Annotated in this window: 53 protein-coding genes (1 of these 53 running past the window's edge); 12 read left to right on the plus strand and 41 right to left on the minus strand. The window is 36.5% G+C overall.

Annotated elements, in window-relative coordinates:
• Positions 1-378 precede the first annotated feature (378 nt).
• The gene (locus tag CRO54_RS00005; protein ID WP_097127233.1) at positions 379-1,359 is read left to right on the plus strand and encodes an acyl-ACP desaturase; all 981 of its coding nucleotides are present in this window, start codon (positions 379-381) and stop codon (positions 1,357-1,359) included.
• Between the two features lie 43 nt (positions 1,360-1,402).
• Here the strand turns inward: CRO54_RS00005 and CRO54_RS00010 are convergent, their stop codons facing one another.
• From CRO54_RS00010 to CRO54_RS00020, 3 genes are all read right to left on the minus strand, one after another.
• Positions 1,403-4,768: a methylmalonyl-CoA mutase family protein gene (locus CRO54_RS00010; RefSeq protein ID WP_097127235.1), complete on the minus strand. Its 3,366-nt coding sequence runs from the start codon at positions 4,766-4,768 to the stop codon at positions 1,403-1,405.
• 217 nt (positions 4,769-4,985) lie between these two features.
• Positions 4,986-6,653, minus strand: a complete 1,668-nt coding sequence (gene pafA, locus CRO54_RS00015) for an alkaline phosphatase PafA (RefSeq protein ID WP_097129785.1) — start codon at positions 6,651-6,653, stop codon at positions 4,986-4,988.
• Positions 6,654-6,762: 109 nt separating this feature from the next.
• The gene (locus tag CRO54_RS00020; protein WP_240774976.1) at positions 6,763-8,004 is read right to left on the minus strand and encodes a bifunctional folylpolyglutamate synthase/dihydrofolate synthase; all 1,242 of its coding nucleotides are present in this window, start codon (positions 8,002-8,004) and stop codon (positions 6,763-6,765) included.
• A gap of 159 nt (positions 8,005-8,163) precedes the next feature.
• On the opposite strand from CRO54_RS00020, the gene CRO54_RS00025 reads away from it, so the two are divergent.
• Positions 8,164-8,820, plus strand: coding sequence for a DUF2927 domain-containing protein (locus tag CRO54_RS00025; RefSeq protein ID WP_097127239.1), 657 nt, complete (start codon positions 8,164-8,166; stop codon positions 8,818-8,820).
• Between the two features lie 40 nt (positions 8,821-8,860).
• Here CRO54_RS00025 and CRO54_RS00030 read toward each other — a convergent pair whose 3' ends face one another.
• From CRO54_RS00030 to CRO54_RS00075, 10 genes are all read right to left on the minus strand, one after another.
• Positions 8,861-9,676, minus strand: a complete 816-nt coding sequence (locus tag CRO54_RS00030; protein ID WP_097127241.1) for an energy transducer TonB — start codon at positions 9,674-9,676, stop codon at positions 8,861-8,863.
• A 2-nt stretch (positions 9,677-9,678) separates the two neighbouring features.
• Positions 9,679-10,080, minus strand: coding sequence for an ExbD/TolR family protein (locus tag CRO54_RS00035; protein WP_097127243.1), 402 nt, complete (start codon positions 10,078-10,080; stop codon positions 9,679-9,681).
• The gene (locus CRO54_RS00040; RefSeq protein ID WP_097127245.1) at positions 10,080-10,790 is read right to left on the minus strand and encodes a MotA/TolQ/ExbB proton channel family protein; all 711 of its coding nucleotides are present in this window, start codon (positions 10,788-10,790) and stop codon (positions 10,080-10,082) included. The genes CRO54_RS00035 and CRO54_RS00040 overlap by 1 nt, the downstream gene beginning before the upstream one ends.
• A gap of 6 nt (positions 10,791-10,796) precedes the next feature.
• Positions 10,797-12,482 (minus strand): SPOR domain-containing protein, encoded by a 1,686-nt coding sequence (locus tag CRO54_RS00045; protein ID WP_097127247.1) that lies wholly within the window; start codon positions 12,480-12,482, stop codon positions 10,797-10,799.
• 29 nt (positions 12,483-12,511) lie between these two features.
• Positions 12,512-14,218 carry a porin family protein gene (locus CRO54_RS00050; protein ID WP_097127249.1) on the minus strand — a complete coding sequence of 569 codons (1,707 nt, stop codon included), beginning with the start codon at positions 14,216-14,218 and terminating at the stop codon, positions 12,512-12,514.
• 11 nt (positions 14,219-14,229) lie between these two features.
• Positions 14,230-17,247 carry a tetratricopeptide repeat protein gene (locus tag CRO54_RS00055; protein ID WP_097127251.1) on the minus strand — a complete coding sequence of 1,006 codons (3,018 nt, stop codon included), beginning with the start codon at positions 17,245-17,247 and terminating at the stop codon, positions 14,230-14,232.
• A gap of 303 nt (positions 17,248-17,550) precedes the next feature.
• Positions 17,551-17,862, minus strand: coding sequence for a hypothetical protein (locus CRO54_RS00060; protein WP_097127253.1), 312 nt, complete (start codon positions 17,860-17,862; stop codon positions 17,551-17,553).
• 3 nt (positions 17,863-17,865) lie between these two features.
• Positions 17,866-18,801 (minus strand): aspartate carbamoyltransferase catalytic subunit, encoded by a 936-nt coding sequence (locus tag CRO54_RS00065; RefSeq protein ID WP_171047790.1) that lies wholly within the window; start codon positions 18,799-18,801, stop codon positions 17,866-17,868.
• 70 nt (positions 18,802-18,871) lie between these two features.
• Complete coding sequence (pyrR, locus tag CRO54_RS00070) at positions 18,872-19,426, minus strand: bifunctional pyr operon transcriptional regulator/uracil phosphoribosyltransferase PyrR (protein ID WP_097127257.1); 555 nt, start codon at positions 19,424-19,426, stop codon at positions 18,872-18,874.
• A gap of 470 nt (positions 19,427-19,896) precedes the next feature.
• Positions 19,897-20,721 (minus strand): aminotransferase class IV, encoded by an 825-nt coding sequence (locus tag CRO54_RS00075; protein WP_097127259.1) that lies wholly within the window; start codon positions 20,719-20,721, stop codon positions 19,897-19,899.
• A gap of 145 nt (positions 20,722-20,866) precedes the next feature.
• Here CRO54_RS00075 and CRO54_RS00080 point away from each other — a divergent pair, with 145 nt between their 5' ends.
• Positions 20,867-21,268, plus strand: coding sequence for a thiol-disulfide oxidoreductase DCC family protein (locus tag CRO54_RS00080; protein ID WP_097127262.1), 402 nt, complete (start codon positions 20,867-20,869; stop codon positions 21,266-21,268).
• Positions 21,269-21,296: 28 nt separating this feature from the next.
• Here CRO54_RS00080 and CRO54_RS00085 read toward each other — a convergent pair whose 3' ends face one another.
• The 8 genes from CRO54_RS00085 to CRO54_RS00120 form a co-directional block, all read right to left on the minus strand.
• Positions 21,297-21,536 (minus strand): hypothetical protein, encoded by a 240-nt coding sequence (locus CRO54_RS00085; RefSeq protein WP_097127264.1) that lies wholly within the window; start codon positions 21,534-21,536, stop codon positions 21,297-21,299.
• 9 nt (positions 21,537-21,545) lie between these two features.
• Positions 21,546-22,547 (minus strand): SPFH domain-containing protein, encoded by a 1,002-nt coding sequence (locus CRO54_RS00090; protein ID WP_097127265.1) that lies wholly within the window; start codon positions 22,545-22,547, stop codon positions 21,546-21,548.
• A gap of 1 nt (position 22,548) precedes the next feature.
• The gene (locus CRO54_RS00095) at positions 22,549-23,901 is read right to left on the minus strand and encodes a hypothetical protein (RefSeq protein ID WP_097127267.1); all 1,353 of its coding nucleotides are present in this window, start codon (positions 23,899-23,901) and stop codon (positions 22,549-22,551) included.
• Positions 23,902-24,183: 282 nt separating this feature from the next.
• Positions 24,184-24,843 (minus strand): class I SAM-dependent methyltransferase, encoded by a 660-nt coding sequence (locus CRO54_RS00100; RefSeq protein WP_097127269.1) that lies wholly within the window; start codon positions 24,841-24,843, stop codon positions 24,184-24,186.
• Positions 24,830-25,042 carry a hypothetical protein gene (locus CRO54_RS00105; protein ID WP_097127271.1) on the minus strand — a complete coding sequence of 71 codons (213 nt, stop codon included), beginning with the start codon at positions 25,040-25,042 and terminating at the stop codon, positions 24,830-24,832. Before CRO54_RS00105 ends, CRO54_RS00100 begins: the two co-directional genes overlap by 14 nt.
• Positions 25,043-25,222: 180 nt before the next feature.
• A complete protein-coding gene (gene adhP / locus CRO54_RS00110) occupies positions 25,223-26,242 on the minus strand; it encodes an alcohol dehydrogenase AdhP (protein ID WP_244904275.1) in 1,020 nt (339 codons plus the stop codon).
• Positions 26,243-26,436: 194 nt separating this feature from the next.
• Positions 26,437-26,832, minus strand: a complete 396-nt coding sequence (locus CRO54_RS00115; protein WP_240774977.1) for a DUF779 domain-containing protein — start codon at positions 26,830-26,832, stop codon at positions 26,437-26,439.
• A gap of 106 nt (positions 26,833-26,938) precedes the next feature.
• Positions 26,939-28,444: an aldehyde dehydrogenase family protein gene (locus tag CRO54_RS00120; protein WP_097127275.1), complete on the minus strand. Its 1,506-nt coding sequence runs from the start codon at positions 28,442-28,444 to the stop codon at positions 26,939-26,941.
• 171 nt (positions 28,445-28,615) lie between these two features.
• Between CRO54_RS00120 and CRO54_RS00125 the strand changes: the two genes are divergently transcribed.
• Complete coding sequence (locus tag CRO54_RS00125) at positions 28,616-29,539, plus strand: AraC family transcriptional regulator (protein WP_097127277.1); 924 nt, start codon at positions 28,616-28,618, stop codon at positions 29,537-29,539.
• A gap of 154 nt (positions 29,540-29,693) precedes the next feature.
• On the opposite strand, the gene CRO54_RS00130 is transcribed toward CRO54_RS00125, so the two are convergent.
• The 9 genes from CRO54_RS00130 to cmk all read right to left on the minus strand — a co-directional run bounded on the left by CRO54_RS00130 (position 29,694) and on the right by cmk (position 39,797).
• Positions 29,694-30,305, minus strand: coding sequence for a hypothetical protein (locus CRO54_RS00130; RefSeq protein WP_097127280.1), 612 nt, complete (start codon positions 30,303-30,305; stop codon positions 29,694-29,696).
• A gap of 1 nt (position 30,306) precedes the next feature.
• Complete coding sequence (locus CRO54_RS00135; protein WP_097127281.1) at positions 30,307-30,783, minus strand: RNA polymerase sigma factor; 477 nt, start codon at positions 30,781-30,783, stop codon at positions 30,307-30,309.
• Complete coding sequence (locus CRO54_RS00140; RefSeq protein ID WP_097127283.1) at positions 30,783-30,980, minus strand: hypothetical protein; 198 nt, start codon at positions 30,978-30,980, stop codon at positions 30,783-30,785. Before CRO54_RS00140 ends, CRO54_RS00135 begins: the two co-directional genes overlap by 1 nt.
• A 424-nt stretch (positions 30,981-31,404) precedes the next feature.
• The gene (locus CRO54_RS00145) at positions 31,405-33,096 is read right to left on the minus strand and encodes a beta-N-acetylhexosaminidase (protein ID WP_097127285.1); all 1,692 of its coding nucleotides are present in this window, start codon (positions 33,094-33,096) and stop codon (positions 31,405-31,407) included.
• A 377-nt stretch (positions 33,097-33,473) separates the two neighbouring features.
• Positions 33,474-35,405 carry a 30S ribosomal protein S1 gene (rpsA, locus tag CRO54_RS00150; protein ID WP_097127288.1) on the minus strand — a complete coding sequence of 644 codons (1,932 nt, stop codon included), beginning with the start codon at positions 35,403-35,405 and terminating at the stop codon, positions 33,474-33,476.
• A gap of 577 nt (positions 35,406-35,982) precedes the next feature.
• Positions 35,983-36,792, minus strand: a complete 810-nt coding sequence (locus CRO54_RS00155) for a hypothetical protein (protein WP_144371931.1) — start codon at positions 36,790-36,792, stop codon at positions 35,983-35,985.
• Positions 36,743-37,570 carry a 3-keto-disaccharide hydrolase gene (locus CRO54_RS00160; RefSeq protein WP_097127292.1) on the minus strand — a complete coding sequence of 276 codons (828 nt, stop codon included), beginning with the start codon at positions 37,568-37,570 and terminating at the stop codon, positions 36,743-36,745. Before CRO54_RS00160 ends, CRO54_RS00155 begins: the two co-directional genes overlap by 50 nt.
• 66 nt (positions 37,571-37,636) lie before the next feature.
• Positions 37,637-39,103, minus strand: coding sequence for a TPM domain-containing protein (locus CRO54_RS00165; RefSeq protein ID WP_171047791.1), 1,467 nt, complete (start codon positions 39,101-39,103; stop codon positions 37,637-37,639).
• A gap of 13 nt (positions 39,104-39,116) precedes the next feature.
• Positions 39,117-39,797 carry a (d)CMP kinase gene (cmk, locus tag CRO54_RS00170; protein WP_097127296.1) on the minus strand — a complete coding sequence of 227 codons (681 nt, stop codon included), beginning with the start codon at positions 39,795-39,797 and terminating at the stop codon, positions 39,117-39,119.
• A 58-nt stretch (positions 39,798-39,855) separates the two neighbouring features.
• Here cmk and arfB point away from each other — a divergent pair, with 58 nt between their 5' ends.
• Complete coding sequence (arfB, locus tag CRO54_RS00175; RefSeq protein WP_097127298.1) at positions 39,856-40,266, plus strand: alternative ribosome rescue aminoacyl-tRNA hydrolase ArfB; 411 nt, start codon at positions 39,856-39,858, stop codon at positions 40,264-40,266.
• A 25-nt stretch (positions 40,267-40,291) separates the two neighbouring features.
• On the opposite strand, the gene CRO54_RS00180 is transcribed toward arfB, so the two are convergent.
• The 4 genes from CRO54_RS00180 to lon all read right to left on the minus strand — a co-directional run bounded on the left by CRO54_RS00180 (position 40,292) and on the right by lon (position 44,892).
• Complete coding sequence (locus CRO54_RS00180; RefSeq protein ID WP_097127300.1) at positions 40,292-40,636, minus strand: hypothetical protein; 345 nt, start codon at positions 40,634-40,636, stop codon at positions 40,292-40,294.
• Positions 40,637-40,937: 301 nt separating this feature from the next.
• Complete coding sequence (locus tag CRO54_RS00185) at positions 40,938-41,465, minus strand: L,D-transpeptidase family protein (RefSeq protein ID WP_097127302.1); 528 nt, start codon at positions 41,463-41,465, stop codon at positions 40,938-40,940.
• A gap of 6 nt (positions 41,466-41,471) precedes the next feature.
• Complete coding sequence (locus tag CRO54_RS00190) at positions 41,472-42,425, minus strand: lipid A deacylase LpxR family protein (protein ID WP_097127304.1); 954 nt, start codon at positions 42,423-42,425, stop codon at positions 41,472-41,474.
• 1 nt (position 42,426) lies between these two features.
• A complete protein-coding gene (lon, locus tag CRO54_RS00195) occupies positions 42,427-44,892 on the minus strand; it encodes an endopeptidase La (protein WP_097127306.1) in 2,466 nt (821 codons plus the stop codon).
• Between the two features lie 380 nt (positions 44,893-45,272).
• Here lon and CRO54_RS00200 point away from each other — a divergent pair, with 380 nt between their 5' ends.
• Complete coding sequence (locus tag CRO54_RS00200) at positions 45,273-45,899, plus strand: tetratricopeptide repeat protein (RefSeq protein WP_097129789.1); 627 nt, start codon at positions 45,273-45,275, stop codon at positions 45,897-45,899.
• Positions 45,900-45,901: 2 nt separating this feature from the next.
• Here CRO54_RS00200 and CRO54_RS00205 read toward each other — a convergent pair whose 3' ends face one another.
• Together CRO54_RS00205 and gpmI are read right to left on the minus strand one after the other, a co-directional pair.
• On the minus strand, positions 45,902-46,426 hold the full coding sequence (locus tag CRO54_RS00205; RefSeq protein ID WP_097127308.1) for a hypothetical protein: 525 nt from the start codon (positions 46,424-46,426) through the stop codon (positions 45,902-45,904).
• On the minus strand, positions 46,426-47,946 hold the full coding sequence (gene gpmI, locus CRO54_RS00210; RefSeq protein WP_097127310.1) for a 2,3-bisphosphoglycerate-independent phosphoglycerate mutase: 1,521 nt from the start codon (positions 47,944-47,946) through the stop codon (positions 46,426-46,428). Before gpmI ends, CRO54_RS00205 begins: the two co-directional genes overlap by 1 nt.
• A 133-nt stretch (positions 47,947-48,079) precedes the next feature.
• Between gpmI and CRO54_RS00215 the strand changes: the two genes are divergently transcribed.
• From CRO54_RS00215 to CRO54_RS00230, 4 genes are all read left to right on the plus strand, one after another.
• The gene (locus CRO54_RS00215; protein ID WP_244904276.1) at positions 48,080-48,478 is read left to right on the plus strand and encodes a DUF4783 domain-containing protein; all 399 of its coding nucleotides are present in this window, start codon (positions 48,080-48,082) and stop codon (positions 48,476-48,478) included.
• Between the two features lie 49 nt (positions 48,479-48,527).
• Positions 48,528-49,370: a carboxylating nicotinate-nucleotide diphosphorylase gene (gene nadC / locus CRO54_RS00220; RefSeq protein ID WP_097127312.1), complete on the plus strand. Its 843-nt coding sequence runs from the start codon at positions 48,528-48,530 to the stop codon at positions 49,368-49,370.
• A gap of 59 nt (positions 49,371-49,429) precedes the next feature.
• The gene (plsY, locus tag CRO54_RS00225; protein WP_097127315.1) at positions 49,430-50,077 is read left to right on the plus strand and encodes a glycerol-3-phosphate 1-O-acyltransferase PlsY; all 648 of its coding nucleotides are present in this window, start codon (positions 49,430-49,432) and stop codon (positions 50,075-50,077) included.
• A 64-nt stretch (positions 50,078-50,141) separates the two neighbouring features.
• Positions 50,142-50,948, plus strand: coding sequence for a M48 family metallopeptidase (locus CRO54_RS00230; protein ID WP_097129794.1), 807 nt, complete (start codon positions 50,142-50,144; stop codon positions 50,946-50,948).
• A 38-nt stretch (positions 50,949-50,986) separates the two neighbouring features.
• Here the strand turns inward: CRO54_RS00230 and CRO54_RS00235 are convergent, their stop codons facing one another.
• On the minus strand, positions 50,987-52,243 hold the full coding sequence (locus CRO54_RS00235) for an anthranilate synthase component I family protein (protein WP_097127317.1): 1,257 nt from the start codon (positions 52,241-52,243) through the stop codon (positions 50,987-50,989).
• 83 nt (positions 52,244-52,326) lie between these two features.
• On the opposite strand from CRO54_RS00235, the gene CRO54_RS00240 reads away from it, so the two are divergent.
• Positions 52,327-52,923, plus strand: coding sequence for a tetratricopeptide repeat protein (locus tag CRO54_RS00240; protein WP_097127320.1), 597 nt, complete (start codon positions 52,327-52,329; stop codon positions 52,921-52,923).
• A 51-nt stretch (positions 52,924-52,974) separates the two neighbouring features.
• On the opposite strand, the gene CRO54_RS00245 is transcribed toward CRO54_RS00240, so the two are convergent.
• The 4 genes from CRO54_RS00245 to CRO54_RS00260 all read right to left on the minus strand — a co-directional run bounded on the left by CRO54_RS00245 (position 52,975) and on the right by CRO54_RS00260 (position 57,524).
• On the minus strand, positions 52,975-54,252 hold the full coding sequence (locus CRO54_RS00245; RefSeq protein WP_097127322.1) for an adenylosuccinate synthase: 1,278 nt from the start codon (positions 54,250-54,252) through the stop codon (positions 52,975-52,977).
• A gap of 40 nt (positions 54,253-54,292) precedes the next feature.
• Positions 54,293-54,766, minus strand: coding sequence for a Fur family transcriptional regulator (locus CRO54_RS00250; RefSeq protein ID WP_097129796.1), 474 nt, complete (start codon positions 54,764-54,766; stop codon positions 54,293-54,295).
• Positions 54,767-54,925: 159 nt separating this feature from the next.
• Positions 54,926-55,279, minus strand: a complete 354-nt coding sequence (locus CRO54_RS00255; protein ID WP_097129798.1) for a four helix bundle protein — start codon at positions 55,277-55,279, stop codon at positions 54,926-54,928.
• A 34-nt stretch (positions 55,280-55,313) separates the two neighbouring features.
• Positions 55,314-57,524 (minus strand): RelA/SpoT family protein, encoded by a 2,211-nt coding sequence (locus tag CRO54_RS00260; RefSeq protein WP_097127324.1) that lies wholly within the window; start codon positions 57,522-57,524, stop codon positions 55,314-55,316.
• A gap of 111 nt (positions 57,525-57,635) precedes the next feature.
• Between CRO54_RS00260 and CRO54_RS00265 the strand changes: the two genes are divergently transcribed.
• Positions 57,636-57,671 carry the beginning of a DUF4294 domain-containing protein gene (locus CRO54_RS00265; RefSeq protein WP_097127326.1) on the plus strand. 582 nt of this gene lie beyond the right edge of the window, so the window shows 36 of its 618 coding nt (coding positions 1-36); its start codon is at positions 57,636-57,638; its stop codon lies off the right edge, out of view.

Consider the following 57,671-nt stretch of genomic DNA (forward strand, 5'->3'; position numbering starts at 1 on the left):
CCGAGCCGATGGTACTGCGGTAACACGTGGGAGAGTAGGTCGGTGCCTAAACCTACAGCCCCCCTTCAGAAATGTCGGGGGGCTTTTTTTGTGGAACCGAAAATAACAGATTCGAATCCCTGCCAGATGTGGGATGTCCCTAACATCTCGATAACCATTAGTTTTCGAGAGCTTTTGTCAAAATACTTTTAAAATCTAGAATTTCTTAGCATTTAATATGTTTTATCCATAATAGCTGATATAGTTGTTATAGAGAAGCTGTTTTAAGAAGATGATTTACGTCATTTTTGCAAAGATAGTTTTGACGTTTACGTTAATAAATTCCTCCGTGCCATATAATTTGGTTATCTTTGAGGTTTATAAATCATATATACACAAATGAGTTTTTTTGTTGAAAGAAGAAGGGAAGTAATGCAGCATATTGAAAAATATATGCTTGAAATGATGCCTGAATATCTAAAGCCTATTGATGAAATTTGGCAACCATCAGATTTTTTGCCAGATGCAAGTAAGGATGACTTCTTTCATAAAGTAAAAGAATTACAACAAAGCGCTAGTGAATTATCTTATGATTTAGTAGCAGTGTTGATTGGAGATACTATTACAGAAGAAGCTTTGCCTACATATGAATCTTGGTTAGCTATGGTTGATGGCGTGAGTAGAGATGAAGAGGGAGGGTGGATGAAATGGAATCGTCAGTGGACATCGGAAGAAAATAGACACGGAGACTTATTAAATAAATATTTGTATTTGTCAGGACGCGTAGATATGCGTCAGATGGAGATGTCTACACAATACCTAATAGCCGATGGTTTTGATATTGGTACAGGTCATGATCCATATAGAAATTTCATTTATACTTCTTTTCAAGAACTGGCTACCAATGTTTCTCACAGAAGGGTTGCCTCGTTAGCAAAAAAGGATGGAGATACGTTGTTATCTAAAATGTGTGGTGTAATTGCTTCTGACGAAGCCAGACACGCAAAAGCCTATAAAGATTTTATAAGCCAAATATTTAAAGTAGATGCAAACGAAGCGATGCTTGCGTTTGAGGATATGATGAAGAAAAAGATTGTAATGCCTGCTCATTTCTTGAGAGAAGTAGGTTTGCCTATTGGGCAGGTTTTTGGACATTTTACAGACGCTGCCCAACGTTTAGGTGTTTACACCGCGGTAGACTATGTAGATATTCTAAAACAATTAATTGTTGAGTGGAATATAGAAAGTGTTAAAGAGCTAAATGAAGCTGGAGAGAAGGCGAGAGATTATATCATGAAACTTCCGGATCGTTTGTTGAGAGTTGCAGAGAGAATGAAAAATCCTTCAATAGATTATAAGTTCAAATGGATTTTAGCATAAATAAATGAATAGAGAAAGCCACAATTTAGTTGTGGCTTTTTTATTACATGTTACGTCTATACTGTCCGCCTACTTCGTACAATGCATTGCTGATTTGACCTAGAGAACAAATCTTACAAACATCCATTAATTTTTCGAATATATTTTTTCCCTCTACAGCTGCTTTTTGTAAGTCTTTCAGCGTTGCAGCAGCTTTATCTTCATTTCTTTTTTGAAAGGTTTCTAAAGCGGTGATTTGGTATTGCTTTTCCTCTTCTGTTGCACGAATGACCTCGCCTGGAATAATTGTAGGCGAGCCATTTTTATTTAGAAATGTATTTACACCTACAATAGGAAATTCTCCAGTATGTTTCAGTGTTTCATAATAAAGACTTTCTTCTTGTATTTTGCCGCGTTGATACATCGTTTCCATCGCTCCTAAAACACCACCACGATCATTAATGCGCTTAAATTCTTCCAATACAGCTTCTTCTACTAAATCAGTTAGTTCTTCTATGATAAAAGCCCCCTGTAGTGGATTTTCATTTTTCGCTAAGCCTAGTTCTCTGTTAATGATAAGTTGAATAGCCATCGCTCTGCGTACAGAATCTTCTGTTGGTGTAGTAATTGCTTCATCATACGCATTGGTATGTAAAGAATTACAATTATCGTAAATGGCATAAAGCGCTTGTAACGTAGTTCGGATGTCATTAAAATCTATTTCCTGAGCATGTAACGAACGACCAGAAGTTTGAATATGATATTTCAGCTTTTGCGAACGGTCGTTGCCTTTGTACTTATTTTTAATGGCTTTTGCCCATATTCGTCTCGCTACTCGACCAATAACTGCATATTCTGGGTCGATACCATTACTAAAGAAAAAGGATAAGTTCGGTGCAAAATCATCGATATGCATTCCTCTACTTAAATAATATTCTACAAAAGTAAATCCATTGCTTAAGGTGAAAGCTAATTGCGAAATAGGATTGGCACCAGCTTCAGCAATATGATATCCCGAGATAGAAACTGAGTAAAAATTACGGACTTTTTCGGTGATAAAATATTGTTGAATGTCGCCCATCATCCTCAAAGCAAATTCAGTAGAGAAAATGCAAGTGTTTTGAGCCTGATCTTCTTTTAATATATCAGCCTGTACGGTTCCACGAACTGCGCTAATTGCTTTTGCTTTGATTTGTGCGTAAATATCTTGAGGAAGAACTTCATCACCAGTGACACCTAATAACATTAATCCCAAACCACTGTTGCCTTCTGGAAGTTTTCCATTATAGCTCGGTCTATTAATGCCTTTTGTTTTGTATATCTGCTTTATCTTGCCTTCAATTTCTTCTTCTAAGCCATTTTCAATAATATATTTTTCACATTGTTGATCTATTGCTGCATTCATGAAAAATCCTAATAACATAGGCGCAGGCCCATTAATTGTCATAGAAACCGAAGTGCTAGCAGCGCAGAGGTCAAAACCTGAATAAAGTTTTTTAGCATCATCTAAAGTGGCAATGCTCACACCTGAGTTACCTATTTTTCCATAAATATCTGGACGTAAATGAGGGTCTTCTCCATAAAGTGTAACCGAATCGAAAGCAGTAGATAACCTATGAGCTGGTTGGCCTAAAGAGACGTAATGGAACCTTTTGTTGGTTCTTTCTGGGCCACCTTCGCCAGCAAACATACGGGTAGGGTCTTCTCCCTCACGTTTTAAAGGAAAAACTCCGGCAGCATAAGGGAATTCTCCAGGAAGATTTTCTGTAAGTAACCATTTAAGTATATCTCCCCAGTCTTCATAACTGGGCAAAGCAACTTTAGGGATTCTTAATTTCGAAAGTGACTCATAGAACAATGGTTGCTTAATTTCTTTATCTCTTACTTTGTAAATAAAGTTATCTTGTTGATACTGATGCTTTATTTCTGGCCATTTCCTTAATAGTTTTCTACACTCTCCATCTAATAGTTCTTCTTGATAGTTATAGTGTTGTTCAAGATTTTCAACATTTACCTCATTTTCATTTTTTAGTAAATGAATTACCCCCTGCAGTTGATACATTTTGCGAGCAATATCTACTTGCTTTTGTACCCAATCGTTATAATGTTCGCTAGCTTCAGCTATTTCGGACAAATACCTTGTTCTTTCTGGAGGAATAATATAGATTTTTTCAGATTCTAAAGATGTCATTCCCATTTTAGCTGAGAAATCTACCTTAGTTTTTTCTTGTATCTTATTAATTAAGGAGACAAACAAATTGTTCATACCAGGATCATTGAATTGCGAGGCCATAGTTCCATAAACAGGAATTTCTTCATCTTTTGCCTCAAATATATTGTGATTGCGCTTGTATTGTTTTCTTACGTCTCTTAATGCATCTAGCGCTCCTCTTTTATCGAATTTATTGATAGCGACCAAGTCTGCAAAATCAAGCATATCTATCTTTTCCAGTTGAGTTGCTGCACCAAATTCTGGTGTCATCACGTATAGTGACACATCACAATGCTCGGTAATTTCTGTATCAGACTGCCCGATGCCGGAAGTTTCCACGATGACTAAATCAAAACCAGCGGCTTTACATATATCAATACTTTCTTGAACATTCTTCGATAATGCCAAATTTGCTTGTCGAGTTGCCAGAGAACGCATGTAAACTCTAGGATTGTTAATCGCATTCATACGAATTCTGTCACCTAAAAGCGCACCACCAGTTTTTCTTTTCGATGGATCTACTGAAATAATAGCAATAGTTTTATGTTTTACTTCGATTAAAAACCTTCTTACTAGTTCGTCTACCAAGGATGATTTTCCTGCACCTCCAGTACCTGTTATTCCTAAAACTGGGGGATTGGATTTTTGATTCTTCTTTAGCTTGGTTATTGTATTTTCAAAATCATCAGCGTTATTCTCTGCGGCAGAAATTAACCTTGCAATCTTTCTATTTTCTTTCTTTGTTAAATTTTCAGTTTCATTGCTTAAGGTTTTAACTGTTACAAAATCGGTTTTTTGCAACATATCGTTAATCATTCCCTGCAAACCCATTTTACGTCCGTCGTCTGGAGAATAAATTCTAGAAATACCGTAAGCTTCCAATTCCTTTATTTCATCTGGCAAAATTACACCACCGCCACCAGCAAAAATTTTGATATGATTTGCTCCACGTTCTTGCAACAAATCAAACATGTACTTGAAATACTCAATGTGACCACCTTGGTAGGAAGTCATTGCTATTCCTTGTACATCTTCTTGAATCGCACAGTTTACTACTTCGTCAACTGATCTATTGTGTCCAAGGTGGATGACTTCGGCACCGCTAGACTGCAAAATCCTACGCATGATGTTAATTGTTGCATCGTGACCATCAAATAGTGCAGCTGCAGTTACAAAACGTATTTTATTGTTCGGCTTATAAATCTCAATTTTATCCATAATCATAGATTTCCATCGAAGGAAGTAACAGGTTTGAGTACAATACTGGTTAGAAAATTACTCACCAAAGGTAATGTTTTGGGAAGTCAAAAGTTAAAGTTCAAAAGTAAAAATAGCGTTGGGTTATTGATGAATTGGTATTATATAAGGCTTTTAAATGAAAAATCCTCAATTCGTTATTTTGAATTGAGGATTTGATTGTGAAACTGTTAATGTCTTATTTCATAAGTTCGGTAATTACCTTTCCTATAGCTCCACTAGGTTGCTGAATATGTAGCAACGCAGAAACTGTAGGAGCAATATCTGTCATATAGTATTCTTTATTGGTTTTACCAGGCTTAACACCCCAGCCCATAAATACGTTAGGGATATGACTATCGTAAGGGTTCCAAGCTGCATGTCCAGTTCCTGGGCTTAGTGTAGGATACCAGCCAGCATCTAGTATAATATAAACATCTCCGCTTCTGCGAGCATTAAAACCGTTGGTGATTTTCATTTTTAAATCTTGAGGTAGGCTGGCATTACCTAGGTTTTTTACGTCTACTGCGTTCAATACACCTTCTTGTTTAACCAAATAATCAATACTAAATTGTTTGATTTTGCTATAATCTGCATTTGCAGCCTTAATTGCATCTGTATCAAAAATCAGTTGGTTATTCATTAAAGTAAAAATGGCATCTTTAACCTTAAATTCTTTTAAAATTAGGCTATCTAATTCTTTTTGATATTTCTTAGGATTTAGACCACCAGCTGGCAACTTATTTTCTTTAGAAAAACCTGGTACATGAGTTACCCCGTGGTCTGCCGTTAAGAAAAATAGATAATTGCCTTTACCAATTGTTTTATCTAAGTAATTGAAGAAATCTTCTAAATCTTTGTCCAATCGCAAATAGGTATCTTCTAATTCTATAGAGTTTGGACCAAATTGATGGCCGACATAATCAGTCGAAGACAAGCTAACCGCCAAGAAATCTGTATTTCCTGTTTGACCCAATTTTTCAGCAGGTATAGCAGACTTAGCAAACTCAAGTGTGAAAGTATTGCCTTGAGGCATGCTGGTCATTAGTGAGTAGTTCTTATTAGCGTATTGCTTAAATAGGTGAGGGAAAGTTGCCGTTTTTTCGTCCTTAAATAAACGTTCGTAAGGCTTATCATCAGCTGTGCTTTCTGTGTAAGTTGCTATTGGATATAAAGTATTCCAATCTTCAGCAAAATATTTATTAGGTAGTTTTTTAGCGTTGAAATCATTTACCCAAGTTGGTAATTGTTGCATGTAGTGCGTACTTGTGATGAAATTTCCAGTTGCACCATCGTACCAATAAGAACCGTTAGCGGTATGTCCACCAGGTAAAATAGCACCTCTATCTTTAAGCGAGATACTAATTACTTTACTTCTAAAGTTAGTTGCCATTCTAAGCTCGTCGGTAACGGTAGTAACCAATAAATTTTTAGGTGACATTAAACCTGCTTTGCTTGGACTACCGACAGTGCTTACACTTTTATCTTCCACGCAGTACATATCTCTTCCCAATTGTGGGTCGAACCAGTTGTTGCCAATAATGCCATTAATTGCAGGTACGGTACCGGTATAAACTGACGCGTGTCCACAGGCTGTAATAGTTGGTGTGTATGGAATTAGTGTGTTTTCGGCAGAAAAACCTTCGTTAATTAGTCGCTTAAAACCACCTTGTCCGTATCTGCTGTAGAAGCGATAAAGGTAATCCCATCGCATTTGATCTACCACCATACCCACCACCAATTTGGGGCGAGCAACAGTTTGAGGATAAGTAGAATTAACCTTCTGATTATTTTTAACTGGTTTTTGAGCGCTCAAGCTATTTGCAAATAAAACAGCGAGAGAAATGTACAAGAATTTGATTTTCATTATTTTAAGTTGTAGGTAGATTTTTGTTTTAATAATGTTTATAAGCTGATAAAGGTAAAAATTATCAGTTAAATATTTGATGAACATTGACGAACAAACGGATGCTATTCTATAAAATTTCTGCTACAACAAAGGTGCTTCCACCTATAAAAATTAAATCTCTATCTTTTGCGTTATCTTTTGCATTGTTTAGCGCCTCTTGTACTGTGTTAAATACATTTCCTTTAAGATTATAATCGGCGGCCTGTGTTGCCAGTTCATTTGCTGATAATGCTCTTTCTAATTGAGGTTCGCAGAAATAGTAAGTTGCATTTTTAGGGAGTAGGGCCAAAACAGCACTAATGTCTTTATCTTTCACCATTCCAATTACCATGTGTAGATATTGGTGGGGAGTTTGATTGATATTTTGAATTACTTCAGCTATTCCTGCTTTGTTATGTCCTGTATCGCAAATTACCAACGGATTTTTAGCTAATGTTTGCCACCTTCCCTGTAAACCTGTTAGTTTTTTTACATTTTTTAAGGCTTGATAAATAGCTTCATCAGGAATTTGATAACCGATTTTTCGTAATTCTTGAACAGCTTCGATTACGGTTAAGATGTTTTTTAACTGATAAGTTCCAGTTAAATCTAGCGTTAATCCTTTTAGTAAGGGTTGATTTTTTTGGTTGATATCTAATTTTAACGTGCTTGCCTTCTTTGAAATATTTGCTACTCTGAGTACATCTTCCGTAAAAACTAATGAAGCATTTTGTTCCTTTGCCTTCTTTATAAATACCAAGTCTGTTTCTGGATGACGTTCGCCAATAACAACGGGAGTATTAGGTTTAATGATACCCGCTTTTTCAAATGCAATTTCGGCCAAGGTATTACCCAACATGTTGGTATGGTCTAAACTGATATTGGTAATTACAGAAAGCTCTGGTTTAATGATGTTTGTAGAATCTAATCTGCCACCTAAGCCAACTTCAATTACAGCAACGTCCACCTGTTCTTGTTCGAAATAAGAAAAAGCCATGCCTACGGTAACTTCAAAAAAGGAAGGCTCTATTTTGTTAATTAATTGTTGTTGTGCTTTCACAAAATTGGTTACAAAACCTTTAGAAACCATTTTTCCGTTTACGCGAATTCGCTCTCTAAAATCTTTGAGGTGAGGAGAAGTATATAAACCTGTTTTATAACCAGCTTTTTGTAAAATGGCAGCCAACATGTGCGATGTAGAACCTTTGCCATTGGTGCCTCCAATATGTATGGTTTTGTATTTGTTTTGAGGATTTTCTAAGGCATTGCAAAGTGCTATTGTGTTATCCAAATCCTTTTTAAAAGCCGATGCCCCAACTCTTGTAAACATTGGTAGGCGACTGTAAAGATATTCTAACGTTTGGCTGTAATTCATAACTAGAGGCAAAGATATGCGATTGTATTTTGAGAACAATCTGAAAAATAATATTTATCTAATAGTTATTTCGAATGCAATTTTATTTTAAATTAGTAGGATATATACGCTTTTATGAAAAAATTATCTTTCTTAATCCTATTATTTTTTATTTCTGCTATTGCTGCATTTGGGCAGAAATTAACTCCAAAAGAAAAAATCGTTTTCGATGAAATCGCTTATCATCGTTTTAGAACTGGGGAATATGAAAAAATTCACAAGTGGGTAGTTCCAATACGTTACAAAGTAATTGGTGATAGTAGCAAATATATATTGAATGAGATAGATACTACATTTAGTGAATTGGCAAGGCTTACCAACTTAGATATTCAAAAATCAGACGATGATGACGAGGTAAATTTTATCATAGCACTTCGAAATGACGTAGAAACTATAGCTCAGTTATCGGAACATGCGAAAAGATATGCCAATACTACTGGAGGTTTTGCTTACAAGGCTAATAAAAAAAGTGAAATTTACAGACTAGAGCGTGTATTTGCTATTTCTAAATACCGTAATAAGGCAGATGTTCGATATGCTGTAAAAAAGGGAATTATTGGTGGCTTCGGATTGTTTAAGAAAAGCGAAAACGCACCGAAGAGCCTATTTTATGAGGCAAACAATGGTAAATTGAAAATTGATGCATTTGATTCTGCTATTATTACTGCTTTCTATAATGAAAACATCAAAGCTGGAATGACAAAAGAGGAAGTTGACCCTTTATTGCAATAGGTTCAGCCTCCTCTTTGGTTTTAGAACTATACTTAGATTATTATTTTACTGAAAATTTAAAAGGCACAAAGAAAATACGGGTATCTGGACCTTTTTCTATAGCATTTAAGGAAGCACCTAACATAGCTCTCTCGCATTTATCTTCTAAAGCATTATTTCTAAATGTACTTCCTTTAGCTCCAGCTTCAGCACTTATAATTCTACCAGATTTGTTTACTAGTATTTTCACCATGATGGTTCCGGTTTCTTGACCATCATCTTCAGGTTTTACCAGATTTTTAAAGTTGCTTAAAGGAAGTGGTTTACTACCAAATCCGGAGCCGCCGTTACCATAGAAAGGAGTTAGCGGATCGCCATCTGGATCTCCTTGGTTACCTGGGGTTGAACCTGTTCCATCGCCGCCACCAGTAGCATTGTTTTTTTTGCCTTTGTAAAGTGCATTTGGGTTAACTGCTGGTTGCTCTACTTTTTTATCTTGAGTGCTCGTTGGATTGGCGTTACTTTTAACTGCCTTCGTATTCACACTCACCGCTTCTTCATTATCTTGAGTGGTTAGGTTTTGATCACTCAGTTGCGATTGGGTACTTTTTGTCGTTGGATCTGGAGTGATTTGGTCGGGCTTTTTATTGTTTGCATCGGGGTCCATAGATGGTTCTTCAATGCTGGTGTAGTCCGTACCCATTCCTTCTACAGATGTACCATAATTAACCACCATGCCACCCATTCCCAACTCTTCGTTAGGTTCAAATTTGCCAATTATCCAGATAAAGCTAAGGGCAATAAAGCCCCCCATTAGCGCTGTAGAAATGGCTAATGCTTTTGGATAATTATTTTCTTCTTTATGGTTATGTGCCATGTTTATTTCTTTTGCTCTACAGCAAGAACAACTTTCAATTTCAATTTGTTAGCCACGTCAAATACTTTCATCGTATTTTCTATAGATACACCTCTTGCTACGTATAAAACGATAGTTAAGTCAGTATCTTGCTGAATTTGACTTTGTATTTGGCCTTCCATCGCTTCTAAAGTGATAGGTTGTTTATCAACGAAGTAGTTTAAATTTTCGTCGATGCTTACCGTAATAGATTTTTGGTTATTAGCCTGTTGACCAGAAGAGGAGCGAGGAAGTAGCAATTTTACTACCTGCGGATTTACCACAGCAGAAGCCAAGAGGAAAAACAACATCAAGAAAAACATGATATCGTTTAAGGCAGCGGTGTGCACCTCTACATGACCCTTTTTTCTGTTTTTTAAATTCATTATTTTCCTGGTTCTTCTAAAAGGTCGATAAACTCAATTGCTTCGGTTTCCATTTTAAGGATGATTTTCTCTACCATCATATTTAAAATGTGGTAAAGTACGTAAGCCATGATCCCGATAATCAAACCTGTTGCAGAGGTAATCATTTTGGTATAAAGACCATCCGAAATGGTACCAATTTCGATAGCTCCTTCTGCAGCTACGCGTTGGAAGATAGTAATTACACCAATAATGGTACCTACGAAACCTAGCATCGGTGCAATACCAGCAATGATACCTAAAATACCAATGTTCTTTTCTAGCTTAGCAACTTCCAGCTTTCCAGTGTTTTCAATTGCACCTTCAATATCTTTAATTGGACGACCGATACGTTTTAAACCTTTCTCTAACATACGAGCAAGGGGAGAAGGAGTGTTTTTACATAAAGCGATAGCATTTTCTAAACGTCCGTCTTTTATGTTCTGTCTGATTTGAAATAATAGGTTAGTATCATCTTTGGAAGCTTTACGTACAGTTATGTATCTTTCTATAAAGATAACCAATCCTAAGAAAGCCAATAAGGTAAGGGGAATCATTACCCAACCGCCTTTAAAAAGCAAGTCGATAAAATGAAGGGGCTCTTGAGGTTTTACTGCGCTAGTAGCTACAGTTTGTGTGGTATCTGCCAGATTTTGAACCGTGTCTTGTAAAGTGGTTAATAATAATATCATTGTGTGTTATTTGTTTTTAATGGGTTGGGCATAAATGTCTTGGTTTTTAAATTGCTTACGAAACTTAGTAACGTATTTTTGTGCCGAATCTATATTATTGTAAGTAGCAATACTTATATTTTTACGCTTGCCATGCATCGTTGATATTTTTGCATCGAAGCCTTTCTTCTTCATACGAGCAATATAATCTTGAGCTTTTGCATCTGTAGCAAACGAAGCGATGATGACATCGAAAGTATAAGTAGTTGGTACTTCTTTTGTTGTTGTAGTAACCTTCAAAGTATCCTTAGCTGGCTCTACATCTAAGCCTACTTTTTCTGCATTTTTCATAATGCTATCTGCAAAAGAAATAGAATCTTGCTGAGTTTTTAAGTTACTTCTTTGGATAGGCACTGCCAATTTTTCGTCGGGATTAGTTGTATCTCTTTCGAAGGTTTCGAAAATGTCTGGCTTAACGAAATAAAGAATAACGATTAAAACGAGTAAGGCAATTAAACCAAAACCTACTTTTTGATAAAGAGGCATCTTGGTTTTTTCTATAATTATTTCCTCTTCGAAATTTTCTTTATCAAATTCTCCAATTAATGTGTTGTCTTCAATAGCTTGCTTGCTTTCGATATTGTTAAAATCCCACTCATGTGTAGTAGATTTTAGTTTGATATCTTCTGGCTTTTGTTCTTTATCAAAAGAAATTGATGCTGCAGGCTCTTGGGCAGTTATCGAATCTAGAACAGAGGGACGTTCATCTGTAAAAGTTTCTTCCTTACTAATATCTTCTGCAGAAACTACATTTTCATCATTAAAATCCCAAGTATGTTTCTCTTCTTGCTGATCTTCTGCAACTATTTCTGTTTCATTTGTAGGATTTTCGCTATCTACTTCGGTAATCTCTTCAAAAGCTTCTGAATCTGTTGCTTCATTTGTTTCTACATTAGCAGGAGTTTGAGTTTCTGCTGTATCAGTATGCGCTGTCTCGGGAGTATTTTCTTCAACTTCTTCCGTTTCGTTTACTTCTTCTATTGCAAGCTCAGCTTCAGCTTCAACTTCTTCTTCAATTTTATTGAGCTCTTGTTCAGTTTCAGAAATTGGTTCTTCTGTAATTTCTTTTTCAGTTTCTTCAGAAAGGGCTACTTCATTTTCAGCAGTTTCTACTTCACTTACTTCCTGCTCAAATTCTGGAACCTGTATCTGTTCAATTTCAGGTTCTTCAGTTTCTCTAGGTAAGTCATCTGCTGTTACTTCAGAAGTCTCTTCTAAAGTAACCTCTTCTTCTTCTTTGTTTTCGGGCTGTATTTGTGCCGTAATAGGGGGTAATGCGAAGAAGTCGAAACCTATATTGATATCTTGGCTAGGAATGAAAACCACTTCCTCTCCGAGAGCAGAGAACGTACCTAAATTTTCCATTTCATATTCGCCATTTTGTAAAGCTTTTTTCGCTTCTTCTACAAACTGACTGACAAAATATTTAGCAGAATCCTCAGAAATGCCCCTTTTAGTTTGGATATATTCGGCAAGGTTAGTATGCTCCAATACATCAGAAGTAAATTCCAATGTATAGCTAGGAGGCAAAAACGAGTGTGTTTCTGCATCATACCTTCCTGGCGTTTTCTTTTTATATAAAGTACCTAAGCCTTCAATTCCTATTTGTTTACGGGTTTTTAAAAGCTCTATCAGGTATTGTAATATATCCATTTGGGTAAAATAATTATAAAATTAACCTTTTAAAACGAATAGGTTAAGCCGCCAAAGATATTAAATCCATTTAAACGGTAATATAAAAATCTGCTGTAATTAGTGCTTAATATGTTATTTGCTTTTACAAAAGCCGAAAATTTATTGTTGATTTTGTAATTACCACCTACACCTAAATCTACAAAGCCTTTCACATTTGTTATCGTTTCATTAGCAAAATCTGGTACTGGCGGATAAGTTCCATCTGGATTTAAAGGATTAGCCGTGAAAACTTTGGCTTTACTTTCTCCATGGATAACCACAGCAGCGTCAAAAGTAAATTTCTTATCTACTACGAATGAAAAGTTTGATGAAACGCGTAATTGAGGTTTGAAATAACTTTCTTTTTCAGCACCGGCTTTGTAATCTTCCATATTCAATTTACCAGTCCATTTAAGATTGTCGCTCACTTGAACCGATAACTCTCCCTCCAAACCTAATATTTTGGTTTTGTCGAAATCGTAAATCACATCAAATTTGTTGAATGAATCAAAGTTGTTCACGAACAAAGGCATATCAGTAATTTGTCTGCTATAGATACGAGCTTTATAACCAAAACCTGGACCACCTGTTCCTTTGATACCTGCACTAAAACTTAATTTCTCTACACTGTTTTTAATGAAGATATTCTGGTTTAAGAATGGATTTTCATCCGTTAAATCTTTTAAAGTATTACGATTTACATCTCCTTTTAATTCTCCAAATACTTGTAAGAAATCTGGAATTAGCGTGAAATCTGCAGTTACGGCAGGGAAAATTCTAGTAGCAGATTTAGTGCCGAACTCTTGCGTAATGTTTGCACCTGCAATAATTTTTACACCACCCGCTTGTAATTTGATATAAGGATTTACACGTAAAAGGTTGTTGGAAACATCGGTGTTTAGATCTTTGGTTTTTCCCAATTCGGCAGATGCTGCCAAACCTAAATTAAAACTGCTGATGCGTTTATTCAGGTAACCATTTAAAGTAAATGAGGTTTCTTTAGCGCTAAACCTATCATTAAACATATAGCCATTTACTTTTGCTGCATAGCTAAATGCATCTGGATCTGGTGTGAATTTGCTAATTGCTTCCCCTTCTAATTCAAAGAAATTAAATGCTTGTTTCTCTGGATCTGGGTTTAAAGTTGGTCTTGCTTCATCAATTCCGTAGAAGTATAAGCCGTGTCTTTGATAATTTAGCTTCCCATTTAAGGTAGTATTTTCGTCAATGCTACGTACAAAAGCACTTAACTGCTGACGGTTTTCGTCTTGCTTGTTCAGTTTTCCAGATTGGCCAAAATGTCTGAAGAAAACACCTGTTTGCAAAGCAGGATCTTGTCCCATACCTACATAAGCTTCTGCAAGGAAAGTTCCCAAATTACCTAAACCACCTTTTACATAGTTATTAAATAATTGTGCTTGGCGTTCATCAGCTACTTTTTGAGCTTGTAGTTTTTGGATATCTGTATTTAGCTCCAATTTCCTATCCGTTAATAGGTAGTTGAATTTAGCTCTGTAAGTTTTTACGTTATCCAAATCCGGACTTCTTCTCAACTTCACAGCTTCGGCTAAAACAGGTTTGTAAGGTCTTATGATTTCAATTTCTTCACTAACGGTTTTTTCAGTCTTTTCAGGAGGTTTTACTTCTTGCGCATGCAAACTAGCAGCTCCGAAAATTAAGGCAAGCGTTAAATATGTTGTTTTATTAAATCTCATTGTGTGTTTTTCTAGTTGATTTTAGCCAATTTTTCTTTTGCAGTCGGTACAATATCATCTTTACCTTCGTAGTTGTCGATGATACTTAACAAGGTGCTTTTTGCTTGCATTTTATCTTTTAAAGCCAAATAATTATCAGCTAAAAGGATGAAAGATTTAGCCACCCAATAATCGTAAGACGGCATATTGTTGATTAAATCAAAGCAAGTTTTTTGAGAAGTTTTGTAATCGCCTTTGGCATATTGTAAAAAGGCTAAATTGTATTTTGCTTCTGCAGCTGCTAAAGTTTTTGTTTTAGCTACCACATTGTTAAAGGCTTTTACTGCCGAAGTAGTATCTGCTTTTAACAAGAAAGCTTTACCTGCGTATAAATCAGAACTGTTTTTTTCTTCTTCAGATGCTTTATCAGAAGTTTTAATCATTTCCGCATATCTCAACATATCATCAGGCATGTTTAGTTCATTGTATGCCTTAATTAAACTGTTGATCGCGTAGCTGTGATGCGCTTTATAATCTGCTGTTGTTTCTAGCCTTTTTAAGTAAACAATGGCTTCATTATATTTCTTTTCCTGCATCAACACTTTAGAAACACTCATTAAAGAGCGTTCAGTATAGTCGCTAGTCCAATCATTTAATATATAGTCGTAGTCAGCAATAGCTTCGTCTGAACGACCTAACTTCACTAAGGATTCTGCTCTAATAAATTTGGCTTCTTTATCGTGAATTGGTTTCGGGAATTTATCTAAGTAAGCGTTGATAGCCTCGTAAGCTCCTTTGGCATCGCCACGTAGATAGATATTGTTAGCAGATTGGAACATGATACCATCTTGCTCACTCAATGAGTAATTCCCTAGTGGCGTAGTTGCAGCGTAAGAAATGAAACCTTGAGCATCACCACGGTCTACGTAAATGTTTTTGATAGACTCTAAAGCCTGCTTCGCATCTGGGGCACTTGGATAATCTCTAATCACTTTCTTGAATGATTCTAGTGCCATATCATCTTGGTCTTGATTGTATTGTACCAAACCGATAGTCAATAAAGCTTTCGGAATATAACTACTTCTAGGATATTTAGCCACTAAACCCACTAAATCTGTTTTAGATTTGTCTAATTCTCCTTTGTTGAAGTACGTGTAAGCTGTTTCAAAACCAGCATCATCCGAGTAATTAGAATTAGGGAACTGTTGAAGCAGACTTTGCATGGTCGCAATTTTTGCATCATCTTGTTTCTGCAAACCTTGAATCATACCACGTTGAAAAAGGGCATAATCTTCTCCCGTTTGTTTGCTAGAGATGATACGGTTGTAGTAAGTTAAAGCATCGCCGTAGTTTTTATTCACGAAATACGAATCTGCCAAACGTATGGTTGCGTCGTTTGCTGTTTTGGCATCTTTGTCTGCACCTCTTAAAAAGCGCTCGAAATAATTGGCGGCTTTAGAATATTTTTCATCCTCAAAGGCAGCGTAGCCTAAAGCATAGTTAGCAAAATTGTAAACGTCGGTTTTCTTCGCATCTTCCATCGCTAAGAATTTCTCGAAAGTACTTACAGCTTCGCCATATTTGCGCAATTCGTAAGCTGCTTCAGCTTTCCAGTACGTGCTAAGTGCGTAAATTTCGCCATCTTCTTTAAAGTTTTCAGAACGAAGAAACATGGAAAGTGCATTCGGGAAAGCTCTTTCATTATAGAATTCCAATCCACGGAAGTAAGTAACCTTTTGATAAGCCGCCTTAGCTTCTGGAGTTTTATTAGGGATAGGTTCTAAAATATCGATAGCCGCTTGATAGTTCTTGCTGGTCAATAAAATCTCACCTAACAAGGTTTTAGCTTCGTTAATCTTTTTAGAAGAAGGGAATGTTTTAAGGAAACTTTGTGTAGATTCTAAAGCCTGTTGGTTAAACTCCAACTCATAACTCAATTTCGCATAATTAATCCAAGCTTCTTCTTGTAAATTTTTATCAAACTCTAAGCGAGACGACCTGAAAAAAGCATTTCTTGCCTTTTCTTTGGCATTTAATTTTAAAGCTGCCTTACCTAAAGTAAACATACCATTTTGCAGGTATACATCGTCGGTATTTAGCTTTTCTAATATCGTAACAGATTCTTTGTACTTGCCATTTTGAAATAAAGCGTAGCCATATTGATAAACAAAAAGGTTGTTTTTAACCTGATTTTTATCTTTTTCGTAGTAGGCCGCAAAGTATTTTTCTGCGTTTTTAAATTCAGATTTTGCGAAATAAGAAGCAGCAACCAAACTCAACATTTCTGCTTCATATTTTTGCTTGGTTTTCTCCATTACTGGCAGCGCATAGTCAATCACATCATCGTAACGCTCATCCAAATAATACATCGATGTGATGTAATACGGATAGCTAGCTTCATACGTAGGCGAACCTTTCAATTTCTCAAAATTAGCTAGAGCCGTTTTGTATTCCTTGTTCAGGTAATTGATGTAGGCAAAGTAATAAGTTGCACTTTCTTGAAAAGGCGATTCTTCTTTCTTTACTGCCTCAAATAAAGGCTCTGCTTTTTCAATGTTATTTCCTTCAAAATAAGCATAGCCTTGTTTAAATTGATACTCTAAACGTTGTTTGCCCGACAGCGAACTTGGGTCGGCTTGGTTAAACCATTCTAATGCTTTCTCATAATTTTTCTGTCCGAAATAAGCCTTTCCCATGTAGAAGTAAGCCAATTTTGTATTCGGATTTAACGGATATTCTCTGATGAACTCTTGAAATAGTGTTTCGGCATCATCGTTACCTAACTCAATGGCACAAACAGCAGCGTAGAATTTTGCATTTTCTTTAATGGTAGAAAGTTCGGCATTGCTTAGTTGCTGTGTACTAGGTTTGTTCCTAAATTGCTCAACCATTTTAAATTGTTGCGCAGCAGCTACATATTTCTCATTTTGAAGCAGCTCTAAACCACTTTGGTAGTTTTGGTTCAGCTTTACCAAAGGACTAATTTGTGCGTAGCCAAATCCGTATCCGCTGGCGATAAATAGGGGAACCAATAAATATCTTTTCTTCATTTGTGTATTCTCTTTAAGTAGCTTTTACAGCATCCTTCATTAAAATCCCTGCTCAATACCTAATGCTGTGCATTGGTTTTAAGTTGGGTTGGTACTAAAATAGAATTAATGCAATTAGCTATCAACATAAGAAATTAACATCTGTTGATAACAGACATTTAACGAAATGGATATGAGCTTGGTATGGGCTAATAAAATTTTTAAAAATCTGATGCCTGCTGCATTGTAAAACAGCATTTGATCAAAGAATAGTATTTAAATGCACTAAAGCATTGGATAGTAAGTGACAGCAAATTGTTTAGTCTATTGCAATTTATTGGTGTTTTTTCGAAGGATGCTCCAGTATCTTCCCTCATTATAGTTCCAATTGGTAAAACCAGAACCAAGAATGATCACTACACCAAGTAGAAGCATATTGATAAGAAAAGTGAACAAATGGGTAAAAGAAAAAAAGGCGTATTCGGTGTCGCCGATAATGAAGTAATTAACGAAATCGATTAGCAGTGCAACAGGCAAAACAATAGTGATAAAAGTTTGATAGCTATGCTTTCTCCAGCTCCACTTTTTCCGCTTTTCAGCCCAATAGTCTACAAATTGTTTTTCCTGTGGGGTCATTAATTATTTATCGTTCTGGCTTGCCAAAAGATAAAGCACAGCCATTCTTACCGCTACTCCGTTTTCTACCTGATTTAATATAATCGACTGCTTACTATCAGCTACATCACTGGTAATCTCCACCCCACGATTGATAGGTCCTGGGTGCATTACCACAATTTCTTTATCCAAACTGTCTAGTATCTGCTTATTCAAACCGTACATCATTGAGTATTCTCTACCAGTAGGGAAGTACTTGATATCCATACGCTCTAATTGGATACGCAACATGTTTGCCACATCGCACCAATTTAAAGCTTTCATTAAATCATGCTCTACTTTAACGCCAAGCGCAGCAATATGTTTTGGAATTAAGGTAGTAGGGCCGCAAACCATTACTTCTGCGCCTAGTTTTTGCAAGCAAAGAATGTTAGAGATAGCCACACGAGAGTGCAAAATATCACCTACAATTACCACTTTTTTACCAGCTACATCACCTAATTTCTCACGAATCGAGAAAGCATCTAGCAAAGCTTGGGTTGGGTGTTCGTGTGCGCCATCGCCGGCGTTCACAATTTGTGCATTAATATGACGGCTTAAAAACTGACCCGCACCAGCATAAGGATGACGCATGACCACCATATCAACTTTCATCGCTAAAATGTTGTTTACGGTATCAATTAATGTTTCGCCTTTACTTACCGATGAGGAAGAAGCAGCAAAGTTTACTACATCTGCAGAAAGCCTTTTTTCTGCCAATTCAAATGATAGCTTAGTACGGGTTGAGTTCTCAAAAAAGATGTTCGCAATGGTAATATCTCTTAAAGAAGGCACCTTTTTTATCGGGCGGTTAATCACTTCTTTAAAATTATCAGCAGTTTCGAAAATCAATTCAATATCATTCAGGTTAATGTCTTTAATGCCTAAAAGATGTCGTGTTGATAATTTGTCTGCTGCCATTTTTATTGCTGGTTATCTGTTTGTTATATTGTTTTTCAGTTGTCAGATAGAGCTTACTATATTAAAATTATCATTTTAACATAGACGGTTCTGATAATAAAATTACTTTGTCTTCACCTTCGTTTTCTTTCCAGCTCACTTTTACCTTTTGCGAATCTACAGAGTCTACTTGTAGGCCAACGTAGTTAGCTTCAATAGGTAAGTGTCTAGAAAACCTACGGTCAATTAAGGCCATCAGTTCTACGCTTTCTGGTCTGCCGTAAGCTAAAAGTGCATCCATTGCCGCACGTATGGTCCGTCCGGTCCAAAGCACGTCATCAATTAAAATAACTTGCTTGCCTTCAATAATAAAATCAATGGTATTGCTGCTGGCGGTAACCAAACCATCTTTACGTCTAAAATCATCCCTAAAAAAAGTAATGTCTAAATGACCTTTTTTAATGGTGTCGGTTTTCAAAATTTCCGATAATTCTTGATGGACCCTATCGGCAAAAAAAGTTCCTCTTGGCTGTATGCCAATTAAAACAGTATTATTAAAATCGATATGGTTCTCAATTAGCTGATGACAAAGTCGCTTAATTGTGATTTGAAGTTTTTGGCCGCTGAGTAGAGTTCTCTTTTGCATTGCACTTGGATTGCACAAATATAGGTAAATGTTTTAAGGTTGAAAAGTTGAAAAGTTGGAAAGTTTGAATGTTGCTATGAATGGCTAATTGTTTAAGCGGTTAATCGGTTAACTGTCAATAGAAACCGTGAACCAAAAAAACTTTCACTATTTCGTTAAATTTTTTTTGGAAAATCAGTAGACTACTAAAGTTAGCGTTAGCCCCGCTTTTCACTTCAAGTCCGCACTTTCCGCCAACTGGCGGATTGTTTGCGGGCTTTACGTTACAATCTGGTTTATAAAACTTTAACCTGTGTTATAATTTAAAAAACCCTCTCTGCCTTTTAGGCATCTCTCCCTAAAAGGCAGAGAATAGCGAAGAGCCTATCTATGCAATGTTTTTGCATCTTGTTCTCCTCTCCTTTATAAGGAGAGGGTAGGGAGAGGTTTTTACAGTTCTACGGTTTTTTATTTTACATACTCATCGAAAACTAATGATTACTAATCATTTCCAGAAGTTTTTCACTTAATGCGGAAGTGATTTTTCCAGGTTTCCCGTCGCCAATTGGTTTCCCATCTAAACTTAACACGGGCAAAACATTCTTGGTAGAACTGGTCACAAATGCTTCATCAGCTTCAATCAAATTTTTTAAATAGAGATTTCGTTCCTTAATGGTAATTCCATTTAGTTTGATACCTAATATTTTACTTCGAGTTATTCCTCTTAAAACTGCTGTGCTTGGTGTAATTACTTCATTGTCCTTCACTATAAAAATATTAGCTCTGGGACATTCCCTTATCTTCCCATTGTTATGGTATAATAAATCATCCGATTCCTTTAAACTTAATAAAGACTGTAATCGTATGGCCTGTAAATAATCTATTGTTTTTATTGCAGGAAATTGCCTTTGGTAATTATGAGAAACTAAATTTAACCCTTTGTAAAAACTTGCTTGGTCGTATTCAAAAGGTGACTGGATAATTGCTAAATTGGGTTTGGCAATTTGATAACCATCCTCAGAATATCCACCGGTAAGAATAAGTTTTATACTTGAGTTAGGAATATTGTTTTTAGCCAGCAAAGAATTAACAGCAGCGTGTAATTCTTTTCTTTCTAAATCTATTTCCAGATTCATTTCGTTTGCAGAGTTATAAAATCGATCAAAATAGTCCTCAATAAAAATGGGTTTGCCCTTAATTATTTTTAGAAAATCGAAGATGCCGTATCCTCGCTGTATGGCTAGGTCGGTTACTGAGAGCTTGGCTTCATCTTCTGAAACCAATTGGCCGTTAAGATAGATGTATTTGTGATTCATTTTTAGAGTAGTTGTTTACAACCATTGAGAGTGTTATGAAAGTGATTTAGGTCCGTTTTTACATAAAATTAGCGGTATAACAAAAATGGATTGAACTAGTTTGCGAAATCTGAAAAATGTTTAAGTTTAGCTAAATTGCAAATCAATGAATACAGATGTAGTAATTTTTTTTGACGGGGTTTGCAACTTATGCAATGGCGCTGTACAATTTGTTATTAAACGTGATAAACAAAACTATTTTAAATTTGCCGCATTACAAAGTGATTTTGCTTATAAAACTTTGAAAAAATTCACCTTGCAGGTAAAACAAGGTAATAGTTTTGTGCTTCTAGAAAATGGTAAAGTATACGAACAGTCTACAGCAGCATTAAAAGTAGCCCGTAAATTGGGAGGACTTTGGCCTATCTTGTACATATTTATCGTCATTCCGCCATTTTTGAGAAATGCTATCTATAGGTTTATCGCTCGTAATCGCTACAAATGGTTCGGTAAACAAGAGAGCTGCTGGGTACCAACTCCAGCATTAAGAAGTAGATTTTTAGATTAACTTTTAACTAAAAATCTACCAATTGTAGTTACAGCTTTGGATGCGCATTGTTACCAACTTGCTTGTTATACTTGCTGCCATCATTTTTTAAAAAAGCACCATACACTAAAATTAACACAACAATTAATGCCCCAAGCAAAAGCAAAGTATAACCACTTTTTAAAATACTGTCTAAGCTTACAATATTAATGCCCCATACTTTTAAGATAAGAATGCCTATAAATGCTATACTTAAAAGTAGTATGAGCATACCAATGACTTTTTTCATAACCGTGATTTAAAATTTATCTAACCATTCTTTTTTCTTGCTATCAAATTCTTCTTGGGTAATAATACCCTCTGTTAGCAATAATTTAAGTTGTTTAAGTTTCGTAACTACATCCGTGTCTGTCGAATTCAGTTGCTCTTCTTTAGCATCATTAAAAGTTTTTCCTAGCTCCATACCCACGCCAAGTTGTAAACCAGCACCTGCAAGACCTCCCTCATTACGAGCAGCGTCTCTCAATGCTTTCAGTTTTTCTAGTTCTACGTAGGTTAAACCACCTTCTTTAGCTGCAAAAGTGTCTGTAGTAATGTCTGCAATTTTCTCAATTCGTGCCTTAGTGCCTTCATCAAATATGGTTCCGTTAACCTTAAAATCTGTCAATACCAAACCTAAATTTTCAGCTTCTGTATTTAAACTTTCTTTGATATTTACTGCAAGATTTGGAAGTTGCGAATCTATTTCCTGATAAGAAATTAAGCTTTTTGCCAAGATGGAAGAAATAGCCTGTGGAAATCGACTTTGCAACAATTGCTTAGCTTCTTCTACAGTGTAACTGTCTCTGGAACCAATGATGTTTTCGAATAAAAATAATGGATTGCCTGCCTTAAATGAAAAACTTCCGTTTGCTCCAAGTTCAACTGGGATTTTGTAAACAGGATCCATGTATTTGATAGCCTGTGATGTTCCCCAACCTAGATTTACATTTTCTGAAGTTCTGTAAAAATAGATTTTAAGCTTATGCTCACTTTCGAAATTGGTTCGCAATTTTAAAAGTGTGGTAATAAACGGATGATTGTCTGATTCGATATCATAAATTCCGTTCTCGGTGATGTGATCAGCTATCTTACCCTCGTATACCAATATTACGCCTTGTCCAGGCGCTACAATCAGTTTACTTGAATTTTTAATTTCGTCGTTAGCCGATGGGAATTTATAAACCAATAGGGCCGCATTTTGGTTGTTCCACTCAATTACCTGAGATAATTGTTTTCTAAAAAAATTACCTAATCCCATATTAATCTAATTTATAGTTGCTAGTAATGTTTCCTTTGTTGTCTATTACGATGAGCTGATTTCTGTCATTTACTCCCGTAAAACCATCTTTATATCTAATTAAAGATTCTACATTTGCTCCATCTGGCAGAGCGGCAGTCCATTCTACAGAACCGTTATCTTTATTTATTTTTTGCAATTTAAAGGGACTTTTGGTGTTGGCATCAGCCCTAAATTGGATGACTAAGTTTTCGCCTTCTCCAATAAGCACCGAAGGAGCAAAGTAAAGCCTGTCGGGAGTGATATCTCTCCAATTCACAATTCTACCACGATCTTTTTCCCATCTTCCTACCAATACTTTTCGGTAAGGGTCTCTATCTGTAAAAATTCCAGAACCTCCATAATCTTTACTCCATCTCAAACGGTCGGTAATATCTTTTGGACCTGGACCATTGTCTTTATAGGTAAGTTGAATCAACTGCAGTTTTTCATCAGGATAATCTGAACTTTCCGAAGTGAAGAAATAGATCGTTTTATCCTTGGCATTTGGTAAAAGTGTGTCGAAACCATTGTTGGCTTTGTAATATTCTTTTTCGGTGTACAACTTTTGGATAAGCGGGTAGTAGTATCTTTTTTTGCCATCATTGGTTAAAATCACCAAACCATCGCCATTATCGCTGTAGACAAATTCCATAGTAGCCACGCCAATTTGTAGCTCATTGTTGGCTTCGAAGAACTTTTTGCCTACATCTTCCGTTTTCAAATTTTCTGTATCTAATTTTAATAAAGAGGCTTTATCTTTTACCATGTAGATGTTGCCGTCAGAAAATAGCTTGAATTTAAAATCTGAAGAGGATAATGATTTGTCACTTACTTTTTCTGCTTTTACTAGTTCCTTTTTAACTGGATTATAAAATGCTAAGTAAGTACCATCCTGTTGTTGGTTGGTGTTTGATTTATATCGTCTATTTTCTAGAATAAGAATAATTGGTTGCCCCGAACTTTGCAAAAATGAGATGTTAGAATATCTGTTGGTATAGTATCCTTGGTCTTCTTCGGGTTTTGTAGCAGTGCTGTAAGCCGAGTAATTATTGTTACTGCTTTTACTACTGAAAATAGAACTCAGAAAAGTAATTGCCATAATAAACAAAAACACAGAGGCGATAACAATACCTATAACTTTTAACGCTTTTGGGTTGGTATTATTAAAGGGATGATGGTGATTATAGTTGTGGTTATAATTGATATTTACATCATTGTCATCTAGAAAATATTCTGTTTGACAACTAGTGCATTTATAAAAATCAGGTTTTAACTCTATTTTATTTACGCTGCCACAATTAGGACATTTGATAACTTTTATCTCTTTTGCCATTTAGTATCCAAAAAAATCGATGAATAGAAAGGTTAATTCTACTGGTTTGTTCGCCGTTAGGTTTCAATGATTACAAACTTCATGCTAAATTTACCAAATAGAGCACATTTGTTTTCATTATAGGAGAACAACTTTATAAGCGTAGTGTTTTTTCTAGAATTCGTATGGCTACATAAAAAATGCGCTTGAATACAAATCGGTATCAAGCATCAGATAGTGAATTTAAATAGACGGTTTTGCACTAAATAATCGCCAGTTTGTGGATTGGCGAAATAAAACTGGTTATTTTTCTAACAACGCGACGTAAAAAAGTCTTTCAACTTCGTCTCCGGCCTTGCTCTTGATTTTTTCTGTGGCAGAAGAAATTTCTTTGATTTTGAAACCAGCAAATTCAGCCAGGGAATGAATTCTTTCTTTGCTATACAAATCAAAACCGTAGGCAGTAAATGGTAGGCTTTCCATAAAGTCTTTATCCGCAAAGCTGATGGCTAGTAAACCGCCTGGTCTTAAAACTCGGTAAATTTCTTTGATAAAGTCTTCTGGGTTTTCCCAAAAATAAATAGTGTTAACCGTTAATATTTTATGGAAGGTATTAACGGAAAACGGGATTTTTTGTCCATCATATAAATGAAAAGATGCTTTATTGGCTTGTGTAGCCATGCTGTTAACTTCAGCAGCTTCTTTTTGCATCAGCGCTGATATTTCTAGCCCATAATAGGAAGTATGGTTTGCTTTTTCTAAGATTTCTGTTAGGTGTTTGCAATTACCGTGACCAAGTTCTAAAATCAAGTCACCATCAGTAATTTGAAGTGCAGCTATTGCAGCTCTTGTCATCCTAATATTACTCTCATGCATGTTATTTGCTACTTCGAGGCCTATCGTATCTTTTGGACAGCTTAACTGAGAGGCTAGTTGTTCTAAAAAATCCTTATCGTTGTTCATGGTTATCTGCTTTAGGTTTGGGGCGCCATAGCAACAAGCTAATAATAACCAAAGGTATGGTGATACTTAAGCTCGCTAATATCAGTTGGCTTCGTTTTGCAACAATATCTGCATCGGTAGTAGTAAAAATAACGACAGTTTCTTTTATAGCCCACAATGTGGCTATGGTAACCAATACAGCTATGATTTTACGCAGCATATTTAATTATAAATTGATGCTCAAATATTGGCTTTTTCTACTGATTTTGGTAATAAAAGTTAAAAGAGGATGTTAACATGAGAAATTACTGCTTATTAAGGTTTAGCCACAAATGCACAGATAATCAAGTGAGAAATGCTAGAAGGATATTCATTTATCTATGCATCCGTGGCTTATGAATTACTGTTCTGCTATTTGCAGCACAATTCTACCATCTATTTCGCCTTTTTTCATTTGCTCAAAAACATCATTTACGTCTTCTAGCTTAGCGGCGGTAACATTTGATTTAACTTTGCCATCAACGGCAAACTCAATAGCTTCAATCATATCTTTACGTGTACCTACTATAGAACCTCTTATGGTAGTTCCATTGAGTACAGTATCGAAAATAGAAAGGTCGAAAGTGCCAGGAGGCAGACCATTTAAAACCATAGTGCCTTTTCTGCGCATGGTTTGTAAACCTTGTTTAAAGGCAATTGGCGAAACCGCAGTAATTAAGGAGCCATGTACTCCACCGGTTTCTTTTTTAATAACTGTTGCTGGGTCTTCATTTTTGGCATTCACAATTACATCGGCACCTAATCTTTTGGCTAAAGCTAATTTATCATCAGCAATATCAATAGCGGCTACGTTCATTCCCATCGCTTTAGCGTATTGTACGGCTACATGGCCTAAACCGCCAATACCAGAAATGGCTACCCATTCGCCAGGTTTAACTTCGGTTTGCTTTAAGCCTTTATAAACGGTAACACCTGCACAAAGTATCGGTGCCATTTGTAAGAAATCGGTGTTTACAGGAAGTTTTCCAACATATCTAGCATCAGCAATTACATATTCGGCAAAACCTCCATCTACGCTGTAGCCACCGTTTTGTTGAGTTTCACAAAGTGTTTCCCAACCAGTAATGCAATGGTCGCAGCAACCACAAGCGCTGTATAACCAAGGCACACCAACAGCATCACCTTCTTTTACGTTATTTACATCGGGACCAACGGCAACTACATAACCTACACCTTCGTGTCCTGGAATTAATGGCATTTTTGGTTTAACTGGCCAGTCGCCTTCTACAGCATGTAAATCTGTATGGCATACACCGCTAGCAATAACTTTTACTAAAATTTGATTTTTGCCAGGTCTTTTTACCTCAACTTCTTCGATTTGCAACGGCTTTCCGAATTCGCGGACAACGGCTGCTTTCATGGTGTTTGGAAGCATAATAAATTAATTTAGTGAACGGATGATTGTTTATCTTAAAAATAAGTAAATGCGATAGGGAAGGCTGTGACGATGGTCAGGTTAAAATAGGATATCGGCCACAACTGTTAGCTTTAAACGAAGAAAGCCAGCAAGCCGACCGGCTCACTGGCAAATCAAACCAAAATATAAACTAAGAATTATTTTGCGGTTGTTACGGGCTCCAAGTTATTCAGTTCCTCTTCGGTAAATAACTTATAATGTATTTTGAAGGTCTTGCCGAGAGGTGTCTCCAAAGAAAAACCACCTACACCAAAGCCATCTAATACATCGAGTGTAAAATGGGAGTATTTCCAGTATTCGAATAGGTCTTTGTCTACCCAAAATTCACAATCCTCCACGGTTCCAATACATACATCGTGCATCCGGACGTAAAAACCTCCTTTTTGGAAGCACTGTGGTTGGGTGCCTTCGCAGCAGCCGCCCGCTTGGTAGAACATCAATTCGCCGTGTTGGGCTTTTAGCTCTTTAATTAGCTCTTTTGCTGTTTCAGTACTATCTAATCGTTTAACCATTTTTCCTACTTTTTTAACCATTTCGTCATTCCCGATTTAATCGGGAATCTTAATGCGTATAATTTTGAGATTCAAGCCTATCCCGAATAATCGGGACAAGCTGCGGGAATGACGGCAATATGTTCGACTAAAAGAAGCCTAATTTGTTTTTATCGTAAGAGATTAACATGTTTTTTGTTTGGCGATAGTGACCCAACATCATTTTATGATTTTCTCTACCCACACCAGATTGTTTGTACCCACCAAATGGAGCACCTGCTGGATAAGCGTGGTATTGGTTTACCCAAACACGACCAGCTTGGATAGCTCTTGGCACTTGGTAAAGTTCGTGAGCGTCACGTGTCCAAACACCGGCACCTAAGCCATATAAGGTATCATTGGCAATTTCAATGGCTTCCTCTACCGTTTTAAAAGTAGTTACGGCTAGTACTGGACCAAAAATCTCCTCTTGGAAAATACGCATCTTATTGTGGCCTTTAAAGATGGTTGGTTTGATGTAGTAACCGCCGCCTAATTCGCCTGGTAGTTCGTTAATATCGCCACCGGCCAAAACTTCTGCACCTTCTTGTTTACCTAGTTCGATATACGATTTGATTTTCTCGAACTGAATTTTTGAAGCTTGCGCACCCATCATTACCGTTTTGTCTAAGGGGCTACCAACTTTAATGGCGTTGGTTCTTTCAATCACTTTAGCGATGAATTTTTCATAGATATCTTCTTGTACCAATAATCTTGAAGGACAAGTACAAATTTCGCCTTGATTTAACGCAAATAGTACCGCACCTTCAATCGCCTTGTCTAAGAAAGCATCGTCTTCATCCATTACAGAATTGAAGAATACGTTTGGAGATTTGCCACCCAGCTCTAAAGTTACTGGAATGATGTTTTCTGTAGCGTACTGCATTACCAAACGACCAGTAGGTGTAGAACCTGTAAACGCCGCTTTATTCACTTTCGGGTTGGTTACCAAATGACGGCCCAATTCTGCTCCAAATCCATTCACTACATTAACAACTCCTGGAGGCAACAAATCGCCAATCAGTTCCATTAATACAATGATAGATGTTGGGGTGCTTTCTGCAGGTTTCAATACCACAGTGTTTCCGGCAGCTAGGGCAGGAGCTAGTTTCCAAATCCCCATCAATAAAGGGAAGTTCCAAGGAATAATTTGTGCGACTACGCCAATTGGCTCATGCACAATCAGTGAAACTGTATGTTCATCTAACTCTGTATGCGAACCTTCTTCTGCACGAATTACCGAAGCAAAATATCTGAAGTGGTCAACACCGAGAGGTAAATCTGCGGCTAAAGTTTCTCTAATTGCTTTACCATTATCAATGGTTTCTACAGTAGCTAAATATTCTAGATTATCTTCAATACGTTGTGCAATTTTATTAAGGATAATGCTTCGCTCTGTAGCAGATGTTTTGCCCCAAGTTTTGAAAGCTTCTGCTGCTGCGTTAACTGCTAATTCTAAGTCTTCTGGACTGGAATGTGCCGCCTTTGTAAATACTTTGCCATCGATCGGAGAAATATTATCGAAGTATTTTCCGTTAACTGGCGCTACAAACTGACCGTTGATATAATTGTTGTAATGAGATTTGAATTCTGGTTTTTTTACAATTTGTTCCATGATTTTAAAATTTGGTTATTACAAACCTAGTATTCATTCGTCGCGAAGGATAGTATAATTGTTTCAATTGATAGCATTATCGTTTCATGGAATGTAATAGATTTGAAATAATTCTATCTTTACTTAACAAATAAAAGGAGTAATCCGTTATCTAACCAAAGCATAAAAATGATGAACCACAAACTTGATTTGGTAAAACTGAGCAGCGAATCGCAATTACAAACATTGGTAGAAAATAGGACCTCGTATACCTTGGAACGCTGCGAATTGAATGTGTTTGAAACTTACACGCAGTCTTACAAAGTGCCTTTAACTTTCGATGATTTTGTGATTACGAGCATGCTACGTGGTAAAAAAGTAATGCATTTGAATGAGAAAAAGGAGTTTGAATATTTGCCAGGGGAAACGGTAATTGTTCCTCCGTCAGAGACGATGAGAATTGATTTTCCAGAGGCGACTGATTTAAATCCAACGCAGTGTATTGCCTTGGCTATTGATAACGGACAGATTAAGCAGACCATCAAATATTTGAATGAGTATTTCCCGAAGGAGAGTAGCGATGAAGAGTGGAAATTGAATTACGATGAATATCATTTCTATAACAACGAGGAGATAGCATACTTAATTAATAAAGTGATTAAAGTTTGTTCTGACACTTCTAGGGAAAAAGATGTGTTGGCAGATTTGACTTTGAAAGAGTTGTTAGTGAGGATTATGCAAACCCAAAATTTAACACTTTTACAGGGTGAATCACTCAATAACAATCCCTTAGCCTATGTAATTGGTTACATCAAATCTAATTTGAATGAGAAAATCAGCATTGAAAGTTTAAGTAATAAAGCTTGTATGAGTAAAGCTACATTTTATCGTTTGTTCAAGAGAGAATTAGGCGTTAGCCCGAATGATTTTATCTTGGCTGAAAAGATGAAAAAAGCGAAGGAAATGCTGCTCAAGCCAGGTATTAAAATAGCTGCCATTAGTTACGAATTGGGCTTTAGTGATGCTAACTATTTCATCAGAGCTTTCAAAAAGATTGTAGGGATGACACCTGGTGCTTTCCAGTCGCAGGGTATGATGCCAAGGTTGGTGATGTAGGTTGTAAATACTGATGCTTCCTTTGTGGCAGTAACTTTGTGATTTGCGTCATACCCAACTCGATTGGGTATCGTAATGCTTTAGGAAATTAAATAAACTTTTTCGCTTTACGATTCCCGCCTACGCGGGAATGACGGACTATTAAGACATGTGTCTATGTGGTTACATCATCAGAAAATTCACTAATCTTCACTTTCAAGTTCTCTATTTGCCTCTTAAAGATGCTGCGGTTCATCAAATTTCCCAGTACAATAACTAAAATGCCCAGCGGGATTAACAAGCCTAAGTGCAGATAAATATTTGGGAGTTCAAATACATTTGCAAAACTTTGATGTACTGTTAACTTGTAGCACAAAAACCCAATGGGTCCAGTTAAAGGAGCTGTAATGTAGCCCCAAATATTTTCTATCGCTAGAATTTTTGTAATAGCACTTAGATTGTTATCTAGCACCTCTTTTGTACTACAAGTGTAATCTACCACTGTTTTGATTTTCTGAAACTCTCTAGCACCAAACCATCTGGATACCTCATATAATGCAAAAACGCCAATTAATAATATTTTCAAATCTCTATCCGAAAATAAAGCGATAGCTAAAATTGGTAAATCGATTATTCTTACCCAACGTAACTTCCATTTTAACTTAAATATTAAATCTTGCAGCAAGTCTTTCGACTGCCCATCTAACTTGAATTTTGAAATCAGTTCGTTTTGCGGTGCTGTCAATATTTCTGCCGACATATTTTTCCACTCTTGTTGTAAATCCATTTTATTTTCTGTTTAAAATAGTAGTGAGTTGTTGTTTAATTCGGTGTAGTTTAACAGTGGCATTGCCCTTAGATAGTCCTATAATTTCGCTAATTTCTGCATTATCGAAACCGTCTAAATGTAGCATGATGATACTCCTGTCAACCTCCGCTAGTTGTTTAATTGCTCGATAGAGGAAGTCTGCTCGTTCAGATAATTCTTGTGGCTCAAAGGCAATTTCTTGTATACTATTTTGCTTCAACTGCGTTGCTTTCTTGCTTTTATTTAGGAAGGTAAGGGCAACGTTTAAGCTGATTCTGTACAGCCAAGTAGAGAACTTGGAGTTACCTTCAAATCTAGCGTATGCACTCCAACTTTGTAGTACAATTTCTTGGTACAAATCTTTCCTGTCTTCCAAATCATCGGCATATAGATTTACCACTTTGAGGATGATACCTTTGTGCTCGTCAATTTTTTGCAGATAGGATTTTTCGGTCATTACTTTCTATCCTTTAAAAGTTGCTTGGTTTTGAATTCGTGATATAGACGTACCGCTACAATGATAAAAGAAATAGTTGCGATTGCCAACATCGGATATTTCAATAATGGCGGTATTTCTGTAGTGGAGAGAATAATGATAAGAAAAGCTGTAATAGCTATGCTACCTTTAGGCCTGTTTTTTTCTGTATTGCTCATTTTAAAACTGTTTAATTTGTACAGTTAGTAAGCAATGACCTTAAAAAATTACAGGAAAGAAATATTTTTTAAAAAAGGGTTAGCCACAAGGCATAGGTATATTTTTAAACTGAGAAGGGGACAATTTAACCCTCTCTGCCCGTTGGGCATCTCTCCCTGGTAGGGAGAGAGATTGCAACTCTCCTAATTCTCTCCCTTTGGGAGAGATGGCGTAGCCAGAGAGGGGTAACGTTTTGATTAGGTAGAATATGAAATGATTAGCTAAAGATTATCATTATATCTGTGACATAATAATAATTCGTATTATCGGCTGGTGTCTCACCCGCCGATGTTTGATGTTTCGGTCAGTGAGACACCGACCGAAAGCAAGCGAAAATGCACAGATTTTATCGTAAATATTTGTGCATCTGTGGCCAATTATAAGTTATGGATTTGGGTTCAAATACCTCTTGCTATAAGTAATGCCCATTAAATCGTAGCGTTTAAATTGTGCTTTTAATCTGTTCAAAAAATCTGGGTAATTCTTTTGCTCTTTTTTCGACCATTGAATTTCGCTTAATGCATCCATCCTAGGAAAAATCATATACTCAACTTTTGCTAGGTTACCGATATATTCTGACCATAAATTACCTTGTGCACCCCAAATGTATTTAGCTTGTTCGGCATTCAATTCTGCTGGTACAGGTTCGTAATTATAAACTGTTTCTAAAGGAAGAAATTTATTGGCAGCCAAGCTGTCGTCGTTCATAAATTGCTTATGGTTTAAGTATAATTTTTCTTCTGGCGACATGATTACCCTTTGCTTCAACTTTGCTGCGGCAATTCCTCCTTTTTCGCCACGCCAGCTCATGACGATGGCGTTAGGAGCTAAACCACCGTCTAAAATCTCGTCCCAGCCAATAATGGTTTTGCCTTTGCTGTTTACAAATTTCTCAATGCGATGAATGAAATAACTTTGTAAAGCACTTTCGTCTTTGAGATTATTGGCTTTCATCATTTGTTGGGTCTCTGCAGATTTTCTCCACCAAATTTTGGAAGCTTCATCGCCACCGATGTGAATGTATTTCGAAGGGAACAGAGCCATGACTTCTGTAAGTACATCTTCCAAAAAGCCGAATGTTTTCTCTGTTGGGGCAAAAACATTATTGTATTTGTTCATCATTCCCCAAGTTTCGGCTACTTTATAACCACTTTTTGGGTCGGTACCAAACTCTGGATACGCTGCTAAAGCGGCCATGCTATGTGCAGGCATCTCAATCTCTGGAATTATAGTAATGTACCTGTCTGCTGCATATTTAATCACATCCCTGACTTCATCTTGTGTGTAAAATCCACCATGACGAACTCCGTCTGTTTTGATAACTGCATTAGCTGGTGTAATCTTCACATCATTAGGTAGCACCTGATATTTGATATTTTCGTTACCTTTCCCTGGCCACAAACCTACAATGCTACCGTTACGCCAAGCACCAACTTCTGTTAGTTTCGGGTATTTTTTGATTTCTATTCTCCAGCCATGGTCATCAGTTAAATGCCAATGGAAGTAATTCATTTTATGGAGTGCTAGATAATCAATGTATTTTTTAACAGTTGCTACATCAAAAAAATGTCGGCTCACATCTAAGTGCATTCCACGGTAATCGAAGCGAGGATAATCGTTAATGGTAACCGCAGGTACTTTTAATTTATTGCTTTTTTCGGTTGGTAGCAGTTGGATCAAAGTTTGTATCCCGTTGAAAATTAATTCAGCATTGTGAGAGGTGACGTTTATTGAACCTTTGAAACTCCGTAAGTTATACGTCGAATAATAATCAAAAGGAGGTTCTCCCATAGAAGGTTTTGTCAAATGCAATACAATTCTACTTTTATCATTAGTATCTAGCTTTGTTTTAACTTGAAGTGCTAAACCATAATTGGCCTTAAGGTAGTTTATTAAAAATGATACCGAGCGATTTAATACTGAATCGGGACTATAAATTACAGTTTCATTAGTTAATATAAATGCATCATCTTGCTTTCCTATATGTAGCTCAACTGGTTTCGGTATAATATTCACTTGCGCTACGGACAATAATGAAGCACCAAATAGCAAACTGGTTAATACAAATTTCTTCATATTCAAAAATAACATTTATTTACAAACTAAATTTATAATTTGAATGTTTTTGAGTTTTTATGCTGTTTTTTGCAGTTATTTCCTTTATTGCAAAACTTCGTAAGTTTTATAAGTCAAGATATACTTCCGTTGTTAATTAAACCTGATAGAGCGGATTAGCCCGAAGGTGAAGTGTAACGAAGCTTAGGACTATGAGCGAAAGCAGGGCAGAAGCGAGCGAAGTGTTACTAAAGTTGATTTTCTAATGACGATCTAAATATGCTGCTTCTTGTAAAGATTTCTCCGCAAGGTCGAAATGACGATGGTGCCAACAATAAAAAAAAATCCCGATAACTTTCGCTATCGGGATTTAATGTATTTATGGAATACTTAGAGAATTAACCTTTGTTTTTTTTCTCTTCGCCTTCCATTTGTGATTTCAATTGAGCTAACACATCAAGATCTCCTAATGTTGATTTCTCTACTGAATCTTTCACTTTTTTAACAGCTGAGCTAGCCGCTTTCGCGTCTTTTTTCTTAGTAGCTCTTTCTTCTGCAACTACTTCAGCTTTAGCTTCTTCCCAAATACGAGCGTGAGAAACAACGATACGTTTAGCATCTTTGTTAAACTCGATGATTTTGAAATCAGCAACTTCTTCAGCTTTCAATACAGAACCGTCTTCTTTAGCCATGTGTTTTGTTGGTACAAAACCTTCAACTCCATATGGTAATGCAATTACAGCACCTTTATCAGTTACTTTAATTACTGTACCTTGGTGAATTGAATCTAAAGTGAAGATAGTTTCGAAAGTATCCCAAGGGTTTTCTTCCAGTTGTTTGTGACCTAGAGATAATTTGCGGTTATCAACATCAAGTTCTAACACAACAACATCTAAAGTATCGCCAACTTTGGTGAACTCATTAGGATGGTTGATTTTTTTGCTCCAAGAAAGGTCAGAAATGTGGATTAATCCATCAATTCCTTCTTCAATCTCTACAAACACACCAAAGTTAGTCATGTTTTTAACCACAGCTTGGTGTTTGCTTCCAACTGGATATTTCTCAGCAACGCCACCCCAAGGATCTTGAGTTAATTGTTTGATACCCAAGCTCATTTTGCGCTCGTCTCTGTCTAAAGTTAAAACTTCAGCTTCGATTTCGTCACTTACTTTTAAGAACTCTTGTGGAGAACGTAAGTTTTGTGACCAGCTCATTTCTGAAACGTGGATTAAACCTTCAACACCAGGGATGATTTCTAAGAAAGCACCGTAATCTGCAACAGTTACGATTTTACCTTTTACTTTAGAACCAACTTGGATAGCTGTATCTAAATTCTCCCAAGGGTGAGCAGTTAATTGTTTTAAGCCTAATGCGATACGTTTTTTCTCATCATCAAAATCTAAAACAACAACGTTGATTTTTTGATCTAAAGCTAATACTTCTTTTGGATGCTCTATACGGCCCCAAGAAATATCAGTGATGTGTAATAAACCGTCTACGCCACCAAGATCGATGAATACACCGAAATCAGTGATATTTTTAACAGTACCTTCAAGTACTTGTCCTTTTTCTAATTTAGAAACGATTTCAACTTTTTGTGACTCTAAATCGTCCTCGATCAATACTTTGTGTGATACAACAACGTTTTTGAACTCATGGTTAATTTTAACCACTTTGAATTCCATTGTTTTACCAACATAAACATCGTAATCACGGATTGGTTTAATGTCGATTTGAGATCCTGGCAAGAACGCCTCAACACCCATAATGTCAACAATAAGACCACCTTTAGTACGGCTTTTAACGAAACCGTTGATGATAGTGTCATTGTCAAGCGCAGCGTTGATAGTTTCCCAAGAACGTTGAGTTTTAGCTCTCTTACGAGATAAAATTAACTGGCCATTTGCATCTTCAGGTGCTTCTACAAACACGTCAACTGAATCGCCAATTTTCAATTCAGGAAGATCACGGAACTCAGAAGCAGATACTAAACCGTCAGATTTGAAACCTACGTTTAATACTACGTCTTTGTTGTTGATTGATACTACTGTACCAGAAATGATCTCACCTTGAGTGATTTGATTGAAAGTATCAGTATACATTGCTTCAAACTTTTTACGGTCTTCGTCATTGTAGTTACCAAAAACTTTGTCGTCTGCATCCCAGTCAAAATCTGCTGAAGGGGTTGCTAATTGTGATTTGATCTGCTCGATCGATACTGAATCAGCTTCTGATTCAATAGTTTCCTTTTGGTTCAAACGGGCGTCTGCACCTTGTAGTTCGGCTGTTTTAGCCTCTAGTTCTTTTTCTGCAACTTGTTTTTTTGCCATTAATTAATTATCTCCTTTTTTCCCTATTTAGGGACGGCAAAGGTAAGCATAATTTTAAAAAACCAAAACTATTTTTAAATAAATGTTGCTGATATTTAATGAATTAAATTTTGGTTTGGAGGTTTTTAGTTATACCTATTGTCATCCTGAGCGCAGCGAAGGATCTCTTCCAAAATTCGCACTGCCTTGTTTCAATTTAAAGACAGATTTTTTTGGAAAAGTTTATCAGTGCAGCATGGCAAATACAGTCCCGCTATTCGCTGCAATCTTTTTGTGGTCTCCCTTTCCGTCATTTCGAACGCAGAGAGAAATCTGTTACACTTGTGCTAGTAACTAGGAGATTTCTCAGTCGTACCTCCTTCGAAATGACGCAACACAAAAAGTATTTCCGCTGCTATCGGGTTTAATCAGCCCAAAACTATACAAAACACATACTCTTCGGTCTTGACATATTTCTTATTTTCTTTATGGTTAATTCTAAATATTATTTTTAACGAAGGCTGGCAAAGTATTCGCAATAATGCAAAAGAATTTGTTTCCAATTTTAATTTGTAAATGTGTGCGGCGTTTTACACATTTATGATTTGTAAGGTCGTACTTCAAAAAATAAGGTAATATCGCCAGTATTATTTTCTCTCATACTTTTTATTCTTTTCCAATTAAAAGTATTTCTAAAATACTTTTCTAACGCACTTCTAAGTTGTTCGTTATCTTTGGTGAGATTGAATATTTTCTTTATTTCGCCGCTATTTTTTAGTTCAACGCCTACTAGACTAGTGTAATTAACAGAATCTTTATTTATAGTTTTCTTAAAGTCACCGATATATATCGATGCCTCATTAGGGATTTTATTGGTGTGTTTTCTAGCAAAGCGTTTTAGTAATGTCAGCTTTTCTTCAACTTGATCTCGTTTGTAATAATGTTCTTCAGGGCTTTTATAAGATTTGCAGAGATAGGTTGATATAGATTTGTCTTTCATGAAATTACCAAAAATCAGTCTAACTTCACCTTCTTTGATAAATGTGCCACACGAATTATAGGAATCTACTCCGTTGCTTCCAAGTATATATAAATGCTTTAAATTTTTGCCCTTATACAAATCTAGTACTTCAACATCGGCTCTGTAATACTCATTTGTATTTGGATAGTTTTTGTAGTTTTTTAAAATTTTAACTACTCCAACAAAATCTGCGGTTTGATACGGAAAAGTAATTGTTGATTCACTACAATAACAAGCGAATGCTTTCGGTATAGAAAATGCAGCAGCAAGTAATAATATGCACAAAGTTTTCTTGATCATGCGCCAAGGAGACGAATTCAATAAAAATTCCACAAAACTACTCTTTGCCCAATTTCTCCAAAACCTTATCCAGTTTCTTTTGATCATTTGCATAAGGTTGCAAATCAAAAAGTTTTACTGTTCTAAACTCAATTGGATGACTTTCACTTTGCAATGAGATATATCCGCTAGTTAAACGCTTTCCATCTTCTTTCACCTTAGGGTCAAAATTAGCTACATTACCACCGCCAATTTTTGGTTTGGTATAAGTTAAAACAGTGTCTTTGTTAATGATATGCTTAATCACCGAATCACCTAAGACCAAGAATTCTGCAGTAACCCATTGCTCACCATGATAAGTTTTGGAAGTACTATTTAGGCAATGTGTCTCAAACAAGCTGTTTTTAATTTCAATGGTGGTTCCAGGTGTACAGACATTTCCTGTGGGGCGTTCATCTTTTCCGTTGCCACCTAAAAACTGACCTTCAATAGAAATCGGGAAGTCTTGGTCCTTTAACATGGTAGCGGGATCTTGACAGTGCAACATGGCTCCACTATTTCTTAAAGCCCATTCCTGCCCGCCTTTTGCCTGTTCGCCTACAAATCGGTATTCTACTTTTAGTAAATAATAAGAAAAGGGTTTTTTGTAGAAAATATGTCCATATTGTTTGTCGAAATCTTGGTAACCATCATATTTTACCTTCATCAGGCCATCTTGAACGTAAAAGGTATTGCCGAAATTTTCCTTGTAATTATGTTTGGAGATTTTAATATTCCAATCTTTTAAGTCTTTTCCATTAAAAAGATTAATCCAGCCTTTTTGTGCATAGGTATTTAAACCGCTAAATAAGGTGATAGTGGCAAGTAAAATTTTGTATCTGCTCATTTCTATGATTTGGTTAATCCTCGAAGATAAGCGATAAAGAGATTACTATCAAGTAGCTAATACATTTTACCAGCTGCCGCCAGCACCGCCACCGCTGCTTCGACCGCCACCCCAACTTCCAGAAGATGAGGATGAAGATGATGAAGAAGAGGATGATGATGAACTACTTGTACTACGAACCAATTTACTTAGTACAACTAAGCCTAAAGCAATTTTATGTTTGCAAAATTGGCAACTTTGAAATTTCTCGGCCTGTCCCGTGCTGCTATACGTTGCCGCTTTGATTGTTTTTTGTTCAGGTTTGCCCAAAGTAACAAATCCACATTTTTCGCATTCGAAGTAATTTTTACTTTTCTCCCCTGGCCAAGCCACAATTTCGATATCATCAGCTTGGCGACCTTTCCAAATTTGATAAGTTTTAACGCCTAGTTGTTCTTCCTTGTATTGCCCAGCAGTTAAATGAGGTTTGCCTGTAGGATTTGAATTTCTATCTATACGTCGGTAATCTTCAAAGCCTTCTGGTGCAATAAGCTGCTTACTCAGTTCCTTGTTTTTTAGAAACTGTTTAAGTAATCCGATGAGGGTTAGTGGCGCAAAGGGAATTAAAATGGCGGTTTTTGCTAGATAGTTCTTCATTGCCTCGAGATAACTGGCAACATCTTTACTCTGCTCTTTAATAGTTGTTCTACCAGAATTTATTTTTATAGTTAATATCAAAGAAGCTACAGCGCCAATAGTCCAAGGTAAAAATTCTGGTTCTAATAGATTGGTATTGAAGATTGTTACAGCGAAAACACAAAAGAAGATACCAAAAAATATAATGCCGCATCCGATAAACACATTTTTTTCAAATTTGCTATTCTTTTTCGAATTTTTCTGCGATTCTGGTGCCCATTTTTTGATCAGCTTAAATAAGCCAAAATAAGCTAATATAACGGATAGTGCTATTAAAAAATAGTTGCTGTTCTTCTCTATAAATGTTTTTTCTCTTGGGATTAATGAATTGAGCTCGGCGATGCCGTCGGGAGAAGTTAATACTTTTTCGATAACCCCAGCAGCAACTACGATTCCCGCACCATATCTACCTTCTTTAAAGGCAGGAACTAAAGACCGTTCACCAATCTGTTTGAGTGTAACATCCGGCAGTAAACCTTCTATACCAGCACCTGTAATGAAACGGTAACGTCTTCTGTCTTTGGCTACCAAAAGCAGTAATCCGTTATTAGCACCTTTTTTGCCAATTCCCCAAGTGTTAAATAGGGTATAAGCAAAGTTGAAATCATCGTCTTCGTAAGTAAAATCGTTAATGACCACTACCGCAAATTCTACTTTGCCTGTAGCTTCAATTTGCTTAGCAATTTGATTGAGCTCGCTAACTTCCGAACTTGATAATATCCCATCGGGATTGCTTACAAAATGATCTTGCCCTTGTTGCTTTGGGTCGGGAATGGAAGATATACTGTGCTGTGCCCAAGTCGTAGTAAATATAAAGAGACTTAAAATGATTATCGGAAAGATTTTAGTTTTAAGCATCATCATATTCTTTTTAGGTGTGTAAAAACGGTTGAACTTTTTCTAAAGCAAAAGCTAATTGCTCTGCTTCGGTAATTTCGGTATTATCTAATATAATTGCGTCTTCGGCACGTGTAAGCGGACTTTCTACTCTTGTGGTATCGGCATAATCACGATGTGCGATGTTCTCGAAAACTTCTTCTAAGGTAATAGAGGTATCGCCTTTAGACAACATTTCGTTGTATCTACGTTCCGCTCTAATTTTCGGGTCGGCAGTCATGAAAAATTTTACCTGTGCGTCTGGGAATACAGCAGTGCCAATATCGCGTCCATCCATCACAATGTTTTTGGATTTGCCCATGCGCTGTTGCTGCTTCACCATTTCAGTACGCACTTCTTTAATAGCAGAAACCGGACTTACAGCTTCAGAAACCGGCATCAGTCTAATTTCATCTGAAACTTCTTCGCCGTTTAAGGTGATATGAGATTCGTAATCTTTAGCGTGGAAATTTAATTCGATATGTTGTAGTGCATCTACAATCGCATCATGATTTTCTAAGTCTACATTGTTGCGCAAAAAATATAAGGTAATTGCTCGGTACATAGCTCCACTGTCGATATAAATAAAGCCTAGCTTTTTTGCCAACGCTTTTGCCAATGTACTTTTTCCACAAGACGAATAACCGTCTATAGCGATCACCAAATTCTTTCTCATAAGCTGCAAATATAGTACAGTTAAATGTACTTAATGAAATAAAAACTACATTTGTGGCATGTTGCCAGATCAATCAGATATATTAAAAGTAGTTAGCTTTAAAACCTCGAGAAGTGGAGGTAAAGGCGGACAAAATGTGAACAAGGTATCTAGTAAAGTAGAACTGATTTTTAACATTGATGATGCGCATTTTTTCACAGAAGAAGAAAAACTGAGATTAAAAGATAAGCTTGCTTCGAGGTTAGATACGGAAGGTTTGCTGCATGTGGTTTCGCAAGAAGATAGAAGTCAGTTGTTGAATAAGCAAAGAACAGTTTTGAAATTGATTGCTATTTTGAAAGCTGGACTGGAGGTGCAAAAAGTAAGAAAGGCTAGTAAAATTCCAAAAGCGGTTAAAGAAAGGCGGTTAGCTAATAAGGCGGTAAATGCTCAAAAGAAAGAGAGTAGAAGGAAACCTAGTTTTGATTAAGGTTTCCTCTACCATAATGTTATTATTATTGAATGTAAACTTTAGAACTGATTGGCAGATTTAGTATTATTCCATCTAAGGCTTCAATATAACCATTAACAAACCATTTTAGTCTTTCACTTCTATCTCTTTTATTGCCATCTTGCCAATATATTTTGCTTAACTCTAATTCACTATGTCTTAGGTTTAAAGTTAGCCAACTTGTTGCGTATTTGTCGGCATCAAGGCTAAAGTGTTTCAATGCAATTGCTTGTACTTTGCGCAAGATTTGTCCCACCTCTTGATATGCATAGTTAGTGTCATGGCTAAACGCATGATGCAATATCTCGTTTTTGATTTCTACTATGAAATTTTTATTTAAATTTTCCATGTCTAAAAATAGGTATAACATGCTATATATCAGTTATTAAGTTGTTAACATTATTGCCTTTTTGGACAAAGATAATGAAGGGAAAAGACAGTAGAAGGAAACCTAGTTGTGACGAGTTGGTATTTTCGTCATTTCGACTGGAGCGCAGCGGAATGGAGAAATCTTTGGATATGCATTTACTATCCCGCTGTTTTTAACTCTGCATAGACTGCTAAATTTTGATGGGTTTAAAGTTGAATTCAAAGATCTCTCCACTGCGGTCGAGATGACGGAGTAGGAGAATTTCTGCTAACTTACTGCACTAAGGCCTAATCTCAATCTTGGCGTTAGGTATCACAGCTTCATAAAGCTCGTCAACTTCTGAGTTGGTAACTGCAATACAGCCATTGGTCCAGTTGGTAAACCGATGCAATTTATTAATCATTCCAGTAGCTCCATTGGGTAAACCGTGGATTTTAATATCTCCACCTGGGGATTTTCCTAGTAATTTCGCTTTTTCTCTGTCCGCTTGGTTCGGATAAGAAACGCCTAAGTTTTTATGATAGCCGCTGTTAGGATTTCTATCGTTAATACGATAAACACCTTCGGGAGTTTTTTCATCGCCCTCAAAAACCTTATGGCCAATTGGATTATCACCCAGCGAAATTTGATAAGTCTTCAAAGGTTCTGCACCTTGGTACGCTTTCATGGTTCTCTTTGATTTCTCTACCAAAAGAAAATCAATTTTAGAACCCGAAGGTAGTTTCTGCTCTGGCCAAAAATTGTAGGTAACAGTAGCAGCAATAAAAATAAGGACAAGATAAAGCAATATTTTTCTCGCTGTTTTCATCACTATTTAATTAAAGCGATAGTACATCGAAATACTTCCATACTGGTGAGCTCTTGCTGTGCTCTTAATTTCTTTCGATAAGAAAATTAAACTGTAGTCTATCGTAAAACGCGGAGAACTGTAATTAAAACCTAAACTTTGCGAAAAAACTAGAGGTTTAACATCGAAAGTAACTGGACTGTTATCGTTAAATAAGCTGCCCTGTACCGTGGCATCATAGGCTACGTAGTTCAATTGAGGCTTGGCATAGAAGTAAAATTCTTTCTTCTTTAGTTTTTCAGTTTTACTCTTGTTGCTAATGCTTGCATTATAATGCACAGAATTAAAAAGCTGATTGATATCACCAGCCCTAAAAACAACACCTACGCCAGCACCATTATAAGTGGTCCCTAGGTTTGCATAAGTATCTAAGGTAAAATCTACCACATTATCGCTACTACGGTGTAGTAACTTAGCAAACTGCACATTCGCATTAGCAGCAAAATCATTAGCGATTTGATAATCCCAACCTTGTACTTGGTAAAAACCTACAATGCGATGCAGTAAATCTTGTGCTTCTTCGCCCAAGGCATCTGGTCCAACCGTACCAAAGTTTACACCAACTTTTAAAAGGCTTTCATTTTTGTAAAATAGACTAGTTTGCAAACCTCCGTATAAATGAGCCGCAAAAGGTCTATCGTGGGTAGCTGGATCAGGCCGGTAACCAGAAAGTGCGTTATACATTTTCTGTCCTGCAGAAATCTCATAGGTTGCTTTCTCTAAGTTTCTTTTTAATTTCTGTTGGTCAACTGCACGCCTAAAATAAACGAATAGTCCGTTGGTGTAATAGCGATCTTGGCCATACCAAAGGTACGCATCGTTATCACTTTTAAAACCAAACTCGTTCTTGTACTCTTGCGCATAAGAACCATAAACAATAGCTAAAATGGCAAGGGCAGCCAGAACGAGTTTTTTGTACATATTAATTAGTACTAGTTTTTGTTTTTATTGTTAAATCAATTGGGTTTTTAACTTTATCTTTGGTTAAAGCTAATCCAATTACTTCTTGCATTTCTGTCACATAGTGGAATTTCAAATCTTTGATGTAATCTTCCTTAATCTCTAAAATATCCTTACGGTTAGATTTACATAAAATGATTTCCTTAATGTTGGCACGTTTAGCTGCTAAGATTTTCTCCTTGATCCCGCCAACAGGCAACACTTTTCCACGCAAGGTAATTTCGCCAGTCATTGCTAGGTTTTGTTTCACCTTACGTTGTGTAAAGGCCGAAACCAAAGCTGTCAACATTGTAATACCTGCAGAAGGTCCATCTTTTGGTGTAGCGCCAGCAGGAACGTGAACGTGTAAATCGAAGTTGTCGAACAACTCGTGATTGATGTCAAATTGCGATGCATGTGCTCTAATATAAGCTAAAGCAATTACTGCAGATTCTTTCATCACATCACCTAAGTTTCCGGTTAAGGTCAATTTACCTTTACCTGGACTTAAGCTTGCTTCGATGAATAGAATATCGCCGCCAACTTGTGTCCAAGCTAAACCTGTAACTACACCGGCTACTTCATTACCTTCGTAAGCATCTTTGTCAAAAATAGGCGCACCTAAAATTCTTTCTACATCCTCATTATCTAAAGCAGGTTCGTAGGTTTCTTCCATAGCAATTTTAGTTGCAATGCCACGTACTAACGAACCAATTTTTTTCTCTAAACCACGTACACCACTTTCTCTGGTATAATCTTCGATCACTTTCTCGATTAAAGAGTTTTTAAGCGTGATTTGCTTACTGTCTAAACCATGCACTTCTTTTTGTTTAGGCAATAGATATTTTTTAGCAATCTCGATTTTCTCTTCAATAGTATAACCGTTTACTTCAATAATCTCCATACGGTCTAACAAAGCAGGTTGTATGGTGCTTAAAGAGTTTGCCGTAGCGATGAAAAGAACATTCGAAAGGTCGTATTCGGCTTCTACGTAGTGGTCGTTAAAAGCATTGTTTTGTTCTGGATCCAACACTTCAAGCAAAGCTGATGATGGGTCACCTCTAAAGTCAGAACCTACTTTGTCAATTTCATCTAAAACAAAAACAGGATTGTCTGCGCCCGCTTTTTTGATAGATTGAATGATACGACCAGGCATTGCACCAATGTAAGTTTTACGATGCCCACGGATTTCCGCTTCATCTCTTACACCGCCCAAAGCCATACGTACATATTTACGGTTTAATGCTTTGGCAATAGATTTCCCTAAAGATGTTTTTCCAACTCCTGGAGGGCCAACCAAACACAAAATTGGTGCTTTCATGTCGCGTTTTAGTTTTAACACGGCTAAGTACTCAATAATACGTTGTTTCACCTTCTCTAAACCGAAATGGTCTTTATCTAAAACACGTTGTGCTCTTTTTAAATCGAAATTGTCTTTAGTAAATTCTCTCCAAGGTAAATCTAAAAGCAATTCCAAATAATTCATTTGGATCGAATAATCTGGAGCGGCAGGGTTCATTCTACCCAATTTTTCTAATTCCTTGTTGAAATGCTCTTTTACACTTACCGTCCATTTTTTCTTTTTCCCTCGAGCTTGTAGGGCTTCAAATTCTAAATCTGTAGAGCCGCCTAGCTCTTCTTGAATAGTTTTGAGTTGCTGATTAAGGAAATAATCGCGTTGCTGCTTATCTAAATCAGTCCTTACTTTAGTTTGGATTTGATTTTTAAGCTCTAACATCTGAAGCTCTAAGGTCAATAACTCCATTACCCTTTCAGCACGTTTGCGCAAATTGCCCATCTCAAGCATTTTTTGCTTGTCGGCCATTTCTGCATTCATGTTAGAAGAAATGAAATTGATTAAGAAAGAAGTGCTCTCAATATTTTTCAAAGCAATTCCTGCCTCACTTGGAATGTTAGGAGAAAGCTGAATAATCTGGCTCGACATTTCCTTTATTGCCGCTACCAAAGCCTTAAACTCTTTATCGTTTTTGTGCTTTGTTTCGGTAAATTTGGCTACAACCGATTTAATAAATGGCTCTGTCTGCATTTCTTGCACCAATTGGAAACGCTGTTTGCCTTGGATAATCACGGTAGTGTTTCCATCGGGCATTTGCAGCATTTTAATGATATGTGCAACCGTGCCAACATTGTGTAGTTGTTCAAAAGTAGGGTCTTCGATAGAAACATCTCTCTGTGCTACTACACCAATCACTCTATCACCTTTGTAGGCTTCCTTAATTAATTTTATAGATTTATCCCTACCTACCGTAATTGGAATTACCACGCCAGGAAAAAGTACAGTATTTCTTAATGGAAGTATAGAAAGTATTTCAGGAGTTTCTTCACTATTCATATCGTCTTCGTCTTGTTGAGACATCAACGGGAAAAACTCTGTGTCTTCGCTTATAATAGGTAAAGTATTAAAATCAAACGGGTCTTGTTTGCTCATTCAGTTGTGTGTTATATGGTAGGCGACAATATGACAGCATTGCCACTTTAAATTTATCAAATAATTATGCAGAGGTATAATTTCAACTCCTATGCCAAAAATAAGATTTCTGCGCAAGGCGATGTTTCTATAAGTCGATTTAGATTAATATTCGTTCTTATAGACACTACAGCTACTTTAGCCGTGCTAAAATTAATTAAGTATTTTAATTGAAACACTTTTCTACCAAAATTAGTTTTCGGTAAAAACGTCATGTAAATAAAAGCAAACGGAAAAATCATATTTACAATTATTGTGCGTTTAATTGTATAATTGCACATGAAAATTAATTAACATATTTTTCATTTCAGAAAATGTGTAGATTTAATAAAAACATTTTAATGAAACTCCTTACAAAATCTTACTTACTATTTTTAGCTATTTCATTTAGTATCACCGCTCAGGCGCAAAGCAATTTCGAGAAACAAGGTACTCAAGCTTGGATGAAAGGCGATTTTAAAACTGCCGTAGTGCAACTCGAAAAAGCTGAAGCGAAAGACCCGAGTAATATTAATGTGTTGAAGATGTTGGGCTATTCTTATTTCCAGAATGGGGATTTTGAAAATGCTATTGGTGCCTATTCTCGTTTAATAGCTCAAAAGCCAAGTGATTATTCTGCATTTTATTATAGAGGAAAAGCTAGATTGAATATCGCAAATGCACCTAAAGAAGCGCTTAATCAAATGAGAGATAGCTTTTACAGCTCTGCAATTAAAGATTTTTCTAAAGCGATGGAGATTAGCGGCGAAGAAGATATTCAGATTTTGCAAAATAGGGGTGTAGCTTATAAAGACTATGGTATTTTCAAGTCTTATAAAGCAAAGAAATCAGCAGATAAAAATGCTTGCATCACTTTGTTTAATAGTTCAATTGCCGATTTTCAGAAAATATTAACGATGCAGCCACTTAAAAAAGATGTGGTTTCATTAATTGATTATGTAAAAGCTCAAATTGCTAGCCTTAAATAACTCTATTTGAATTTTCCAGTAACCTGATATCTTTTCTCACCAAGAAATGTAATATCCTGTAGGTTTTGAATAAAGTATAAACTATCTGGATAATATAAAAGTGTATCTGTAGAAGTATACAGGTAGTTTTTTGTGGTCTTGAATATCTTGATTCCTTTGATCTGGTTATTCGCTTTTAGAATTTCAATCCTCTTAATAGGGATTTTTAGGTTGCTCGTAGTGTAATTGATATTGCCATCGATTACCGTTTCAGTAAACTCGCCTTTCCACGAAGCTTTATTGATATCAGCGGTGCTAAAGCTGGATAATTCTGTTTTCCAGTCATTTATTTTGATGGCAAGCTGTTCTGTTCTGCCTGCTGCAATCACGCTTTTGGCTATTGTTGGGTCTGTTTTTTGTAGACGACTTATTTCTCCCTCAAAATATGATGCAAGATTAAAATAAGTAGGCGTATCTGCCTTCTTACTTTCTTGTGATGAGCAAGAAAATAGCAATAAGACAAATACACCTAAAATTGATTGCTTCATTATACTAAACAGTTTCCTGTCATTATAGCAGGAGCCTCAATACCCATTATTTTTAACACAGTGGGGCCAATATCTCCCAATTTACCATCGGCAACGGTCTTGTAGTCTTTATCGATTAAGATACAAGGAACCAAGTTAGTTGTATGTGCAGTATTTACAGAACCATCGGCATTCAACATAAATTCTGCATTACCATGGTCAGCCAAAATAATAAAAGAATATCCGTTGGCAACTCCCGTTTCAACAACAGTTTGAGCACAAGCATCCACAGTTTCCACAGCTTTAACCACAGCATCAAATACACCTGTGTGTCCAACCATATCTGGATTAGCGAAGTTTAAGCATACAAAATCTGGCCATTGGCTTTGTAGTTCCTTGGTGATTGCTTCTGTAATTCCAGCCGCACTCATTTCTGGTTGCAAATCGTAAGTAGCAACTTTTGGAGAAGGAACTAAAATGCGTTTTTCATTGTGAAATTCTTTTTCCCTGCCTCCTGAAAAGAAGAAAGTTACGTGTGGATACTTTTCTGTCTCAGCAATTCTGATTTGATTTTTGTTGTTGGCTTCTAAAACTTCACCTAAAGTATTGTTCAAATCATCTTTAGTAAAAACCACATTTACGTTCTCAAAGCTTTCATCATAGGTAGTCATGGTAACATAGTATAATGGTAGCTTGGTCATGCCTTGCTCTGGGAAATCTTTTTGGCAAAGCGCCTGCGTAATTTCTCTACCCCTGTCTGTACGATAATTGAAACAAATTACTACATCACCTTCTTTGATGGTGGCGGTTGGGTTGCCATCGGCATCAGTAATTACTACAGGATTAACAAATTCATCGGTAATTCCTTCAGTATATGAATGTTGGATGGCTATCTCTGGACTGGTGAATTTGGCGCCAATGCCATTCACCATAACGTCGTAAGCTAGTTTTACACGCTCCCAACGATTATCTCTATCCATTGCATAGTATCTACCTACAATAGAGGCGATTTTACCAGTAGAGTTTTGCAAATGTTTGTCTAACGCAGTGATGTAATTTAAACCACCATTTGGGTCTGTATCTCTACCATCTAAAAACGCATGTACAAATACATCTTCCAAACCTTGTTCTTTGGCTGCATCACAAAGTGCCATTAAATGGTTAATATGGGCATGTACACCGCCGTCGGATACCAAGCCGATAAAATGTACTGGTTTGTTATTCGCCTTTGCATAAGAAAATGCATTAAGCAAGGTTTCATTGGTGTTTAAAGTTCTATCAGTTATTGCTTTGTTAATGCGGCCTAATTCTTGGTAAACTACGCGTCCTGCACCTAAGTTCATGTGTCCTACCTCCGAATTTCCCATTTGTCCTGCAGGTAAGCCAACAGCTTCACCAGAGGCTTCTAATTTAGAGCTGGGATAGTTTTGTAATAGAGAATCGAAAAATGGAGTTTTGGCAGCATAGGCGGCGTCAGATTTATCTCTTTTGCCGTAGCCCCATCCATCAAGAATTAAGAGTACCAGTTTTTTAGTTTCCATTATAATTTGTTATTGTCAATGTTTTACGTTGTTTTGCAAATATACTCGAAATTAAGCCCTAAACCCAATTATTTGAATTTAATTGCGGACAAATGGCATAGTTTTAGCGGTAATTAAACTTTAGTTTTTAAGGATGATGTTCAAATCTATACTTGCGCTCATGGTAATGTTTCTGCAGTTTCCGCTTCAAGGCGCAATGCAGGGTGATATTGCTGATGAACTAGCGGCACACTTTAAGCAAGGTAACTCTAAAGAGATAGCGAAAAGTTTTGCTACATCTGTAGAATTAATCATTATTGACCATGAAGATGTATACAATAGAGCACAAGCTGAGCAAATTCTTAAAGACTTTTTTCTAAAAAATCCACCTAGTAAAACCAGCATCATCCACAAGTTGAGTAATAACCCAAATTACCGACTTACAATTCTTTCTTTAACCTCTAAAACTGATAAGTTTAGGGTAACCGTGACCATGAAAAAAGTTTCTAACGCTTTTTTAATCACTGAGTTAAGGATAGAACAGGAGAGATAATTCTATATTGATGAGCATTTTGCTATTTTTGTAGCAAAAATATACCGCTTTGGATAAGAAACTTATTGATCTATTTATAAAAAATGCGATTGCTGAAGATGTGGGAGATGGTGATCATACTTCTTTGTCTACAATTCCACAAGGCACACAAGGAAAAGCTAAGCTGATTGTTAAGGAAAAAGGAATTTTAGCAGGTGTTGAGCTTGCTCTTGAAATCTTTAATCAAATAGACCCTTCTTTAAAAGTAGAAGTTTTTTTAAAAGATGGTCAAGAAGTGAATTTCGGAGACATTGCTTTCAACGTTTATGGCAGTACACATGCCATTCTTTTGGCAGAACGTTTAGTGTTAAACTGTATGCAACGCATGAGCGGTATTGCTACCAAAACACATCGTATTGTAAAAGCATTAGAGGGATATAAAACTAAGGTTCTAGATACGAGAAAAACTACTCCAGGTCTAAGGTATCTAGAAAAATGGGCGGTGAGAATTGGTGGTGGCGTCAATCACAGGATAGGTTTGTATGATATGATTTTAATCAAAGATAATCATGTAGACTATGCTGGCGGAATTGCAAATGCCATTAATCAAGCAAATGCTTATTTAACAGATACTGGCAAACAATTGCAAATAGAAATAGAGGTAAGAAATATTGAAGAACTGCAACAAGTATTAACTATTGGTAGGGTAGATAGGATTATGCTCGATAATTTTGAACTGCCATTGCTTAAGCAAGCTGTAGAATTAATTGATGGTAAGTTTTTAACCGAAGCTTCGGGTGGAATTGTGGAAGAAAATGTAACAGACTACGCAGCTTGTGGTGTAGATTACATCTCAATGGGCGCTTTAACACATTCTGTAAAAAGTTTAGATTTAAGTTTAAAGGCGTTTTAGCATGCAAGAGAATTATCTAAACCTTTCGAAAACATTTTTTTTATTATCATTGTAGGCAAATGATTTCAATCTATTCCATCTCTGCGCTTATTGCGGCCTATCTTTTGGGGTCTATACCTACAGCCGTTTGGCTAGGTCAGGCCTTTTACGGTATCGATGTAAGGGAATATGGAAGTGGTAACGCAGGAGCTACAAATACTTTCAGGGTTTTAGGTAAAAAGCCAGGTATCATTGTAATGACAATTGATATCATGAAAGGCTTTACTGCTACCAAATTAGCCTATTTTATTGGTCTCTCCGTAACTGGTCCAAAATACTCCGCACAGTTTGTAAATTACGAATTGGCCTTGGGTGTAATTGCCGTTATGGGACATTTATTCCCAATTTTTGCAGGGTTTAGAGGAGGCAAAGGAGTAGCTACACTTTTCGGGATGATTTTGGCCGTAAACCCACCAGCGGCTCTACTTTGCGTAACTGTTTTTGTTACAGTACTGTTAGTTTCTAAATACGTTTCTTTAAGTTCAATTTGCGCTGGTTTTACTTTTCCTTTGGGCACAGTTTTTGTTTTTCAATCATCCGTAAAAGCAGAAGTGCTCTATAGTATATGTGTTTGTGTACTAATATTGGTTACACACCAAAAAAACATAGAACGTCTGTTAAAAGGAAAAGAATCAAAAGTATATCTATTTAAGAAAAAGCAAGCCTAAGCTCAAAACTGCCAAACAAAATTGTTTGTAAAACAGTTATGTGTTGGGTGATAAAATTAAAACCATGAAGAAAACAATAATTTTCGGAATAGCAACTGTAGTGCTTGCAATTTCCTCGTGCTCAACTGTTCCATTAACTGGACGTAGCAGATTAAGTTTAGTAGACGACAGCCAATTACAACAACAGGCTGCAATTGGTTATAGTCAGTTACTGAGCGACCCAGCTACAAAAGTGGTGCCGTCTAGTAATGCTAATGCAGCAATGGTTAAACGTGTTGGACAAAGAATAGCCGCTGCTGTAACGCAATACATGAATCAAAATGGTTATGGTGACCAAATTAAAAACTATAAATGGGAATATAACCTGATTGATAGTAAAGAGATTAATGCGTGGTGTATGCCGGGAGGTAAGATTGCGGTTTACACAGGTATTTTGCCAGTAACTAAAGATGAGGCTGGCCTAGCAACCGTAATGGGACATGAGGTAGCACATGCAATAGCACAACACTCTGCAGAAAGAGCTTCGCAGATGACAGTAGCTCAAGGTTTAGGTACCGCGGTTGGCGTAGCTAGTGCCAATTCTAAATACGCAAGTTACATCAACGCAGCTTACGGTATCGGAGGCCAGTTAACCATTCTAAGTTACGGAAGAAACCAAGAGTTAGAAGCCGATAAAATGGGACTTTCTTTTATGGCAATGGCGGGATATAATCCTAGTAATGCTGTTGGTTTCTGGCAAAGAATGGCACAAGCTAGTGCAGGTTCTCAAAAACCACCTGCTTTCTTAAGCACTCACCCTACAGACCAATCTCGTATTGCACAAATACAAAAAGATTTACCAGAGGCGATGAAATATTATAAAGGGAAATAATTTTTCCTGAATAGCTAATTAGCAGATCTGCTAATTAGCTATTTTTTTAGCACGCTCATAATCGCGGATGCTTTCAATAGGCATTCTTCATATTCCTTTTCAGCATCAGATTCATAGGTGATTGCGCCGCCTACTTGGAACGATAAATATCGAGTTTCCGCATTGTACAAAATACTTCTTATCACTACATTGAAATCAAAATCTCCATCTGGAGTGATGTAGCCGAAAGACCCAGAGTAAACTCCTCTTTTGCTTCTTTCATACTGGTCAATCAATTGCATTGCCCTTAACTTCGGAGCTCCTGTCATTGATCCCATTGGAAAAGTATTTTTAATGGCATCTACAAAATGAACATTTGGAGATAGCTCACAGCTAATACTAGATATCATTTGGTGTACCTGTGGAAACGTATAGATTCCAAACAGTTCATCAACTTTTACGGTTCCTTTTACAGCACTTTTCGTTAAGTCGTTCCTAACCAAATCCACAATCATTACATTTTCAGCTTGTTCTTTTTTGCTGTTTTTTAATGTGTTTTTGATAGTTAAATCTTCCGCTTCGTCCTTGCTTCTTTTAGCTGTCCCTTTAATCGGCTGAGAAGTAAGCATATTACCCCTTTTAGATAAAAATCTTTCTGGCGTAGCCGATAAAATAAACTTATTCTCAATTTTAAGAAAGCCTGAGAAAGGAGTAGGAGAAACTTCTGTTAGACTTTTATAGGTTGCAAGCGGATTGATGATTGCATTTTTGGCAAAAAACTCTTGACAGAAATTCATTTCGTAAACATCGCCACGTTTAATATGATGTTTAATTTTTTCGATATGATTTAAATATTCTTCTTTGGTGAACTTCTGCTGTATACTTAAATCATCATTAGATTTTTCTTTAAAAATAGAAATTTCTAATATTTTACTGACAATTTCTTTATCGCCTTTGATGATTTGGATACGATCGTCTTTAATTGAAATTAGATGGGTGGGGATGAAAAACCATAAGTCGGGAAATGCTAAAAAGTCTTCTTTTTTGAAGTGGTCTAAGTTTTCTATTTCATCTTTTAAGTCGTAGGCTAAGAGACCGAACATCCATTCTTGGTTTTCTTCAACAAAGTTTTTTAATGAAGAGAAAGCATTTCCAGTTGGAACAATCAGCTCCTTTTCTTTACCAAATGCGATTAGGCAGTCGTGCTTACCGTATTTGTCTTGATAATGATGTGAATCTAGATAACAGCAAACATCAAAATTTGAAGCATATGTTAAGGCTTTTTCTTTAAAAGTGTTGATTTGCTCTTTGGTCATTTTCTTATCTCACAAAGTTAAAAAATGTAAACTAAGCACAGGTTAAAATTTATATCTTTCGGGCTTAATTATTAATTGCTTTTATGAAGAAAAATATCTTAACGCTTTGTTTGCTAATGGGGAGTTGTATCATTGTTAATGCCCAAAAATCAGCAAAAGAAAATTACCATGATTTTACTGTTTATCGGACTACTAAAGGTAGCGATGCGTTGATAAAGAAAGTCTCAGCGTTGTTGGAGCAGAAAGATGAATTGACAGGGAAGCAGCTCGCTAACGTAGAATATCACTTGGGGCGGATGTACGAAGAAGTTGGTGATTCGGATAATGCATTACTACATTACACAGAATCAATTAAAGGAGAACCCAACTATGTAGTTATTCACCGAGCAATGGGGTTTATTTATTTGAACAAAACAAAGGTTTTTGTGAAGCAGATGAATGAAGCCTCGGCAGCTAAAAATGTAATAGCAAATTCAAAAGCTTTTGAAAAGTATAAAGCCATGGTTCAAAAAGCACTTCCGCATTTAGAAAAATACCAGGCTTGTGAACCTGATGAGCAAACATTGACTATCATCACTAATCTATACAAAAGTATTAAGGAACAACAAGCAATTGCTACGTTGTCAGCTCGATTGAAACCTTTAGCTGAAAACTGTGTAAGTTTGTTAGAAGATGAATAAACAAAAAAAGCTCCCGAAATTTTCGGGAGCTTTTTTTGTTATCAAACTTTTTTATTTCAAAGTTAAAGTTTGTGTTCTATCTGGTCCAACCGATAAAAATTTGATTGGCACTTCTAATTCTTTTTCTAAGAACTCGATGTAAGCATTTAATTGAGACGGAATTTGCTCTGTTGAAGTGATGCCGGTTAAATCTGTCTTCCAGCCTTCAATTGATTTTAAAACAGGCTTAGGTTCTACAGTAATAATGTCATATGGCATGTAATCAATAGTTTGTCCATCATGCTCATAATGCGTACAAGCGTAAATGGTATCAAAGCCATCCAATACGTCAGCTTTCATCATAATTAATTCGGTGACACCGTTAAGCATGATCGCATATTTCAATGCAGGAAGGTCAATCCATCCGCAACGACGGGCTCTGCCTGTAGTAGCACCAAATTCGTGACCTACTGCACGTAAAGTTTCGCCAGTTTCGTCAAATAATTCGGTAGGGAATGGGCCGCCACCAACTCTAGTACAATAAGCCTTGAAAATTCCGTAAACATCGCCTACTTTGTTAGGAGCAATACCTAGACCGGTACACGCACCAGCAGTAGTAGTGTTAGAAGAGGTTACAAAAGGATAAGAACCAAAATCAACGTCTAGTAATGCGCCTTGCGCACCTTCTGCCAATACTTTTTTGCCTTCTTTTAAATAACCGTTTACAAAATGCTCGCTATCTACATGAGGAATAGATTTGATGAATTCGATCGCTTCAAAAAATGCAGCTTCTTTTTCAGCCAAATCGTATTCAAATTCATAATGAGAAAGAATGTCTTTATGTTTTTGTACTAGCTTCTCGTATCTTTCTTTGAAGTCTGGTAATGTAGTATCACCAACACGGATACCGTTTCTACCAGTTTTGTCCATATAAGTTGGCCCAATACCTTTTAATGTAGAACCAATTTTACCAGCACCCATTTTTTGCTCGTTAGCAGCATCTAATAATTGGTGAGTGGGTAAAATTAGGTGTGCTTTACGTGCTAAAACTAATTTTCCTTTGCCAACTGGATCATGACCAGCAGCTTTTAAATTATCTAATTCTCTTTTTAAAATGATAGGGTCAATCACAACGCCATTACCAATAAGGTTCATGGTTTTTTCGTTGAAAATACCTGATGGGATCGTATTCAATACAAATTTTTTACCATCGAATTCTAGGGTATGTCCAGCATTTGGACCGCCTTGAAAGCGAGCTATTAAATCATATTGTGGACTGAGAACATCAACGATTTTTCCTTTACCTTCATCGCCCCATTGCAGGCCTAGTAGTACATCTACTTGCGTCATTATAATAAATTAAGAGAATAAGATTGGTTATTGTGAATAATTAGTGTGCTTTGTTTTTAATGGTTGCCGCTGCGCTACAATCGAAACATACTCCATAAAGGTTTAAAGAGTGGTGTTTAATGTCGAACTTTAATAACTCGCCAACCATATTTTGGATTTGACCAATACGAGGGTCGCAGAATTCTACCACTTTACCACAATCGATACAAATTACATGGTCGTGTTGGTGATATCCGTAAGATTTTTCGAACTGCGCCATATTCTTGCCAAATTGGTGTTTAGTCACCAAATCACAAGAAACTAATAGCTCTAATGTATTGTAAACTGTAGCTCTACTTACACGATATTTTTGGTTTTTCATGTGTATGTAAAGTGTTTCTACATCAAAGTGGTCATCTCTTGAATAGATTTCTTCTAGAATAGCAAAACGCTCAGGGGTTTTTCTTAAGTTTTTATTTTCGAGATAGGCTTCAAATATCTTTCTTACCAACTCGTTTGTGTTCTGTTCAGACATAGTTTTAAACTCCATTCCAAAGGTAGTTAAATGATTACAGAGATTAAAGGATTACACAGATTTATGTTGATAAAATGATGGAATGTTAATGGTTAGTTATTAATGGTTAATGATCAGTTATCAGCGGCTTTGCATATTATCAACACTTTTTACTAATCACTAACTATTACTTTTAATAGTTTTTATAATAGCAGTAATCAATTTAATGATTTCAACGGCATCTTTGTTAATACTTTCAAATTGTTCCTGTTCGAGGTAATCAGTTTCTTTCAATAGCTGTAGCCAATAAATGGTCTCATTAATCTCCTTCTGAGCAATGCCCATTTTATGTTTAAAGTCTGCCCTGGTTTCTGCGTGCTCTGCTTCACGAACCATTGCACCCACGCTAGTTCCTGAGCGTAGCAGCTGTTTGCTTAAAACAAATTCCTTCTTTTGGTTTTGTAAATATTGATATAGTTTCACAATACGAATAGAGAACTTAAAGCTTTTGTTCTTTATAATGTTCTCTTTCATCATTAACAATTAATAATTTATCATTAACCATTACCTACGCATCAAACCTAGTTACGCCTGTCACACCTTTTACTTCTAACAAGTTTTTAATGAGGTTGTCTAAGTGGTCTTTGTCGTTTACAAAAACTTTGATATTTCCATCGAAAATACCATCGTTGGTATCGATAGTGATAGATCTAATATTAACATTAAAATCGTTAGAAATCACCTTCGTTAGGTTGTTAATTAGACCTACGTCATCAATACCTACAATGCGTAAACCCGTTAAGAAACTCAATTCTTGTTGTCTATTCCATTTAGCTTTAACCACACGGTAACCATAGTTGGCCATCAGCTGCGCTGCGTTAGGACAATTGGTGCGGTGTATTTTAATGCCCTCGTTTACCGTTACAAATCCAAAAACATCATCTCCCGGAATTGGGTTACAACAAGCAGCTAAAGTATAATCTATCTTTTGTAAATCTTCTCCGATAAGCAATACATCAGACTCTGGACCTTTAACTTTTTTAAGTAATGCATCAATGCGTTCATTGTCATTTACTTTTTCATTGCCTCGATTTTCAATTTCTTTCTCACTCGCAACGTACTCTCGTAAATCTTTAAGCTCAATTTTTCCGGTAGCAACAGCAATGAACAGATCTTGTGTAGATTGAAGTTTAAAGAAATAACTTAGTTTATTAAGGTTATCGGTATTGTAAGTAATTTTTAGCGATTTTAGTTTACGTTCTAATAGCTCTTTGCCTTCTTCCGCAATTTTACGTTTCTCTTCTTTTAAGGATGATTTGATCTTCGATTTGGCCTTAGCCGTCATCACAATATTCAGCCAGTCCTCTTTAGGAGTTTGCTTGCTCGAAGTAATAATTTCTACCTGATCACCATTTTGTAATTTGTACGATAGCGGAACTAATTTATGATTCACTTTGGCTCCAATACATTTAGCGCCAATATCGGTATGGATTTCAAAAGCAAAATCTAAAGCAGTAGCGCCTAGCGGCAATTGTAATAAAGCTCCCTTTGGTGTGAAAATGAAAATCTCATCAGAAAACAAGTTCATTTTGAAGTCGTCCAAGAAATCTAAAGCATTAGACTCTGGATTGCTCAACATTTCCCTCACTTTCATGATCCATTGGTCGAGACCATTGTCATTGCTGCTTTCCTTGTATTTCCAGTGCGCAGCGAATCCTTTTTCTGCAATTTCGTTCATTCGTTGTGTACGAATTTGCACTTCTACCCATTGGCCTTTTGGTCCCATCACGGTAGTATGCAGCGACTCGTAGCCGTTTCCCTTGGGTGAAGAAACCCAGTCTCTTAAACGGTCAGGGTTTGGACGATATAGGTCGGTAACAATGGAGTAAGCTTTCCAACAATCCGCTTTTTCACTTTCTGGTGAACTGTCTAAAATAATCCTGATAGCGAAAAGATCATACACTTCTTCAAAAGGGATATTCTTTTTCTTCATCTTATTCCATATAGAATGGATTGATTTTGGACGGCCGTAAACATTTGCAATTAAACCTTGTTCCGCTAAAATATCATTGATAGGCTCTACGAAGCTCTTGACAAAAGCATTTCTTTCCGCTTTTTTCTCGTTAAGCTGTGTAGCAATGTATTTGTAGGTATCGGGCTCCAAATATTTCATTGATAAATCTTCTAACTCAGATTTTATAGCATACAGGCCCAAACGGTGAGCTAAAGGAGCGTATAAATAAATAGTTTCAGAAGCGATTTTCAATTGTTTGTGACGAGGCATGAAGTCCATCGTACGCATATTGTGCAATCTATCTGCTAGTTTAATTAAAATTACCCTAACATCATCCGCAAGCGTCAGTAACATTTTTCTGAAATTCTCTGCCTGTAGAGAACTATTGGTGTCAAAAACACCTGATATCTTAGTTAAACCGTCAATTATTTTTGCGGTTTTTTTACCAAACTCACGTTCGATATCTTCCAAAGTGATGTCCGTATCTTCCACCACGTCATGAAGCAAGGCGCAAACGATAGAGGTAGTACCTAAGCCAATTTCTTCCGCGGCAATTTGTGCTACTGCAATTGGGTGGTATATATAAGGTTCGCCAGATTTACGGCGCATATCTTTATGACTTTCCAGTGCCATGTCGAAAGCCTTGCGTATTTCCTTTTTATCTCCTTTTTGGAGTGTCGATTTAGAGGCACGTAACAAAGCACGGTACCTTTTTAGTATCTCTTTCTTCTCTGCCTCAAGATCTATAACCAAAGTATTCTTCATTTGTGTTTTATAGGTAAAATTATAGTGATATTACACTATAAAGTCTTATATTGGGTTGTAGTTAAAAACGAATATATAAAAATAGCGCTAACTTTGAATAGGCATAAATTTATGAAATTTTATCGTCTTTTTGCTGTTTCAATTGTC

The sequence above is a fragment of the Pedobacter xixiisoli genome (genome assembly GCF_900215335.1).
Taxonomy (GTDB): Bacteria; Bacteroidota; Bacteroidia; order Sphingobacteriales; family Sphingobacteriaceae; genus Pedobacter; species Pedobacter xixiisoli.

Bases quoted from the DNA above. Each gene is read 5' to 3' on its own strand.
- CRO54_RS00005 (WP_097127233.1), top strand. From the start codon at position 379: ATGAGTTTTTTTGTTGAAAGAAGAAGGGAAGTAATGCAGCATATTGAA.
- CRO54_RS00010 (WP_097127235.1), bottom strand. From the start codon at position 4,768: ATGGATAAAATTGAGATTTATAAGCCGAACAATAAAATACGTTTTGTA.
- pafA (WP_097129785.1), bottom strand. From the start codon at position 6,653: ATGAAAATCAAATTCTTGTACATTTCTCTCGCTGTTTTATTTGCAAAT.
- CRO54_RS00020 (WP_240774976.1), bottom strand. From the start codon at position 8,004: ATGTTTACAAGAGTTGGGGCATCGGCTTTTAAAAAGGATTTGGATAAC.
- CRO54_RS00025 (WP_097127239.1), top strand. From the start codon at position 8,164: ATGAAAAAATTATCTTTCTTAATCCTATTATTTTTTATTTCTGCTATT.
- CRO54_RS00030 (WP_097127241.1), bottom strand. From the start codon at position 9,676: ATGGCACATAACCATAAAGAAGAAAATAATTATCCAAAAGCATTAGCC.
- CRO54_RS00035 (WP_097127243.1), bottom strand. From the start codon at position 10,080: ATGAATTTAAAAAACAGAAAAAAGGGTCATGTAGAGGTGCACACCGCT.
- CRO54_RS00040 (WP_097127245.1), bottom strand. From the start codon at position 10,790: ATGATATTATTATTAACCACTTTACAAGACACGGTTCAAAATCTGGCA.
- CRO54_RS00045 (WP_097127247.1), bottom strand. From the start codon at position 12,482: ATGGATATATTACAATACCTGATAGAGCTTTTAAAAACCCGTAAACAA.
- CRO54_RS00050 (WP_097127249.1), bottom strand. From the start codon at position 14,218: ATGAGATTTAATAAAACAACATATTTAACGCTTGCCTTAATTTTCGGA.
- CRO54_RS00055 (WP_097127251.1), bottom strand. From the start codon at position 17,247: ATGAAGAAAAGATATTTATTGGTTCCCCTATTTATCGCCAGCGGATAC.
- CRO54_RS00060 (WP_097127253.1), bottom strand. From the start codon at position 17,862: ATGACCCCACAGGAAAAACAATTTGTAGACTATTGGGCTGAAAAGCGG.
- CRO54_RS00065 (WP_171047790.1), bottom strand. From the start codon at position 18,801: ATGGCAGCAGACAAATTATCAACACGACATCTTTTAGGCATTAAAGAC.
- pyrR (WP_097127257.1), bottom strand. From the start codon at position 19,426: ATGCAAAAGAGAACTCTACTCAGCGGCCAAAAACTTCAAATCACAATT.
- CRO54_RS00075 (WP_097127259.1), bottom strand. From the start codon at position 20,721: ATGAATCACAAATACATCTATCTTAACGGCCAATTGGTTTCAGAAGAT.
- CRO54_RS00080 (WP_097127262.1), top strand. From the start codon at position 20,867: ATGAATACAGATGTAGTAATTTTTTTTGACGGGGTTTGCAACTTATGC.
- CRO54_RS00085 (WP_097127264.1), bottom strand. From the start codon at position 21,536: ATGAAAAAAGTCATTGGTATGCTCATACTACTTTTAAGTATAGCATTT.
- CRO54_RS00090 (WP_097127265.1), bottom strand. From the start codon at position 22,547: ATGGGATTAGGTAATTTTTTTAGAAAACAATTATCTCAGGTAATTGAG.
- CRO54_RS00095 (WP_097127267.1), bottom strand. From the start codon at position 23,901: ATGGCAAAAGAGATAAAAGTTATCAAATGTCCTAATTGTGGCAGCGTA.
- CRO54_RS00100 (WP_097127269.1), bottom strand. From the start codon at position 24,843: ATGAACAACGATAAGGATTTTTTAGAACAACTAGCCTCTCAGTTAAGC.
- CRO54_RS00105 (WP_097127271.1), bottom strand. From the start codon at position 25,042: ATGCTGCGTAAAATCATAGCTGTATTGGTTACCATAGCCACATTGTGG.
- adhP (WP_244904275.1), bottom strand. From the start codon at position 26,242: ATGAAAGCAGCCGTTGTCCGCGAATTCGGAAAGCCGTTGCAAATCGAA.
- CRO54_RS00115 (WP_240774977.1), bottom strand. From the start codon at position 26,832: ATGGTTAAAAAAGTAGGAAAAATGGTTAAACGATTAGATAGTACTGAA.
- CRO54_RS00120 (WP_097127275.1), bottom strand. From the start codon at position 28,444: ATGGAACAAATTGTAAAAAAACCAGAATTCAAATCTCATTACAACAAT.
- CRO54_RS00125 (WP_097127277.1), top strand. From the start codon at position 28,616: ATGAACCACAAACTTGATTTGGTAAAACTGAGCAGCGAATCGCAATTA.
- CRO54_RS00130 (WP_097127280.1), bottom strand. From the start codon at position 30,305: ATGGATTTACAACAAGAGTGGAAAAATATGTCGGCAGAAATATTGACA.
- CRO54_RS00135 (WP_097127281.1), bottom strand. From the start codon at position 30,783: ATGACCGAAAAATCCTATCTGCAAAAAATTGACGAGCACAAAGGTATC.
- CRO54_RS00140 (WP_097127283.1), bottom strand. From the start codon at position 30,980: ATGAGCAATACAGAAAAAAACAGGCCTAAAGGTAGCATAGCTATTACA.
- CRO54_RS00145 (WP_097127285.1), bottom strand. From the start codon at position 33,096: ATGAAGAAATTTGTATTAACCAGTTTGCTATTTGGTGCTTCATTATTG.
- rpsA (WP_097127288.1), bottom strand. From the start codon at position 35,405: ATGGCAAAAAAACAAGTTGCAGAAAAAGAACTAGAGGCTAAAACAGCC.
- CRO54_RS00155 (WP_144371931.1), bottom strand. From the start codon at position 36,792: ATGATCAAAAGAAACTGGATAAGGTTTTGGAGAAATTGGGCAAAGAGT.
- CRO54_RS00160 (WP_097127292.1), bottom strand. From the start codon at position 37,570: ATGAGCAGATACAAAATTTTACTTGCCACTATCACCTTATTTAGCGGT.
- CRO54_RS00165 (WP_171047791.1), bottom strand. From the start codon at position 39,103: ATGCTTAAAACTAAAATCTTTCCGATAATCATTTTAAGTCTCTTTATA.
- cmk (WP_097127296.1), bottom strand. From the start codon at position 39,797: ATGAGAAAGAATTTGGTGATCGCTATAGACGGTTATTCGTCTTGTGGA.
- arfB (WP_097127298.1), top strand. From the start codon at position 39,856: ATGTTGCCAGATCAATCAGATATATTAAAAGTAGTTAGCTTTAAAACC.
- CRO54_RS00180 (WP_097127300.1), bottom strand. From the start codon at position 40,636: ATGGAAAATTTAAATAAAAATTTCATAGTAGAAATCAAAAACGAGATA.
- CRO54_RS00185 (WP_097127302.1), bottom strand. From the start codon at position 41,465: ATGAAAACAGCGAGAAAAATATTGCTTTATCTTGTCCTTATTTTTATT.
- CRO54_RS00190 (WP_097127304.1), bottom strand. From the start codon at position 42,425: ATGTACAAAAAACTCGTTCTGGCTGCCCTTGCCATTTTAGCTATTGTT.
- lon (WP_097127306.1), bottom strand. From the start codon at position 44,892: ATGAGCAAACAAGACCCGTTTGATTTTAATACTTTACCTATTATAAGC.
- CRO54_RS00200 (WP_097129789.1), top strand. From the start codon at position 45,273: ATGAAACTCCTTACAAAATCTTACTTACTATTTTTAGCTATTTCATTT.
- CRO54_RS00205 (WP_097127308.1), bottom strand. From the start codon at position 46,426: ATGAAGCAATCAATTTTAGGTGTATTTGTCTTATTGCTATTTTCTTGC.
- gpmI (WP_097127310.1), bottom strand. From the start codon at position 47,946: ATGGAAACTAAAAAACTGGTACTCTTAATTCTTGATGGATGGGGCTAC.
- CRO54_RS00215 (WP_244904276.1), top strand. From the start codon at position 48,080: ATGATGTTCAAATCTATACTTGCGCTCATGGTAATGTTTCTGCAGTTT.
- plsY (WP_097127315.1), top strand. From the start codon at position 49,430: ATGATTTCAATCTATTCCATCTCTGCGCTTATTGCGGCCTATCTTTTG.
- CRO54_RS00230 (WP_097129794.1), top strand. From the start codon at position 50,142: ATGAAGAAAACAATAATTTTCGGAATAGCAACTGTAGTGCTTGCAATT.
- CRO54_RS00235 (WP_097127317.1), bottom strand. From the start codon at position 52,243: ATGACCAAAGAGCAAATCAACACTTTTAAAGAAAAAGCCTTAACATAT.
- CRO54_RS00240 (WP_097127320.1), top strand. From the start codon at position 52,327: ATGAAGAAAAATATCTTAACGCTTTGTTTGCTAATGGGGAGTTGTATC.
- CRO54_RS00245 (WP_097127322.1), bottom strand. From the start codon at position 54,252: ATGACGCAAGTAGATGTACTACTAGGCCTGCAATGGGGCGATGAAGGT.
- CRO54_RS00250 (WP_097129796.1), bottom strand. From the start codon at position 54,766: ATGTCTGAACAGAACACAAACGAGTTGGTAAGAAAGATATTTGAAGCC.
- CRO54_RS00255 (WP_097129798.1), bottom strand. From the start codon at position 55,279: ATGAAAGAGAACATTATAAAGAACAAAAGCTTTAAGTTCTCTATTCGT.
- CRO54_RS00260 (WP_097127324.1), bottom strand. From the start codon at position 57,524: ATGAAGAATACTTTGGTTATAGATCTTGAGGCAGAGAAGAAAGAGATA.